Below are 57,671 nucleotides of genomic sequence, written 5' to 3'. Positions count from 1 at the left end.
AGCATCTGGCAGACGCAGAAGAGGCGCCCTTGGAAGCGCAGGATCATCGATTATACGGGGGCTTTCTTTCTGATGCCTGTTTTCATGATAGCATCGAGTGGTCTGACGTTGATGATGACCACCGTGCAGGGAACTTACTTCAGCGAATACATCTTCTTCGGTCCCATCCTGAGTCTGATCCTCAATCTGGTACCGTATGTCACGATCGTCTTGCTGTTTACGGGTATGTATATGGCGCTGCCGACCGTGCGGGTGCACTTCCTGCCGGCGTTCATAGCGGGCACGCTCTCGGGTATCGTCTTCCAGATTTTCCAAGCGCTCTATATGAGTGGAATCCTTTGGATATCCAAGTATAACGCCATCTATGGTAGTTTTGCTGTAGTGCCGTTGTTGTTGCTGTGGATCCAGCTCTCGTGGACGATCATTCTCTTCGGGGCGCAGCTGAGCTTCTCGATCCAGAACGTCCGCAAGTTTGCTTTCGAGAAAGACACCTCCAAAGTATCGCGCCGCTATATGGACTTTATTACCATAGTGGTGGCTTCCCTCATTGTCAAGCGGTTTGTGTCCGACGAACGTAAGCCGCGCACCATCGACTCTTTGGCGATGGAGAGCAAAGCCCCGATACGCCTCGTCGCCGATGCCGTCCACCGGCTTCAGAGCGTGGGCGTGGTGATGGAGGTAAATTATGCTCCGGATACAAAGATCGAGTACTTCAGTCCGGCGATGGATCCCGACAAATTGACCGTAGGCTTGGTATTGGACAAGATTGACCGGTGCGGCAGCGAGTCGTTCAAGGTCGATCGGGCAGCGCAATTCTTCTCCCAATGGAAACTGACGGAAGCAACGCGCAGCGGCCATTTCCTGCCACCGGCAGATACGTTGCTACGGGATTTGTAAACAGATTTCGGCTTGCAGAGATGGCAAATACAGTAGGGGCTATGGCAATAATGCCATAGCCCCTTTTTATGTGTCGTCGCTTCGGTAGATTAGTGCTTGAGATGCTTGGCGAAGAATCCGAGCATGGCACGATACAGCTCCATCGAGTTCTCCTCGCGATGGAAACCGTGACCTTCATTGTACTTCACCATATAAGGCACTTCAAATCCGCGAGTACGGAGAGCAGTCACGATCTGATCCGACTCGTTGATGTTTACGCGCGGGTCGTTGGCGCCCTGAACGACGAACAACGGTTTTTTGATCTTGTCGATCTGGAACACGGGAGAAACCTCCTTTGCAATGGCTGCTTCCTCGGGGTTGTCGAGATCGTACCAGATTTCTTTCACCAGTTCCTTATAGGGCTTCCAATACTCGGGGAACGAATCGAAGAACGTATAGATATTGGATACGCCCACGTAATCAACACCGCAAGCATAGAGATCGGGCGTTTTCACCAGCCCCATGAGCGTGGCATATCCGCCGTGGCTCGCTCCATAGATGGCGATGCGGTCAGAGTCCACCCATCCCTGACTGATGGCGTAGCGCACACCGTCTTCCACGTCGTCCATCGCCTTGCGACCGATCTGCTTGAATCCGGCGCGGAGGAATTCCTTCCCGTATCCGCCGGAGATGCGGAAGTTGACTTGCAGGGTAGCGTAACCTCTGCTGGCGAAGAGCTGTGTCTCAGGATTGAATCCCCATGAATCGCGAATACCTTGGGGACCTCCGTGCGGATTGACGATGAGTGGCACTTTCTCTCCGTTGAGTGCAGCCTTGGGGAGGGTAATGTATCCGTGGATGGTGAGGCCGTCGCGGCTGCGGAATGTAATCGGGCGCATTTCGGCCATGTCCTCTTCGTGCAACTGCGGCATGAGGTCATAGAGAAGGGAGAACTTCTTCGTGCCGGCATCATATTGATAGTAAGTACCTACGATACGGTCGCTGTGCACGATTATTAAGAAGGTCGTTTCGTTGTCGTCATAGTCCACCACGGCAACTTCTTTGCCCGGGAACTCCTTCTGCATCCGCTCGTGCAAATCCTTGAAGGTCGCACTCAGCGGCACGAGGACGGACTTATCACCTTCGTAGGCTACGTAGTCCAATTCGTAGTTGCGCTTGCGAGAAAGGTGCAGACTGCTCACGTCGTAATCGTCGTGGGCGAAAACTTCGCGCACGATTTGGTTCTTGGCAAAGTCGTAGAGGACAATGCGCGTCTTGTCACTGTCGATATTGGTGAGGACATAGGCTTCGTCCTTGTTGGCGGAAGCATAGTTGAATGAGAGGAGAGAGAATGTGTCGTCCCAGCGCATCTTGCGAACGAGGCTAAATAGCCCCGTTGAGCGGTCTTTATAATAGAGTTCTGACTCCACGCCGTTCACCAGGCGTGAATAGCCACGCAGCTCGCCATCCTTGTCGAACTCATATTCCTGTATCGGATTGGCTGCATCCTTATTCTCATAGAGGAGTGTCAGCTCGCCCGTCACCACGTTGAGGCGATACGGCTCGAAGATTTGCGGATTGTTCTTGTTCATCGAGATAATCATGATGTCCTTTTGGTCCTTCAGGATTCTGTCGATGGAGGCGCGCACGCCGTCGAAGGGTGTGAGGTCGCGGCTGTTACTTCCGTCGATATTGGCCACGTATATGTGGTAGTTCTCGTTGCCTCCGCGGTCCATGGAGTAGAAAAGACGCTCATCATTGATCCATCCATATCCCTTGATAAGCTCTTCTTTCTCCTCGATGGCGCGTCGCACGACGCCGGTGCTCAGTTCCTTCACATAGACATGCTGTTTGCCTGCTTCGTCCTTTTCTTTGTAGGAGAGATAGCGTCCGTTCGGGCTCAGTTGGAAGCTCGATGCCTTGGGCTTGGCAAAATAGTCTTCTACCTTGTACTTATACGTGCCTTTGTCCCATGCTTCCAGAGCGCGTAGCTCCTCTGGGGTGCTGGGCAGCGCAGTATTGCCCGGTAGTGAGGCGCTGAAGCGACGTAGCGTGAGCGGTAGCTTAAGTCCCATCTGCTCCACTTCGCCCACTATGCTATCGCCTGCAAGCGTACCGCTGTAGGAGAATTGGATAGCTGCAACGCTGAGCGAAAGTCGCCCGTCCTCGAACGTGGTCTTCTCCACGGGCACATCCGTTGCGCCCTGCATGGGCACGTCCATCGTAGTTTTGAGGTTGTTGTCTTCGCCTGTGATGTGGAAGATAAGCTCCAACTTCAGGTTGGCCTGGGGAATGTCGAGGGTACCTTTCCAGTCACCGACGGGTGTTTGTCCTTGTACTGTCATACCGACAAAGGTAAGGACGCTTGCCAAGAATAATTTCAGTTTCATTGTTCTTTTCTTACTTTTTGATTAGATACTGTGCTTGTTTCTTATTAATTCTTTTTAGGGTCAGATTGTTTGCTCTGTGCGCGTCAAGTTTCGGCACGCTGATGCGGCTCTTCCTATCTTTAGTGCTTACGTCCGTAGCGATGCGATGCCGAGCGGGTATTGCCGACGGCCTGTCGTGCTGTGTGGTGCAAGACTTCGTAGGGGCGATCTCATACTTTCTCTCGTCGTTGCTGCTGCTCGTCTTTCGTTCCCGATAGCGCTCTGCCATAGACTGCAATCCTATCGGCCATACCTGCACATTAGGCGTAAGGTATGGAGGGGGAGGGCGTTTTTATTGCATCCCCGATGAGGGATGCACATTTTTCATCCATCTTTTTATTGCATCCCCGATGAGGAATGCACATTTTTCGCCCGTTTTATTGCATCCCCGACGGGAAATGCACTTTTTTTGCCCGTTTTATTGCATCCCCGACCGGGAATGCGCTTTTTTCGCCCGTTTTGCTGCATCCCCGATGGGAAATGCGCATTTTTCGCCCATTTTATTGCATCCCCGACGGGAAATGCATGTTTTTCGTCCATTTCGATGCATCCCCGACGGGAGATGCACGTTTTCGGTCATTTTCGATACGCCGTACACGTATGGAGCAATGCATTCTCCATGAAATGATCTGCCGAACGCCACTCTGCCTAAGCTCCATAGGTGGCGACAAAACGCCCTTGCTGCAGATGGGAGAGAAGAAGGGGAGAAACTCCCCTTTGGGGTAGTAGGAAGGTGCGCCCGCGCCGGATGCGGGCGCACCTTCGGGCTATCGTGCTTTCCGATAGACGGATGCACCCGAAGTCGATACCGATTCGCGCGAGGCTGCACCATGATTGGTTACAGCTACTGCACCCGATACGCTACCCGTTACCGATACCGAGGCATTAATGTCCATGGACGCACTGCCACTCACCTCGATCTCGACATCTTTCACCTCGAATTGCTTGGCATCGCAGGCTACCGATCCACTGAGATTGATTGATGCTTTGTCTGCACTTCCTTTCAGATCGAGAGCCACTGCTCCCGAACAGTCCACTTCGATAGTGCGCAAGCGAGCATTGAGGGAGAGGGCTGCTGCACCGGAGGCATCCACATCGAGGTGGTCGCCTGTGAGCTCTCCCTCTGTGGCGAAGCTGCAAGCACCGCTGATGTCGAGATTGCGCAGCGTGGCAGAGCCTACCTTGACACGGAGGTTTCCGTTGGTCGTTTGGAAGCCCTCTTTCATGCGGATGAAGAGTTCTCCGTCCTTAACTTCTGTCTCGATATACTCCATGAGGTTAGGTGCAGCTTCGATGACGATCTCATCTGTGGGTGTTCCGGCCAGATAGGTGACCGCAAAGTTGTTACTAACATCCAGTGAGTGGAATGCCGTTATCTTCCGCGTTTCTTTAATGGGAGTTCCCGAGGGAACAATCTTCTTGATGTTCTTGCCCTCGATCTGTATGTTACAGGCGGTGAGGAGCGTTGCCGCACCGACGAGGAGTGCGAGCATGGAAATGAGTTTCTTTGTTTTCATATTAGTTTGTATTGTTTAGTATGTGTTGGTTTTTGCTGTACTGTCCGGCGCGTTAGCGTTGTCCGCCTTGGGTGCCTCCGCCCTGTCCCTGAGAAGAGGTTTGCTTGAGGTCGTTATTGACGATGCTTCTCTGTACCTTGCGCACTTGGGCATTCATCTTACCGAAGCGATAAGTCAGATTGAGCGACACGCTGCGGTTCTGACTACTGGTTTCGTTGCGGAAGATGAAGCCTTCACCCTCCGTTACACTGCTCCATTTAGTGCGTGCGGCGTGCAGATTGCGTCCCGTGAGAGAAATCAGGAGCCGTTTGTCAAATAGTTGCTTGGAGATACTCAAGCTATTGAAGTCATTGCCGCTGTAGCGTTGCTGGAAGGAACGACCGCCGTGAAAGTAGCCTCCAAAGACATTGACGGTCCAATCTTTTGGTAAAGTGAACATCAGACCCGAGTAGGCCATACCGGACCATGCGCTAATGCTCAGCCCCAGCTCTTGGCTTTTCTGGAACGTGCGTTCAATGTTTCCGTTGAACATGATGCGGAGCCATTTCGCCGGTGTGTACATGGCATAGGCATTGAGAATGAGTGAATGCTCGCGTCCAAGGTTGCCATAGGTCTGGTGGAAGATATTGGGATTGGTAGCGTCGCGGAATGTATAACTCTGGATGGAGTTGTTACAGAAGTCGTAGTCGAGCGATGCCGTGAGCATCAGCTTCTGCCCGTATTGGTTGTAGCCCAGGCTGACGTGATGCCGCTTCTCGGATTGTAGTTCGGGATTACCGTAATTCAATTGATAGTCCGTCGTTTGATTTATGTAGGGATTCAATTGATTGATAGACGGGCGTTGGATGCGGAAGTTATAGGCCAGTTTGATCTGCTGCATCGGCGTCGGGTTATAGCCCAGCGTCAGCTGAGGCACCCAGTCGAAAGCCGTATGTGAGAAGTCCGCAGCGGCATTGTCCGGGAAAATAGCCTTGAGGCGGCTGCTCTCGGCACGAACGCCTGTCTGCAGCGAATATTTGCTGGCACGGAAGTTGTAGCCCGCGTAGGCCGCTGCTACGTTCTGGTCGTGGCGGAAGCGTCCGGCTGCAAAGTTGAGAGGGTAGAGCGAGCCTGGTTGCCACGGGGCCTCTTCGCTCGGGCGCACTTCGTAGAGCGGATCGCTCGTGGAATGTCTGTAGATGTATTTGAGACCTGCCTCTACTGAGTGTGCCTTGCCTATCGGGCGGGTATAGTCCACCTGTGCCGTGTGCTCGTCCATACCGGCGTCGGAGCGCGTGTGCTGGCCTCCGTAGCCGAGGGTGAGACTGGTTTGTTGCGGATCGCGACGCCACTGGTCCAAGAACGTCTCGCTGTTATTGGGATTATGCGTGAAGCGGTACGATACGGTGAAGAGTTCTCCTTCCCTGCGGGTGCTCCTCTGGTAGTCGGCACTCAGCTCGTAGGAGCCACCATCGCCTGCCGTCCGGGTCTTCCTGTCGATATAGCCTTGCAGCACGTTGCCGGCGAAGCTCTTCTCGATATTGCTGCTGGTGGAGTTATGCTCCCGGAGTCGTACGTTGCCGCCGACAGTGAGGAGATTCAGTGAGTCCAATTCAAAGGAAAGCAAAGCGTTGCCGAAGTGTCCGCCGAAGCGAACATCACTCCGTCCTGCTTCCGTAATCACTTGTGTAGGCGTAATGCGCTCCGATAATGTTTGGTTATCCCTATTCTCCCCGTAGTAGTAGCTGTAGTTCGTCGTGAAGCCTACTTTGCCCGATTTGGCAGTCAAGAATATATTGCCGTCGGCTTCCGGATTGGTCCCGACTCCTGCCGAGATCGAGCCGGAATAGCCCTGAAGCTTGCCTCCCTCATCCGTTACGATATTCAGGATGGCACTAATGCCCTCGGCATCGTACTTGACCCCCGGGTCAGTAATCACCTCGACGCGGCGAATGGTATGCGCCGGAATAGAGCGGAAGACTTCCTTCGGATTGCTGCTCACCATCGTAGAAGGCTTGCCATTGAGGAAGATCTTGAAGTTAGACGAGCCTTTCACCTGGATGTTGCCTTCGCCATCTACCGTTACGAGGGGTACGCTGCGAAGCATTTCCAAGAGATTATTGGTGCGGGCTGCGGGGTCTTCCTTCATATTGTAGGAGAGACGGTCGATTTCCATTTTGACCAACGGACGAGCGGCAGATACTGTCACAGCGGCGAGCTGCTTCTCCTCGGGTTGCATGTCCAAGGTGGCGAGCTGTATCTCGTTATTACCATTCGTCAGCGGTACTTCCATCACGAGGGGCTGCATGCCCATGAAGGTAGCCGTGAGTTTATAGGATCGGGCAACGGGTAGTCCGATGCGAAAGTAGCCGTTGCCGTCGGTTATCTGATTGTACACCTTGGTGGTGTCGCCATCAGCGGGGCGGATGCTCACCGCTGCAAAGGGAACGGCCTCGTGCGAGGAGGCATCGGAAAGTGATCCGGAAATGTGCACCGGATAAGTGTCTTGCTGTGCTATCGCGCCGATGATGCAGGCACAGAATAAGAGGGTAGCGTATAATAATCGTCGCATGGTTGTTTTGTGCTATTGTGAGTGGTTCTTTTGTCGTTGTTAGTCAGCGGATCACATCTTTCCCACTCCGCCCGCGGCGACTCGCTTGCCGCAAGAGCGGAGCTGAGAGAAGATGTCACGCATTCAGTCTATGATGATTAGAGTGAGTGTCGTTCCCATTCGGAACGGACCGTTTCGATATCTATACCCAGTAGTTTCATTTCGCGAAAGAGAGCTGGGAGGACTTCCTTGACGAACTTGCTTCGCCGTGCTGCCAGTATCTCTTCGCGGGCGTCGGCGCTGACGAAGTAACCCAGGCCGCGCTTGTTGTAGATGGTGCCTTCCATCTGTAGTCGCTCGATGGCACGCATTGCGGTATTGGGATTGACTTCCATTTGCTCGGCCAGCTCACGAACGGAGGGAATGCGCTCATCGGCTTTGTATTCGCCGGAGAGGATCCTGTCTTTGATCGTCTCTGAGATCTGGAGGAAGATGGATTGGGATTGAAGTATTGCTGTCATTAGAGTTATCGGCATCGATGTTATCGTGGGCACAAGAGGGGAGATTGGGATTGAAGTATTGCTGTCATTAGAGTTGTCGTCGTTGCAGGGTGATAAATGAAAGGACAAAGAACACAAGTCCGACACAGCCGGTAATAACCTCGGTCAAAGGTAGATGGATAGCAAGAGGCGCGATGTTGACAATGGCTATTGTCTGCAGTCCGAAGGTCAATAGCACGCCCACCGTAGCAGAAATGAGCTTCTTCATCCGTACGGCAAAAAAGATGCCCATGGCGATGAAGCCCAAAAAGCCTATGGTCACGGCCCGATTGACAAAGAAAGGATCCAGTGCTAACCATTCATAGCCTGAAGCGGTGCGATGAACCACCAAAAACGAAGAACTCGTTTCGAGTATCCCGGGATAGAGTAGCACCTCTATCGTATAGGCCAACTGATTGACGACGATGGCTGCCATCAGCGCAAGCACTCCTTCGATAAGGATGACGATGAACTTCTCCGTGGCGGTGGCCGGGAGTATCGGGTAGGAAACGGTGTCGGAATTATTGACACGTGCCTGCACAATCCGAAAGACGTAGAACGCCATGCTTCCGAAGGTCAACATCCAGAGAAATACGTGGTTGGCAGACGTAGTCGACACTCCGAAACTATCTTGTAAGTGTATCAGGAGCGTAATGGCTACCAAAACTCCCAGCATGGCCAGAAGGAAGAGGAGCGTATTGCGTCCGTTGGTGCCCCATTCCATGCGCAGGAGCAGTGCTATGCGCTGCAAGGGCGTGGTGTGTGTTCTATTGTTTGAATGGTGATTCATCGTAGCTGTCTTCTTTTGAGTGAATAATAAGACCAGACAAAGAAGGCGATCGTTACCACGGCATAGAGGCCGATCTGTATGCCCCAAACGGTCGGGGAGAAGAGGAGCTCAAGCGCCTCGCGGTCGCTCATGTTGTCCAATGTCTGATAATCCCGAAGGGCTGAAAGCTGAAGGAAGAACGCGGGCAAGACGGCAATGGATACGATGAATGAGAGTGCGGCTCCTATCCCCATATATGCGAGGAGTGATTGCGTGGTGCCACGCACACTGATACTGCTCCAGAGGGCCAATGCCAGCGACCAGAGAGTGGAGATGATCATGTAGATCGTAATGTATTGCTTCACTCGTTCTATTATAATCTCACCCAGCTCAGGTTCTTCCATCGTGATGATATGCGGCTCGACAAATAGCTCTATCACCGTCTGTCGGAGTATCCCAAAAGTTTCAGGATTGAAAAGAGCGAGCAAGAGTATGGCTATTCCCATCAAGAGCAGCATCCAAACCAATGGAATGAGGAAAAGAATCGTCAGAGCGATGAATTTCTCCGTGGTGGATGCGGGTATGAGGGTATAGGCGATGGTGTTCGAGTGATTGACGCGTCGCTGCACTGTCAGGAAGGTGTAGAGTGACACGGTGATGCTGCTAATGGAGAAGAAAGCGAAGAGCGATCCATATACCTCCTCCTCGTCGATCGGATGCGTGGAATTGAAGGAGACAAGTAGCGAGATGGCGAGTGCGATGAGGGACAAAGTGCCCGTAATCGCCAGAATGCTGTTGCGCTGCGTGCTCCACTCCATGCGGAGGAGCAGCCCGATGCGCTGTAAGGCGGTGGTCGGTGCGCTGTTTACTAATGCTGTCATGTCAGATAGGCTTAGTTACGGTTCAATATTCGGTTGAATGCGTCGCGCTCCGCGATCATGCCGTTGAAGAACAGCTCCATTGAGAAGGGGGTATCTTCGCCGGTCGTGTTTTCATACACACCTACTTCGCCCATCGTCGATCCTTCCTTATATATAGGAGTATCGCCGGGCGCTACCTGACGGAAGGCGAAGCTGTTGCTCAGTTCGCCCACGGACTTGTTGCACACGATATCATTGCGGTCCATCATCACGATGCGGTCGATAATCTGTTCGAGGTCGCGCACCTGATGGGTGCTGATGATTACAGTCTGCTCTTCTGTGATATAACGAGCCATAAGGCGGCGGAATGCACTCTTGCTCGGGATGTCCAATCCGTTCGTAGGCTCATCCATCAATAGAAGCGGCGTGCGCAGCGAGAGAGCCAAGGCTATGACGGCTTTTTTCTTCTGTCCCTGTGACACCTTGCCCAACTTCATATCCCAGTTGAGGTCAAAAGCGATAATAATCTCCTGTGCCACCTCAGGGGAGTAAGTGGGGTAGAAGGGGGTGATCATCCGGAAGTAATCCCGTATCGTCACATTGGGGCAGGTTACCTCCTCTGGCAGGACGAAGACGCGAGAGAGAAATTTGACTGACCGATGTCGAGGGTCTTCAGTCAAGACGATGAGTTCTCCAGCTTTGCTGAGGAGTTGGCCTGAGAGAAGTTTCAGCAAAGTCGTTTTGCCCTCGCCGTTGCGACCGAGCAGTCCGGTGATGCTCCCTTCGGGGAGTTCGAGGTTAAGACTATCAAATAGCGAACTCTGTCGCGGATAGTTGAATCGGATGTTTTTTGCGTTGATCATTGTCTATTCTTTTTGTTTGTTATGTCTTTTTTCTTGCCATCACTCTCGTTAAGTGCTTATTTTCAGTTAGTTTCTACATTGTTAGCTGCTGTATTAGTTGCTTAGTACACCGCAAACATAGCTATCATATTTGAATTGACCAAATTTTCAACCAAATTTTTTTGATTTACCCCGTTTTTTTCTCTCTCCCGACCCAAAAGAAGAAGCCGTGCTGGAATGGAGATTCCTGACACGGCTTCGTCTCTGCCCTTACAAGCAGAGGAGATTCGGTGGGGGAGCGAGGACTAAGGAATTTGTCCCAGAGCCTTCAGCTCCTTCTCTACATCCTCGGATGAATTTTTGGCATTTCGTCCACGAATGGCAAACCCGTCCAACACCTTGGCTTTGGGAGCCAGTTTCTTGATGTCGTTTACGCTCTTGCCCATGCGGCTGCCCTCGTGCGTGATGAAGGGAATGATCGTCTTGCCAGCGAAGTTGTGTCCTTCGAGGAAAGTCATTACCACGGGAGCGATCGTGCCCCACCAGTTGGGCGACCCAATGTAGATGACATTGTAGTCGGCGATGTTCGGCACCGTTCGTTTGAGCTTGGGACGTACACCCTTCTCCAACTCTTCACTGGCTTGTTCGGTGAGGGCATTGTAGTCCTGCGGATAGGGATGATCCGTTTCGATGCGGAAGAGATCGCCTCCCGTCGCCTGTTGGATGTATTCGGCCACGGCCTTGGTATTGCCGCCACGATACGAGTAGTAAGCGATGAGTACTTTATCGGCTTTCTTCTGCTGGGCTTCTGCGACGAAAGTCGCTGCTAATGCTACCATAATGGCTAATACTAATGTTCTGATTTTCATTGGAACAATCTGTTAGAGGGTTACACAGACAAATATAAGTATCTCTATCGAGAATGCCTATTTGTCGATAGTAACTATCGTCATACTTGCTGTAAGATCTGCTGCAGCTCTGTAGTCGATTGCTTGCTGTAATATAGAATCAGTAATTAACCCGTCCAAAGACTTTAACCTCCTATTTCTTACGTAATCCCTACACAACAATATTTCATCTCACATTTGGTTTATATTATAAACTGATTTATATTTGCGTTGTGAACAGGGAGCAATGCGGCCGCAAACCTTCCACAGCAAGAAAAGAAACAAACTAAAAAGAACAGAACAATGGAAGAAAAACAACTTACACCCCAAGAGAGTGTGCTGATGATCGAGAAGATGATCGAACAAACGCGTAAACGTTTGATTCGTGGGGCGGGAGTCCCGTGCCTGATATGGGGATATGTCACCTTATTCACGAGCTTCCTGATATTTTTCTCGTATCCGTATCTCGGCTATAAAGTCAATAATCTATGGATGCTCATCCCGATACTTGGCGGAGCGATCTCCTTGATTAATAAGTGGAAGGCCAGAAACGAAGTCTATGCCCGCACGCAGATCGACCGTTTCATAGATACTACGTGGATCGTAGTCGGACTCAATGTGATGGCATTTAGTATCCTTGCCTATCGTGTTCCACTTGCCATTCTCTCCATCGTCCTCATATTGGTGGGCATAGCTACGGCCATTACGGGATTTTCATATAAGGTCACAGTGCTCAAGTACAGTTCCATATTTGGGATGATCGTAGGCTACTTGCTCCTTATCATACCCATGAGAGGCGGAATGATGGTGCTCATATTTGGTATCACCATCTTCATCATGCATTGTTTGCCCGGGCACTATCTTTGCTATCTCGAACGTAAAATGCTGCGCAATGCTTAGACCTCTCGATCCACTATTCATGTCCGAACTGAGGTTGGCTCTCATGTCCGTCCTCATGAACGTGGAGGAAGCCGACTTTCTCTATCTCAAGGAGGTGACGGGTGCTACCTCCGGCAACATCAGTGTGCAGTTGGACAAACTAAGCACTGCCGGCTACATCGAGATAGAAAAGGGCTTTAGCGGCAAGCGTACACGTACTATCTGTCGCGCTACAGAGGTCGGCCGTGAAGCCTTTGCCGCTCACTTCGAAGCGCTCAGGACCTATCTCCCGCCCGACCCGGTGCGTTGATCTTATAACGAAAGTAGAATCATACTCATGGGGATTCGGCTGAGAGGCTGTCCCCCTTAGAGTCAATCAATTACAGATATGAAAAGCTTGTTTTTGAGAAGCCTCACAAAGCTTCTCCTCACCCTCTGCATACCTACATCTCTCCATGCCCAGCGACAGATTGCGGGGACTGTCAGCGACACAAAAGGTCAGCCGATAGCCTTGGTCAATGTCTATCCGGCAGAGAGTTTCGACGGTGCAGCGACGGACAGCCTCGGACGGTTCCGCTTCATGACGAAGAGCAGTTTCCCGATTCGACTGGTGGCTTCGCACGTCAATTACAAGTCTGATACATTGCTGATTCGGAACGGAGATGCAACAGATGATATCCGCATCCGACTGCGAGAAACAGACGATTACAAACTCTCTGAGGTGGTCGTAAGCGTTTCTTCCTTCGGAGTGGGAGGCAAGCAGAGCAAGACTGTGCTCAATCCGATGGACGTTTACACCAATCCTGCCGGCAACGGGGATCTTTCCATGGCTTTGAGACAGACACCCGGACTGCAAGACGTGGGCGATCGTGAGGGCTTTTTCGTCCGTGGCGGAGCATCATGGGAGACGGCAGTGACGATAGAAGGCGTGAGAGTCAAACGGTTCTTTGGCAAGAACCGATTCGATTCGCCTGCTCGTTCGCGCTTCGAGACGGGAATGTTCAGCGGTCTCTCTCTTTCCACCGGTGGCTATGGAGCCACAGAGGGGGGAGCATTGAGCGGACTGCTGCAATTGCAATTGGCGGGACAGTCGCCATCCTCTGTCGGCATCGGCCTGTCTCCTCTGTTTCTGAGCGGTGGCGTTGGCTACCTTTCTCCTTCACGTCGATTCTATATCGAGCAAAATGCCTCCATTAGTGATGCCGCCTACGTCCGTCTGTTGCTCAAGCCCGAGTACAAATTACCCGGCACCAATCAGTCCTATGTCTATAATGCCCGGACGATATGGAACCTTACGCCACATGATGAGGTGAAAGGACTCTTCCTCTTTGTGCGGGATCTATCCTCTGCAGCCTTGAGAATGCCTGATCCGGCCAATACGTATTCGCTCTATGCAGGACAGAATACATACGGCTTTGGGATGGCTGTATGGCGTCATGACTTCTCCGAAGGTCGGACGACATCCACCCTTTCTGTCGGCTACAGCGAAGACCATAACAAGCTGCGACAGCGACCCGATGAAAGGCAAACTATCAAGACGATGGTCCGCACTGTAGAGCGCGATGCCAGTCTCCGCTTGCGGTTCGATTCGCGCATCAGGACTTGGCGGCTCAGCTACGGATCTGACTATGCCTATAGCGAAGCCGGCTCTCAGCTGATAGCCGACGAAAGCATAGCCCTTCCCTCGCTGAGGGAACATCTTGTCGCAGCCTATGCCGAAGCCCTCTTTCCCGTATCGAGTCGTATCTCGGCTACGGCCGGACTTCGAGCCGAGTATTCCGATCTCACCAAGTCAGCCGTTCTGCTGCCACGTCTGTCAGCCTCTTATAAAGTCTCTCCGACGAGCCGACTCACGCTTGATGCAGGAAAGTATGCAGCCCCGGGCGATTATTATCTGAGCCACGGTATTGTGCCCAAGAGGCGCGAACAGTCGCAACAGTACAATCTGACCTATGAATGGCGTCCCTCGCATTCGCACGTGCTTCGCTTCCAACTTTTCGACAAGGAGTATAGTCGCCTGACAACTTTGACTGCCGAAGGGGTGGCGGATAATGATGGCAAGGGATATGCCCGCGGGGCAGATTTCTTCTGGAAAGCAACAGGCTTGATCAAATCTTTCGAGCATTGGTTCTCCTATTCCTATACCGATGCTCGCCGACAGTACCTCCTTTCGCCCGCGGAGGAACGACCCGATTTCGTCGCCCGACACACGCTTTCTTCCGTGTTGAAATACTGGTGTGCACCGATTAGTTCGCTCTTCAATCTGTCCATGACATACCGAACCGGTATGACATATCACAACCCCAACGTGCAGTCTGCCTCGTATTTTAATGCGTCGATACCTGCCAACTTCAGCATGAGCGTATCCTATAATTATCCGTTCCGATACAAGAAAGTAAATGGCGTACTCGTCCTGAGCGCTCACAACCTTTTCAATTCGGATCCCACCTATGGGTATCGTTTCGGGGACAAGCCCGTCAATGGCGTGTATCCATCGGTCAGAATCTCGACTCCCTACAGACAGTTTTACATGGTAGGACTCTTCATTAACTTCGGAGTGGACCGAAGACAAGAAATCATGAATACTGATATAAAAATCAAATCAAGATGAAATCTCTCAAGCAAATCGTCCTCTTGGCCCTGATCGGTCTGACAGGACTCTGCGCTACGGCGCAAGAAACGGCTTATGCCGATGTGATGAACCGGAAAGTAGCTGCTTTGGACAGCCTGCCTCCAACGGAGTATGTCGCTCTGGCCACCGAATTTTCTCGGATAGCAGCCGTGAGTGGAGCCGATTGGCATGCTGCTTACTACGCTGCCTACTGCAGGATAATACCGGCTTTGGGCGATCCCTCAGAGGCCGATCGGCTCAGCAGCGAAGCAGAGACTATGCTGACCCTGGCAGAATCGCTCGGTGGCGACCGGTCCGAGATCGCCTGCCTGCGAAGCATGGTAGCAACAGCCCGCCTGTTGGTCAATCCGCAAGAACGGTGGCAAACCTACGGGATGGAAAGCAGCCGACAGTTGGCCATAGCCATGCAGGCCAATCCGGAGAATCCGCGAGCCTACTATCTACAGGCTCAGAGTCTGCTCTACACCCCTGCTCAGTTCGGTGGTGGCAAGGACAAAGCTCTGCCTCTGGCGCAGAAAGCTGTTGCGTGCTATGCTGCTGCCACAGTGTCTCCCGCCTATGCACCACACTGGGGAGAGCGCCAGGCTCGCAGACTACTCTCACAATGTCAAGCAGAATAAGGAGATGATCGTGTAACAACTCTTCTTGTTTATTCATGTTGTTGGCACACTTTTTTGCGAGCCAAAAAACTTATCAACACCGAAGAGCTGTTTAGATTTATTCCAAATAAGCGATCTTCCGAAGGTTCTGTGACAGCTTCCATGAGACGGAAAATGAGATTGGAAGCGTCCAAAATCAGTTTTTCCCTACTTGGAGGACGTTCTTTATAGATATCAGATGTGATCATTATAATTATCAAAATCCATGTTTTTATGTCCGCGTACGTGTACGTAAGGTCAAAAACAACATTTTTCGGGTCGTCGAGCGTGTGCAATAAGCGTAATAAGCCTTCGGCAAGGTATCAATCTTGTACGGAAGGTGCAATGAACGTTTTTGGACTCTTCGTAAATGCACGAAGCGTCCGATTTTGTTTCGGTAGGCTGTCAACGCTGTACAAAGACATCAATTACCGTTGTTTCGTTCTTCGTTTGTCAGCGAAGCGTTCAAAAACGATTTTTCTGGTCATTGTCAGCGTGCGACGCTGTTTTCATGTGTTGCTTAGAACTTCAGAGATTAGGTGATACATTTTTTCACAATGCTGACGGAAACTGATTCTTTGGACTCAGCAGACCGCCGATAAATTTCTTGTACGTAAATTAGAGTTGAATTGTTGGAATATCTACTATGACTCTTACTCGGCTGTAGTGAGGGAAACTTCTTGAAGCCTCTGTATTTTTCAATAGTAAGGTAAGTGCAACACTCGATAAACAACCCACTTCGGAGCAAAGGTACACAATTGCCTGTCTCCTCAAAAAGAAGACCTCTATCAGAAAAATCGTTGCACATTCCAGCAATAAGAGCCTTGAAGTGTTGATGTCTTAGAATATAATGCTTAAATTTGTTGCGATTAAAGTTGTAACGTTTAATTAAAATGGATTTTATTATGAGAAAATTTTTTTCTTCTAAATCTTGCTTTTGTGGCAATACTTACCGCTTGTACGAAAGAATCCTTTGCTCCTCAAGGGGATGGATTGCAGGGACAACAGTCTCAAGAGAGGGCATTTGAGGAGAAGGTTAGAGCTTTCGCTGCCTCTAATCTTGTTAGTCTACGACATGGAAGAGGGATGCCGTTGACCAATCTTCCTAATGTTGAGAGTCTTGAACCCATTGTATCTGAGTCTAATCTTCGCTCGGGATCGGGACGAGATACAGTTGCCTACATTGTTAATTTTGAATAAAATGGATCCATGGTTATCGCCGGTAGCCGTTTGTTGCCACTAACGACAGTTGCCATCTGCGACTCTCGAATGGCTTTAGTGATACTTTCAAGATAAGGGGTTAGCAACGTTTATGAAGCTCCTTGAGCTTTATTATTATCAAGAAGTGGGACAGAGAATTATTGATTTCGGTCTTGCTTCTGCTCAAGAGGTTGCAAACTTTACCCGAAATGACATGCAACAATTTCAGACAGAACTAAGTGTCTATGAAGATATGCCTTCTCCTCCCTCTCAAAATATCAACCTAAATGACTATGTCACATTTTTCATGAGATAAACCAAGCTGTGATATTGGAGAAGGAAGTACTCTTGAATGTAAAGTGGGGACAAAGGGCGCCTTTTAATTTGCATGCTGAGGTAATGAATAATGGAGAGCGGGCTCCTGCCGGATGCGTTGCTATAGCTGTGGGGCAAATAACTACATATCATAAATATCCTAAGGTGTTGGAAGGCAAGACCTTGAATTGGAATATACAAGATCTGGTCATGCATGGGTTATTGATGGCTACTTAAAGACGTCTTATGATGTACTTGTCTACAATAATGAAACGGGTGAACTCGTTTGGACATGGACAGTGCATCCATCATATTATCATTGTAATTGGGGTGCAAATGGCAGATACAATGGCTTTTATAAGAAAGACGTTTTTGACCTCCAGCATGGCATGATGTATCATGATGATGGTGGACAATACTATTATAATCCACAAAATCCTGAACATAACTTTTGTTTTGATATAAAAATAATAACTGATATTAAACCTAAATTGATGCAGATACATGAAGGATAAAGCTGTATTGACATTCGTTTTGTTTGCTGCCATGCTCAATATCTGCATGACAGCCTGTAGCCACGAGAACGAAGTGCAAATGTTGGATATTCCCGATTATCCAAATAGATGTCTGATTGGTACACTGATGCCGATTCGATAGAGATGAGTTTCCACGAAATGTGCGAAGGAATGGAAATAAAGCGTATAGAATTTTTTGGTAAACTCTATGGTAGTGGCTCTCAATACCATAAATTTCTAACGTGGTTAAATGCAGATACAGCCTATAATAAACAGGGGTGGACATTTACAGGTTATTCAGCTCTGATGCATACAATAAAATCAATAGATGTAATAGCTTTGGATGATTATAATGCTCAGCACCCCAAGGGTACTTCGTTGAATGATATTACTATCTATACATTATGAGACTTATGCCGAGTTCATAAGGAGTGACTATGATCCTATGTGTCCTAAACAAGGGAAGTGCTTGTTATCTAATTTTCCCGTTGATGGTATCCCTATGGTGTGGGATATATACTCTTTTTTTCAGTTTGTAAGTAAACCATCTGTTGCTGGCGAACACAAAATGCAGGTAATTGTTACATTGAAGAACGGGCCTAAGCTCACTACCAGTATGACAGCAAGTTTTGAATCTCGAATTATTCCTGATAGAGAGAAACCCTTTAATGCAACAACTTTTCCCCGCCACCTTCCCGGATTACAATAGGTCTTATATCTGAGCATTGGACTGCCCCCATTGAACGTAGAGCGATAGTGGGGGCAGTTTGGTTTCCGAATGTCTGTCGGAAGGTGTCAGCCTGCTAAAGAAAGTGCAAAGCAAAAACGAGCGACGAAGACAAGAAAAAGCGTTACTTTTGTGGATGGTAGCGTATGTGGGGGGCGTTTCAAGGCTCCGCATTAGGACTGGCTACCGTTATTACAACTATTGATTAAAAACATTGCATGAAAGTTCATAAAGAGAGTACCGGCCTGCTGGTTTCCATGGCCACCCTCTTCACGGGAATATGTTTGAGCCTATTCTATTTCCTTGGAGCTTCCATTATATCCTATGTGGTGACAGTCGTTGCCATCTTTCTCTATCTTCTCACGGTCAATTTCTTCCGTTGTCCCAAACGGCATAGCGCCTTTGTGGAGGACGCCCGAGCCGTTGTGGCTCCTGCTGACGGGACGGTGGTCGCTATCGAGGAAGTGACTGAGCATGAGATTCTGAAAGAGCGTTGCATTCAGGTATCGATTTTCATGTCGATCTTCAATGTCCATGCCAATTGGTTCCCTTGTCGTGGTCGTGTGGTCCATGTGTCGCATCGAGACGGACACTTTATGGCTGCTTATCTGCCTAAGAGTAGTACGGACAATGAACGATCGGCTGTGCTCATCAAGACGGAGAACGGTTTCTGTGTACTGGCTCGCCAGATTGCCGGAGCCTTGGCACGTCGCATCGTCACCTATGCCGAGGTGGGCGACGAATGTTCGGTAGATGCCCATATGGGATTTATCAAATTTGGTTCGCGCGTGGACCTGTATCTGCCTTTAGGTTCTCAGATAGAAGTGAAGTTGGATCAGAAGACCGTGGGCAATCAGACCCTCATCGCACGACTGCCGGAAGAAAAATAATATGCAGATCCGCAAGCATATCCCCAATATCGTGACCTGCCTCAACCTCCTCGCAGGTTGTGCCTCCATCATAGCCGCCATCGAATACGGCGATCTCCGTTGGGCAGCCGGCTTCATTGTCTTGGCAGCTGTCTTCGACTTTTTTGACGGGATGTTGGCTCGGTTGCTGAAGGTGCAGTCGCCCATTGGTGCCGATCTGGACTCGTTGGCGGATGTTGTCAGCTTCGGTGTAGCCCCTGCCATGAGCCTGTACGTTGCTTTGTCCGGATGGGTGGAGCCCTATGGCATTGCCACCTATGGCGTATTTGTATTGGCCGCTTTCGCTACGGTGCGTCTGGCCAAGTTCAATAACGATACACGACAGAGCACATCCTTCATCGGCCTGCCCGTGCCTGCCAATGCTTTGTTCTGGATCGCCTACATTTATCTATGCGGTCTGACCGAAGAGCCCGTCATAACAGGACTGCCCCTGCTCGCCCTGACCCTTGTGCTCGTATGCCTCTTCTCCTATCTGATGGTCTGCGAGCTGCCGATGCTGGCGCTGAAGATGAAGTCGATGGCGTGGCGTGGCAATGAATGGCGATATATATTGGTCATAGCTTCGGCGGTGTTCGTTGCCCTCTGGAACATAGGCGGATTTGCTCCGGCCATCATCCTCTATGTGCTGATGGCATTGGTGGCGCGCAAGAGGACGCAAGAACAAGGATGACCATCCACTGTTTTATATTTGTGGACTAACGCAAAACGCATTCATAACATCAATCATGGAATTATTACTCGTCATATTTTTCGGTTTTCTGATCTACTGGGTCATACGCTTTTTGATTCGGGTGGTAGCCATCCGTCGTATGTTCTTCAATCCGAGGGGAGAACGTCCGCGAGGAGAGCCACAGGAACCCAAAGTACCTGCCCCGGGCGAAAAAGTGGAGTTGGAAGAGCTGGAAAAGCGTCGATTCGACAAAGATCAGGGGGAATATGTCGATTTTGAAGACATAAAAGACCGCTAATGACGCTTGCTTAAATCAAAAGAAGTAGTATCTTTGCGTCCGTATTCGGAAGACCTCCTATACAACGGAAGTGTGGGTGAGTGGCTGAAACCAACAGTTTGCTAAACTGTCGTACGGGTAACCGTACCACGAGTTCGAATCTCGTCGCTTCCGCTTCAAGTAAAAAAGACCGGCTGTAGTCCGGTCTTTTTTTGTTTCCGGCGCCCTGCACAGGCCTGTGGTAAGCAAGAAACATTACCTTTGTAAGATACGCATAAGGACATAAGCGAGCCGATGCGTATATATGTGCCCGACAGAGGCGCATGAAACCCATTCATCCTAAACGAATCGTCAATTGCAAAAGATGGCCTATCGTTCTATCATCCTTCCGCTACTTGCCTTGATCTTAGCTTTCGGAGGCAAACAGTCCTATGCACAGCAAGCATCGGAAATCCGTCTTCTGATCGACAGTGGTCAATATGAAAAGGCCCTCCCGATGGCGAGACAATTGGTCGCCAAGAACTCCAAACAACCAGACAATAACTATCTCTTGGGCTCACTCCTATACAAGGTGCGTCACTACGACGAAGCAGTTGAGCCGCTGCGGGTAGCTACGAGCAAACGTGCCGATGCTTACGAGCTGCTGGCTGATGCTTATGCCAAGGGATATCATTTCTCCGAAGCTCTCACAACACTGGAGCGATACAGAGCTACTCTTGTGAAGAAGAAACAGGAGACGACTCGTGTGGATGTCGAGATGGAGCGGATGCGTCGTGGCAGTCGTCTGCTCGACCGGGCGGAATGGATAGAGGTATTCGATAGCGTGCGAATCCGCAAGCAGGATCTTCTCTCCGCCTACCATCTCACGGCCGACAATGGCAATATCTCTTGGTTGCAAGGGAGTCAGGCCGAGGCTACGACCTTTGTCAATGGCCGAGGCGATTTCTCTCTCGTGACGCGAAGGAATTCGGCCGGAAGATACGATCTGTATGAAGCCAATTTCATTCACAATAGATGGAGTGACGTTCAGCCACTCGACCGACTCAATACGGAGTACGACGACAACTATCCCTCGATGCGAGCGGACGGCATTACGGTTCTGTTTGCCAGTAACCGTCCCAACGGCTTAGGAGGCTACGACCTCTATATGGCGCGTCGCGATCTGGAGGAGGGCACTTTCTTGGAGCCTGTTCTCTTGGGTATGCCTTTCAATTCTCCCTTTGATGATTATCTCTTGGTCTATGATGAGGCACGCGGTATCGGCTTCTTCGCCAGTGACCGTTTCTGTCCGGCCGACACAGCTGTCGTCTATACCTTCGCCATTAACGATGCCGTAAGGCCGGTGGCTACGGACGATTTGGATGTGAAGAGGGGTTACGCTTCTCTTCGCAGCATTGCGGTGACGCTGGATGAGGATCGCGACTATAGCGAATTGATAGCGATGGCTCGTGATGTTCGCACCGATGCCGAAAAGAAGGCATCGGAATACCAAATTTACTTTCCCATGCAGGGCTTGCGCATCTATACCAAGTGGAATGACTTCCGAAGTCGTGAAGCCAGATCGCGCTATCAAGATGTGGTGGCGAAGGCAAAGAAACTGGACCAATCCACTGCCCGTTTGGAGCAACTGCGTCGTCAATATGGGGAAGCCCCGACTGCTGAGCGCAACCGATTACGACAAGAGATCCTGCAATTGGAGAATAGCATTCCCGCCATGCAGCGCGAAATAAACGCATTGGAGAAAGAGGTGAGAAACTTAGAGATGCAATCGCAATAAGATACTGCCGCCTCACGCAATATCTCATAACTGACAAACAACCCCTTCCCTTATGAATAACAAAAGAATAATCCCTCCTTCGGAGCTGATCATTAATGAGGATGGATCGGTCTTTCACCTGCATCTGCGTCCGGAGCAATTGGCTGACAAGGTTGTCTTGGTCGGCGATCCTGCTCGTGTGGACATGGTGGCTTCCCGATTCGATCGAGTGGAGTGCAGCGTGTCCAATCGGGAGTTTCATACAATAACGGGGTGGTACCAAGGCAAACGAATAACTGTCCAAAGTCACGGCATCGGTTCGGACAATATAGATATAGTCCTGAACGAACTGGATGCACTGGCCAATATAGATCTCAAGACCCGTCAGATCAAGGATATTTTTCGGCAACTCACCCTCGTGAGGGTGGGGACCTCGGGCGGTTTGCAAGAGAATACTCCCATCGGTGCCTATGTGGCAGCCGAGAGAAGCATCGGCTTCGACGGGGTCATGTATTTCTATGATGGTACGGAGAAGATACGGGATTTGTCCTTTGAGCAGGCTCTGTTGCAGCAGCTCGAATGGCAGATAATGGGCTTGAAGCCCTATGTCATCCTTTCGGATCGGACGCTTACAGAGCAGATATGTGGGAGTGATGTCCTGCGAGGCGTAACTATTGCTGCCAATGGCTTTTACGGTCCGCAAGGCCGATGCTTACGACTCCCGCTGAGAGATCCCCAGCTGAACCGGAAAATACAGACTTTCGACTACTATGGCAGCCGGATCACCAACTACGAAATGGAGAGTTCGTCCCTGGCCGGCCTGGCTGCTCTCATGGGGCACAGGGCTGTGACGGTGTGCTGTATCATCGCCGGACGGAAGTCGGAACAGATGAATACCGCCTATAAAGGCAGTATAGAGGGGCTTATTGATCTGGTTCTGGCCCGTATCTGACAGAAAAGACCTACTTTTGTGAATAAAGTTTTCTCGCGAAAAACTGCACTCCAAGAGCGATATTGGAAGCGGAGAAGCTATAGGATATAAAATAGAAGTTTTTGCATGAACATACTCGAACTTTCGGAACAAGAAGTCGTACGACGCAATAGTCTCGAACAACTGCGTAATCTGGGAATTAATCCTTATCCTGCTGCGGAATATCTAGTGGATGCATATTCTGCCGAAATCAAAAAGAATTTTAGTGACGATGAGGTAGAGAAACGCCAAGTGCGTATCGCTGGTCGCATCATGAGCCGACGCATCATGGGCAAGGCTACCTTCATGGAGCTGCAGGATGCCGAAGGACGTATCCAGATCTACATTACTCGTGACGATATATGCCCGGGTGAAGACAAGGAGTTCTACAACACGGTGGTCAAAAAGTGCACGGACATAGGCGACTTTATCGGTGTCAAGGGTTTTGTCTTCAGGACGCAGATGGGAGAGATCTCGGTGCATGTGGAAGAAATGACCTTCCTGTCGAAAGCAATTCGTCCCCTTCCTGTCGTGAAAGAGAAAGATGGCGAAGTCTTCGACGGCTTCACTGATCCGGAGCAACGCTACCGCCAACGCTATGTGGATCTCGTGGTGAATAACCATGTGAAAGATATCTTCCTCAAGCGGACGATGGTCTTCAATTCGATGCGTAACTTCTTCAACGAACGCGGATACATCGAAGTGGACACGCCGGTATTGCAATCGATCCCCGGCGGTGCTGCTGCACGTCCTTTCGTTACACATCATAATGCACTCGATATCCCCCTTTACTTGAGAATTGCCAACGAGCTGTATCTGAAACGTCTGATCGTAGGCGGCTTCGACGGGGTGTATGAGTTCAGCCGCAACTTCCGTAACGAAGGAATGGATCGTACGCACAATCCCGAGTTCACGGCTATGGAGATATACGTAGCCTACAAGGACTATAACTGGATGATGGCCTTCACCGAGCAGATGTTGGAACGCATCTGTATGGATGTGCTGGGAACTACCGAGGTGCAAGTCGGGGACAAGCAGATTAGCTTCAAGGCTCCCTTCAAGCGTGTGACTATGGTCGAAGCAATCCATGAGCATACGGGCATAGACATAAGCGGTATGAACGAGGAGGAACTGCGTCGTGCGTGCGACCAGATCGGTGTGGAGCATGACGAAACCATGGGCAAAGGAAAGCTTGTGGATGAGATCTTCGGCGAGAAATGCGAGAAGAACTACATCCAACCCACCTTCATCACAGACTACCCCAAAGAAATGTCTCCTCTGACCAAAGAGCATCGTACGAATCCGGAGCTTACTGAGCGCTTCGAGCTGATGGTCAACGGAAAGGAATTGGCCAACGCCTATTCTGAGTTGAATGACCCGATAGACCAGCGAGAGCGCTTCGAAGAACAGCTCAGATTGTCGGAAAAGGGCGATGATGAGGCCATGTACATCGATAATGACTTCATCCGCGCACTTGAATACGGTATGCCTCCGACGAGTGGTATGGGTATCGGTATGGACCGTCTCGTTATGCTGCTGACCGGACAGGAGAGTATCCAAGAGGTGCTGTTCTTCCCTCAGATGAAGCCGGAGAAGGTCGCTCTTCGTGACTCGAAGGAGAAGTTTGCCATCTGTGGCGTTCCCGAGGACTGGGTGCCCGTATTGCACAAAGCCGGCTATTTGACTGTCGCCGCCATGCGAGAAGACAAACCCGGCAAGGTGATGCAGCAACTCATGGACCTCAACAAGAAATATAAGCTCGGGCTTCCCAACCTCAACCTGGAAATTGTGTCAGCATGGCAGGAAGCTCCCTATGAATAGCAATTATGTAGCTGCACGAAGGGAGAATGCCTCTCTTTCGTGCAGCTATTTTTATCATTCAGATAACTAAAATATCATGGGCGGAATCGGGAGAATAGGGATATTAGGAAGTGGCAGTTGGGCGACTGCTTTGGCCAAAATCATTTTGACCTCTCAACCATCCATCAATTGGTTTATGCGTCGGGAAGAACAGGTGCGCGGTTTTCAACGCACCGGACACAATCCCAATTATTTACAAGATGCCGTATTCGATCCTAAGAAGATCACTTTCTTCACGGATTCGGACCTCAATAGCTTTTTCAGAGCCAGCGATACGGTCGTCCTCGTCACTCCTTCACCTTTTATCAAACAGTACCTCAAGCGCGTACGTTCTTCCAGTATACGCGGCAAGCAAATCATCAATGCCATCAAAGGAATCGTGCCGGACGAAAACGTTTTGATTTCTGAGTATTTGCATGATTTCTGCGATGTTCCCAATGAATATATCGGTGTCGTAGCCGGTCCGTGCCACGCCGAAGAGGTGGTCAAAGGACGCAGGTCTTATTTGACGGTCGGCTGCTTCGATCTCGGAAAAGCGAAAGCCATGGCTGAGGTGCTGCGTAATGATTATGTAAGCTGTACGACCAGCCAAGATGTCGTGGGAATAGAGTATGCATCCGTATTGAAGAATGTTTACGCCATCGCTGCCGGCATTTGCAACGGCCTGCAGTACGGCGACAACTTCCAATCCGTACTCATGTCCAATGCCATCGCTGAGATGAACAGCTTCGTCAATACTGTCCACTTGCTCAGTCGTGAGATAACAGACTCCGTTTACTTGGGCGACCTTCTGGTGACGGCCTATTCCAATTATAGTCGCAATAGGACTTTCGGCAATATGATCGGCAAGGGTTATAGTGTCAAGTCGGCCCAAATGGAAATGGAGATGATAGCCGAGGGGTATTACGGAGCGAAATGTGTCCGAGAGGTCAACAAACGCTATCAAGTCAATATGCCGATCATGAACACGGTTTATGAAATCTTGTATGAGAAGCGGAACGCGGCGGAGGCCATCACTGCGCTGACAGCTCATTTCAAATAATCCAAAGAACCAACTAAGACGCCAATCGCTATATGGAAAGGATTCAGTTAGATCTCTCCAAGGTGACTCTCTCCCTCTCTTCCTATCATGAAGAGGCTGAGAAGTGCAATGCCATGCTCGATAATGGTACCGGCAAGGGGAATGACTTCCTCGGATGGATCCACCTCCCGTCTTCGATCTCTGAAAAGGATCTGGCAGCAATCGAATCCGTTGCAGCCACACTCCGTGAGCAATGCGACTATGTCGTCAATGTGGGTATCGGAGGAAGTTACCTCGGTGCAAGAGCCGTGGTAGATGCTTTGCAAAATGGATTCGATGCATATCGTTCGGATAGGAAGAATCCCGTTCTTCTCTATGCCGGTAATCATATCGGAGAGGATTATTTGTACGAAATGCTGGACTTCTTGCGAGACAAGTCCTTTGGCATCATCAATATATCCAAGAGTGGCACGACGACGGAGCCGGCCATTGCTTTCCGCCTCTTGAAGGATCTGCTGGAGTCTCGGGTGGGACGAGAGGGAGCCAAAGAACGGATCGTAGCCATAACCGATGCTGCCAAAGGAGCTCTGCGACGATTGGCCGATGAGGAAGGGTATAAGACCTTTGTGATCCCCGACAATGTAGGTGGTCGTTTCTCGGTGCTGACGCCCGTTGGTTTGCTCCCTATCGCGGTTGCGGGCTTCAATATCCGTGAATTGGTGCGTGGTGCTGCCGATATGGAAGCGATGACGGCAGTTGGCGTTGCCTTTGCTGAGAATCTGGCTTTGCAGTATGCGGCTGTGCGCAATGCACTCTATCGTCAAGGAAAAAAGATCGAGATACTGGCCAATTTCCATCCCAAGATGCACAACATCGGGGAGTGGTGGAAGCAACTTTTCGGCGAGAGCGAAGGGAAGGAAGGCAAGGGTATCTTCACGGCTGCCATCGATCTGACGACTGACCTACATTCCATGGGACAGTGGATTCAGGAAGGGGAACGCACGATATTCGAGACGGTCATTTCAATAGCCCGGCCCGATCATTGTTTGACGATACCATCGGACGACAAAGACTTGGACGGTCTCAACTTCTTGGCAGGAAGGCGTGTAGATGAGGTCAATAAGATGGCGGAGTTGGGCACACAACTGGCACACGTAGATGGCAACGTCCCCAATATCCGTATCGTTTTGCCACAGCTGAATGCCTACTACATAGGGCAATTGTTCTACTTCTTTGAGAAGGCTGTCGGTGTGAGTGGTTATATGCTTGGGGTGAATCCCTTCGATCAACCCGGAGTCGAAGCTTATAAGAACAATATGTTCGCCCTGCTGAACAAACCCGGCTACGAAGCCCAATCGGCTGCGATGGCGCAGCGATTGCAACAGAATTAGTAATTACACAACATCAGAGGATGAATTATAATAGTAAAATGGAACCCTTGGCTATTCCGGAATATGGACGGAATATCCAAAACATGGTGAACTACTGCAAGACTATTGCCGATCGTGACGAACGCAATCGCTGTGCGCAGACCATCATCGCCATCATGGGCAATATGTTTCCCGAGCGCCGCGAGAATGGCGAGACCAAGCATATCCTGTGGGATCACTTGGCCATCATGGCGGGCTTCGATCTCGACATTGATTTCCCGATGGAGATTATCAGCAAGGAGCTTCTCGCGAAGAAACCTATGGCAGTGCAGTACTCCGATAACGATATTATCTATCGTCACTACGGCCATCTCATCCAGGAAGCGATCCAGAAGGCCTGTGCGATGGAGCCTGGCGAAGAGCGTCATGCTCTCGAACTCCTGATTGCCAACCAGATGAAACGTTCTTATCTGGCTTGGAACAAGGACACTGTTGATGATTACAAGATATTCAAGGACTTGTACGAGCTGTCCGAGGGACGCATCGAACTGACAGAAGAAAGCTGCCACTTGTCCATCCCCAACGCTTCCGAGAGAAAGGATAACAACAACGCCAAGAGGAACAAAGTCTTCCGGCGCAAATAAATAACCACTCTATCTCTAACACATTATCGCTATGGCATCTTATGTAATCGAGGGGAGCAACAGCCTCAAAGGTGAGATTCTGGTCCAAGGGGCCAAGAACGAAGCACTGCAGATTATCTCTGCTACGCTGCTGACAGACCAAGAAGTAACGGTACGGAATATACCGGACATATTGGATGTGAACAACCTGATCGACCTCCTTCGTAACATGGGAGTTCGGGTGAATAGACTATCAAGCGATGTCTGCACTTTCCAAGCCGATAATGTGAATCTCGAATATATCAAGAGCGAGCAGTTCTTGGAAAAGAGTCGTGCCCTCCGTGGTTCGGTCCTGCTTGTCGGTCCGCTGATCAGTCGTTTCGGATATGCCGTTTTCCCCAAGCCAGGAGGTGACAAGATCGGTCGCCGCCGATTGGATACCCATCTTGTCGGTATTCAGGCATTGGGCGCAAACTGTGAGTATCAGACAGATATTCAGGCTTATGAGCTGAAAGCAGAGAAGCTGTCCGGTACTTATATGCTATTGGACGAAGCTTCTGTGACGGGAACAGCCAATATCCTCATGGCTGCCGTTCTGGCCGAGGGTACTACTACTATTTATAATGCAGCCTGCGAACCTTATCTGCAGCAGCTCAGTAAGATGCTCCAACGCATGGGGGCACATATCGAAGGCATCGGCTCCAATCTCCTCCGTATCGAAGGGGTGAAGAGTCTGAACGGCTGCGAGCATACCATGCTGCCGGATATGATCGAAGTGGGTAGCTTTATCGGGATGGCTGCCATGACGGCCTCCGAATTGCTGATCAAGGACGTAAGCGTGCCCGACTTGGGGATTATCCCTGCATCGTTCCGCAGACTAGGAATCACCGTTGAGCAGCGGGGTGATGACCTCTTTATTCCGCGACAGGAGCATTACGAGATCGACACATTCATGGACGGTTCCATCATGACGATAGCCGACGCTCCATGGCCTGGACTCACGCCCGACTTGCTCAGCGTCTTTCTCGTTGTGGCCACGCAGGCCAAGGGCAGCGTGCTCATCCACCAGAAAATGTTTGAGAGCCGTCTCTTCTTCGTCGATAAACTCATCGACATGGGTGCGCAGATCATCCTTTGCGATCCTCACCGTGCTACCATCATCGGTCTGGACAAGCGTGTGCCTTTGCGTGCTGCTTCAATGGTTTCACCCGATATTCGTGCAGGTATCGCCCTGCTGATTGCTGCCATGAGTGCAGAAGGAACAAGTGTCATCCACAATGTCGAGCAGATCGACAGGGGATACCAAGCCATCGATACCCGTCTCAACGCACTGGGTGCGCGCATCTCTCGTCTTTGACAATCGGTTATGATCGATTCCCATTCATTAGAACCTATAGGCACGCTGGGCAAACCGCACGGCGTGCAGGGGGAGTGCAATGCACGCCTCACCGTCGATCTGGCTGCACTCTTCGAGGAAGAGGAACGCTTATTCCTCTTCTTCGAGTTGGATGCTTTGCTCGTACCGTTTCGTCTTATCGGCTATCGTGAGAAGAGCAGCGAAGTTTCCCTTTTGCGCTTTGTCGGCATAGACAGTAAGGAAGCCATGGAGCGATACAGTGGTGTCCCTTTGCTGATGGAGAAGCGATACCTCGAAGACGAATCCCTGGAGTTTACATGGGAGCACTTTATCGGCTTCACTGTGTTCGATCGTGACGGTTCTTCTGTGGGTACTATCAGCGACTTGGATGACAGCACCCTCAACACCCTTCTTTCCATTACCACGCCTGAGGGACAGGAGATTCTGCTTCCTGTGGCAGAGGATTTGGTCGTGGACATGGATGTAGCCCGACGCACACTCACCCTTATTATCCCTGACGGATTGCTTCAGCTATGAAGAAAAACATTGCCATCCTCGGCTCCACCGGTTCCATCGGGACACAGACGCTCGATATCATTCGGCATAATCCGGACTTCTTCAACGTTTATCTGCTGACGGCTAATAACAATGCCGATCTGCTCATCCGACAGGCTCGTGAGTTTGGTCCGGAGGTTGTCGTTCTGGCCAATGCTGATAAATACGAAGCAGTGCGCTCGGCACTTGCCGACCTACCCATCAAAGTGTGGTGCGGAGCCGATGCGATAGCCGATGCCGTCTCGGCACCGGACATCGACATGGTGGTGACGGCTATGGTGGGCTATTCCGGCCTTCTGCCCACGATCCGAGCCATTCAGGCCGGAAAGATGATTGCATTGGCCAATAAGGAAACCCTCGTAGTTGCCGGCGAACTCATTATGCAGTTGGCTCGCGAACACGAAGTGCCTATCCTGCCGGTCGATTCGGAGCATTCGGCCATTTTTCAGGCCCTGCTGGGCGAGCGACAACGTCCCGAGAAAATCCTGCTGACGGCTTCGGGCGGACCTTTCCGCCATCTGTCGGCAGAGGAGTTGCAGCATGTTACACGCGAACAAGCACTCTGTCATCCCAATTGGAATATGGGAGCCAAGGTGACCATCGACTCTGCTTCGCTCATGAACAAAGGTTTCGAGATGATCGAAGCCAAATGGCTATTCGAGATGCAGCCCGACGAGATCGAGATACTCGTGCATCCGCAGAGTATTGTGCACTCCATGGTGCAGTTTCGTGATGGTTCTGTCAAGGCTCAGCTCGGTATCCCCGATATGCGTCTCCCCATCAGCTACGCCCTCGGCATTACCCAGCGGATTCCGAATGAATACCCGCGGGTGGACTTTACTGCTGCTCCCCTCACGTTCGAGCGTCCCGATCTTGAGCGCTTCCCCAACCTCTTTTATGCTTTCGATGCCATCCGTTTGGGCGGCGATGCTCCTTGTGCGCTCAATGCAGCCAATGAAGTTGCCGTTGCAGCATTTCTGCGTGACGAAATATCCTTTACCGATATGAGTCGTTTGTTGTACGAAGTGATGAGTCGGCACGAATTGTCACATGAGGTTGCTCTCTCCACCTTTGTCGATACCGACAGCCGCACACGTCGTGTGGCCGAGTCTCTTCTGCCGGCTTTCCGCCGTTAGATTTTCCCTTCTTTCCCGAATAATAAAGGTCTCATCGTATGCCTACGCTGCTTCCCTGCACGTTGCAGGATGGCTTCGTAGGCGTACGATCATTCTATATAAGTCGTATGAACTATTAGTCGGCAAACGAGTGTTGTCGAATGGAATACATTAGGGATAGATAGGGTATCCCTTGAGGTCGAAAAGGAGAGAGGAGAAGGTCGGCTATCTGCGTATTTTGTCCGGATTTTGATTGACAAAGTCTTTCCAATTCTTCACAGCCGAACCGCTTGTTTGTGCCATCGGTCCCGACGTCTGGAAGAAGTGGCAAACGGCGGCGGCCAGACCGTCCGTGGCGTCCATCTCGGGCAACATCTGCTCTTCCGGTATTCGCAAATAACGCTGTAGCATGCCTGCCACCTGTTCCTTGCTTGCATTGCCGTTGCCTGTGATCGCTTGCTTGATACGCATGGGAACGTATTCGGTTATGGGTATGTCGCGTGCCAATGCTGCTGCCATTGCCACGCCTTGCGCACGGCCCAGCTTGAGCATACTCTGCACATTCTTGCCGAAGAAAGGAGCTTCGATGGCCAATTCGTCAGGCAGAAATTCATCGATCAATCCTGTTACGCGATCGAAAATTCGTTTGAGGCGGATGTAGTGGTTGTCGAACTTATCCAGCCGTATCACGCCCATGGCCATGAGTCGAGGTGTAGTGCCCGACACGTGGAGGAGTCCGTATCCCATCAGGATGGTCCCCGGGTCAATGCCCATGATAATGCGTTCTTGTGCAGCCATCTTGGGGTCAGAATGCTATTCTCGTCATCGTTGTGGCAAATCCCATCACTCGGTTGTTGCCAAACTTGGCAATCAACTTGGCGATGTGCTCCGAGCCGGTTCCGCTCCAATAGACAGCTGCACTTGTCGCCTCCTCGGCGAGGAAATGCAATGCCAGCGACACGCCTTCGCCTTCTGCTGCTTCACGCTCGATGCGGTGTAGGGCTGGGGAGTGCATGCAGCCGTCGGCGAGGACTGCGGGTACGAATGTAGCACCGAGGTAATCAATAAGTGCAGCCTCCAATGTCGGCTCCGTCACCCAGGTGATATTATATAGAATCATGCTGTTTGTCTCCTTTTCTCGCTCACAAAGTTATAAAAACCCTCCACGCCATAATCTCCATCCGATTCTCTTCGCATCTATAAAAAGCCTCACGCCCAATCCTCCATCGAAGGATTGGGCGTGAGGCTTTTTAGAAGGGCTAAAAAAGGAGGTGTGTCAAACCTTCGATTTTGCCTCGGCTTCAGGTTGTGTTAGAAAGAGTGAAAAGCAAGGCGCTGAGTGGAAGGGTGAGGGAGTATACTGTCGTATATGACCGAACTCGAATCTCGAAAGCAACACTGCATTCGCCCTTTATGATGCAGCCTTATTTTAGCCTTCGGCGTGGAGCATCCGGAGTCGCTTCTCTAATTCGGGGAACTGGCTTTCGGGCAGGAGCGAGGTGCAGATGCGGAGGGCTTCGTTGCGCTTGCTGCCTGTCGTCTTGAGCGTAATGGCACACATACCGTAGCGCACAAACTTGCGGATGAGTTCGCTACTATCCATGCCCTTATAGCCTACGGTGAAGTAGAATCCGTCAGCGAGCTGCTCGTCTCCGTCCTTGTCGTAAACGATGTTGAAGCCGTTGTCGAGGAACATCTTCTTCATGATCTTCGCCTTGCGACCGTATTCGATAACGGAGTCACGGAAGTTGTATTCGCCATCGTTACAAGCCTTGAGCATGGCGGCCATACCCCATTGTGCCGAGTGCGTGGCACCGGACGAGAGGGCATAGAGAGCCGAAGAGGATAGCGCTTCGCCGAAACGCAGACGGCCGAACGACTCTTCCAAGTCGGGATACTCACGCTCGAACAGCTTGCCGGAGATCATGAGCACACCGATGCGCTGACCGGCATAGCTGAACGCCTTGGAGCTGGAAAGGGCCAATATATAATTGTCCGTATAATGTGCCACAGATGGTTGATAGAGCGGTTCGCCCGGACGAGAATAGTCCTTGCGGAAGTCCATGCCGAAGTAGGCCAAGTCCTCGATGACGATAACATCGTGCTTGGTGGCCAGTTCGCCGATGATGCGCAGCTCCTCGTCCGTCATACACTGCCAAGTGGGGTTGTTCGGATTGGAGTAGATAATAGAGCAGAACTGACCCGTCTGCAGATAGCTCTCCAGCTTCTCCCGCAGCTTCTCCCCGCGATATTCGAAGAGGTCGAAAGTCTCGAACTTCTGTCCGAGGATGCGGCACTGCAGCTTGTTGAGGTTGAAGCCCGGGTCAATGAAGAGGGTGCCGTACTCGCGGGTCTTATACGTACGATTAGCCACGAGGAAAGAAACAAAGCATCCCTGCATGGAACCTACCGTAGGCACACAGGCACGTGCCGGTATGTCAATGTCCATAAAGAGCTTGGCGAAGCGTGATGCCTCTTGTTTGAGCTCGGGCAGTCCGTCGAGATTGGGGTAGATGGACGCCACACCCTCGCGCAGCTTCTGTATTTCCGTTTCTATCCCGATCTCAGGGGCAGGTAGTCCCGGTACGCCCATCTCCATGCGGCAGAATTGGGTGCCGGTGGCCTTTTCCAGATTGGTTACTAAGGCTACCAAGTCGCGGATGGAAGCCATGCCGAGATCTTTGATGTGCAGCTCGTCCTGCTTTTCACGAATGAGTTTTTCGTCGATTGGAAAATTCATTTCTGACTATGTTTTTATTGCTGTTTCCTATGTGTTACTTCTGTTCGTCGCTTAGGCGGATGACTACGTCCACGGCCGAGAGTCTGTCGCCTCGTCCCATGAGCGGATTGATGTCCATCTCTTCGATTTCGGGAGCGGCTGCCAGCAGGCCCGATACCTTGCAGAGCGTGTCCACGATGACCTCGTCATTGATGCCCTGCTTGCCGCGGATACCGCGGATGATGGGGTAGGACTTGAGCGAATGGATCATCTTCAGCGCTTCTTCGCGGCTGAGCGGAGCCAGTGTGCACTGTATGTCCTTCATCACTTCTACGAAGATACCACCGAGACCACAGGTAATGAGGTGGCCGAATTCGCCCTCTTTCTTCACACCGATCAGGACTTCCACGCCACTCTCCATCTGAGACACCTGTACACCTTCGGCACCCGGTATGCGCATGAGTTGGGCGAAGCTCTCTTGTACGGCGGCATCCGTCTGAACGTTGAGGATAACACCGCCGGCATCGGACTTATGTGCCAACCCTACCACCTTCATGGCTATGGGATAGCCGATGCTCTTGGCTGCTTCCAGTGCATCGGATTCTGTGGTCACCAGACGCTCTTGCGGACGAGTGATGCCCGTGAGGTCAAGGAGACGGAGCATATCGGCTGTGCCCAACATACCGCTTTTGCCGTTGATCAGGTTGCGGATCTCAGCTGCCTGAGGCAGAGCCATTTCTTCGATGGCCGCAGGCTCCGGAGTCTGATATACCTTGCAGATGGCTTGTGCTAGTGCCACTTCTTCCTCGAAGAGGATACCGCCTTGGGCGATGAAGCTCTCCATGCCTGCCTTGGCATTGATGACAGAAGGCAGGACGGCATAAATCGGTTTCTTGCACTTCTTCTGCTGCTCGCGAATCACGTCGTAGGCATCGCTTACGTCGAAGAGTCCCGGACTACCGAAGATCACGACCATACCGTCGATCATATCGAGGTCTTTCTCGCAGGTGTCGATCACCTTGGAGAGCTGCTCGGCTGTACCCGTGGCGAGGATGTCGATCGGATTGGCAACGGATGAGCCGTCGAACAGCTCGGACAAGAGCGTGCGAGTCTTGTCTTCGGGGATGGGCGGTACCGACATACCGCCATTGGAGAGGGCATCCGTGAGCATAACAGCAGGGCCGCCGGCGTGGGTGATCACAGCCATATTCTTGCCCGTGAGTACGGGATGCTGGAGCACGGCACCGACTGTGGCCAGCTCTTCGCGGCTGTAGCAGCGCACAACACCGGCTTTGCGGAAGAGGGCATCCACGGCTACGTTGCTATTGAGCATGGCTCCGGTGTGCGAAGCTGCTGCACGACCACCATCGGAAGAGGTGCCCGACTTGATCGCTGCGATGCGACAACCTTTCTGTACGAGTGAGCGGGCATGTTTGAGGAAGCGTGCCGGCTTGGAAATGCTCTCTATATAGAGAAGTAGCGTATGCGAAGACATGGCAGGGTCAAAGGTGACATCCAAGTGTTCCAGCACATCCTCCACACCGGTTTGTGCGGCATTACCTACAGAGTAAACAGAAGAGAATGACAATCCCTTGCTCAGGGCCGACTCCATGATGAAGACAGCTGTGGCTCCCGATCCGGAAATGAAGTCACAGCCCTTATGCGTCAGTACGGGTACGGGTGTGGTGAATACGGACTGGTGGTAGGGTGTCATTACCCCGATACAGTTGGGGCCGATGAGCGTGGCTCCTGCTTCATTGGCCAAGTCAGCCATTTGTTTTTCGAGCGCCTTGCCTTCAGCTCCCATCTCAGAGAAGCCGGCCGAGAATACGATGATACCTTTGGTGCCCTTTTCCTTGACCAAAACTTCTATTGTGGGCGGGCAGAAGCGTGCAGGGATAGCCAAAATGGCCAGATCCACTTGTGGTAGATCCTTCACATCGGGTACGCATTCTACGCCTTGTACGCTGGATACTTTGGGGTTAACGCCGACTACGCGGCCGCCGAATGAACCGGCAAGGATGTTGTGTAATACCTTACCGCCGGGTTTTGTCACGTCTTGGGACGCACCGATCACAGCGATGGTGCGTGGTTCGATTAGTTGAGGTGTAATCATTATGCTATATGCTTTGTGTTGTGAACAGGTCTATGCCCTGGTCGAGGCGCTGGCGGACCCTATGTAGTTGTCCGTTCGTCCCCATTCTGTTTGCGGGCTTACAATATTACACCCTTTTTCCCACACAACGAAATAAATAGTGCATAAAACTCACCTGTAATCAGCCCCTTGATGATAAGAGGAGGGTGTGTCAAAATGAAAATCTTGATGCTGTCTCAGAGGTTGTGTTAGAAAGGGTGAAATGCAAGGCGCTGAGAGTGAGGGTACGGGAGTTACTCGAGTATATGACTGAAGCCGAATCTCGAAAGCAACGCTGCAGTACGCTCTTTATGACACAACCTCCAATAAGAGGGCCGATTATGGACGACTCGTATCTGTACAAAAGCGCGGCACGCAACGTCTCTACACCTCTTGTCGTTGTAGAAACCCAGCGTGCTGCGCCGAATGTATTCGGGAAAAGAAGGGGAGAGCTAATCCTTGGTCAGGTTGAAAACGAGCTCTTTACCCTCGGATTTGATGCGGAGGGTCTCGGCAGCCCTGTTGATCGTGGCCTGCTCACGGTCTTCGCCACCTCCTTCACGTTTGGTGATGATGATGAGTTCGTTCTCGCTCTTGTGTTCGTAGCTGAAGCTTTCCTTGGATTCGGCGGGTTCGGAACCCATGCCTTCGATGCGAACGGTGAGGGTTCCTTTGTTGTCTTTCTCGAAGGTCAAATCCATATAAACCTTGAAGTCGGGGCCTACGTTGGCAGCCGTCAGATTCATCTCTGCGGGTGGGATATACCTTCTCCATCGGGAGCCTTCGAGGCCCTTCGTGGGGGTAGCTGCCGTACTCACGAGCAGGGTGAGGACGCTCAGGAAGAGTAGGGCGAGGGGTTTCATGCTTCTGTTCATCATGTTGCTGTTTTTGTTTCGGTATTCCTTATCCTAACGCGGACGGGAATACTTTTATTATCGACCGACTTTATCGGAGATCTACGACCTCCACGCCCGGATAGTCTGCCTTATTGAGGCGGAAGAGTGCGGGCGACGTCTTGGCAGCGCTGATGCCGGTGATGCGCGTGACGATGCGGGAGCCGTCTTGCAAGATGATGACAGCACCGATGGGGCGAGAGCCTTGGGCGCTCACCTGCAGCTCGATGCGCTTGATGCCGTTCGAGGTCTTGGGGGTGAGCCCTATGATGTTGCTGCCCTTGGCGGCAGGGAGCATTTCGGTGCGGTAGCCGCTCTCTGCCTGGGTGAGGATGATGAGCGGATTGATCATCGCCAGCTCTGCACTCGTGGGATGCGAGATGTTGAGCGTGTGCTCCGATGCGTCGTAGTATGAGAGGGTCTTCTTCCCGTCATAGACAGCTGTCATCTGTCCGAAGGAGAGTCTGAACTGATTCCCTTTGACGATGAGCGTGCCTGCAGAGAGCGGGGCAGAGCCGGAACGACCACTGCCGAAGGTCTCGGCATTGAAAGCGATCTGCGTCCCGTCGGCATGGGAGAGATGCTGCGCGGCAGCCTTCAATTCGGCCTGTGCCGAGCGTTGTGCCCAGGCTGTGGATGAGAGGAGGAGCAGGCATAAGAGACCCAAGCTCCGGATAAGTTGCGAAGTTGTCATCTGCGTAGTTGTAGGTGATTAGCGGAGGGTATTGAACAAATGCTCCAAGTTCATCTCGTCGTGGATGAGTACTTGGCGCGGCTTGCTGCCGTCCTGAGGCGATACGATGCCCGCAGCTTCGAGCTGGTCCATCAATCGTCCGGCACGGTTGTAGCCGATGTTGAACTTCCTCTGAATGTTAGAGGTGGAGCCTTGCTGAGAGTTTACTACCATGCGTGCCACTTCTTCAAATAGAGGGTCTTTCTCTTGCGGGTTGAAGGTCTTGGGGCCACCTTCGTCTCCTTCAGGTATGTACTCCGGCAGCTCATACGCAGAGGTGTAGCCCTCTTGCAGCGCGATGTGGTGTGTGATGGCTTCGCACTCCGGTGTGTCGAGGAAGGCACATTGCAGACGCACGATGTCCTTGCCCTGATAGAAGAGCATATCGCCACGGCCGACGAGCTGATTGGCTCCGGGCTGATCCAGAATGGTGCGGGAGTCGATCATGGAGAATACCTTGAAGGCGATACGGGCGGGGAAGTTGGCCTTGATGATACCGGTGATGATGTCCGTTGAGGGACGTTGCGTGGCGATGACCATGTGGATGCCGGCGGCACGAGCCTTCTGGGCGATGCGTGTGATGGGGCGTTCCACTTCTTTGCCGGAAGTCATGATCAGGTCGGCAAACTCATCGACTATCAGCACGATATAGGGCAGGAACTTATGTCCCTGCATAGGGCTGAGCTTGCCGCTGATGATCTGGTCGTTGTATTCCTTGATGTTGCGCACGCGGGCATCGGTGAGGAGGCGATAGCGATTGTCCATCTCGATGCAGAGCGAATTGAGCGTGGGCACCACCTTGGTCATGTCCGTGACGATGGCTCTGTCCTCGTCGGGCAGCTTGGCGAGATAGTGGCGCTCGATGGTCTCATACACTGCAAACTCCAGCATCTTGGGATCCACGAGCACAAACTTGAGTTCGGCCGGATGCTTCTTGTAGAGTAGGGAGGTGATCATGGCGTTGAGCCCTACCGACTTGCCCTGTCCCGTGGCTCCGGCGATAAGGAGGTGAGGCATCTTGCAGAGGTCGAATATGAAGACCTCGTTGGTGATGGTCTTGCCGAGCGCTACGGGCAGCTCCATATCCGACTCTTGGTACTTCTTGGATGTGAGCACCGAGTACATGCTCACGGTCTGCGGCTTACGATTGGGCACCTCGATGCCGATGGTGCCTTTCCCGGGCATGGGGGCGATGATACGGATGCCGCCCACGGCTTTGAGACTCATGGCTATGTCGTCTTCCAGATTGCGGATGCGACTGATCTTGATGCCCGAGTCGGGAGCCACCTCATAGAGCGTGACCGTGGGGCCTACGGTGGCCTTGATGGGCGTAACGTGTATCTTGAAGCTGTCCAGCGTGGCGATGATGCGCTTCTGGTTCTCGTCGATCTCGTTCATGTCGATGGGTGGCTGGCGCAGGTCGTACTGCGTGAGTAGATCCACGGGCGGAAATTTGAAGGATGCCAGATCCATTCTGGGGTCCGTCCTATTGCCTGCCAGGAGAGCATCGTCCGCCTTTTCTTCTTCCTTGGCAAGCTCCACGGTCATCGGACCCACTTGCAGTTCGGCGCCCTTGGCGGGGCTTTGCTCCGTCGGCTTCTCTGCCTCATAGGGCGGGAGGTAGTCGGCACTTTCGTTGGGGGTCTCCTCTGCGGGTTCGTCCTCGTATTCGGTATTGTTCAGATAGCCGGTGAATTGCTCTTCTGCCGGTTCCTTATCGTTCTCTGCTGCGGCTTCGGCATTTTCATTTCGCTCTTTCTTTTCCCGCTTGGGTAGCTTGGGCACCGATACCCAACTGAGACCGAGCAGGCGGCGGAAGAAGCCCATACATTCGGAGCGTACGATGACGGCAATAATCACGGCCATGACAAGAAGGACGATGATCAGACCTGCCATACCGATATTACGTTCCAGAAAAGCCGTCCACTCCTGTCCGTGCATACCTCCCCAGCGGAGGAAGCCTTCGAGTCCCGAGAGCTTATAGACGAATGCCGCAGCAAGACTGGTCCAAAACGTCATCACGCCACAGAAGATGAGTCGGCGCACGATCGACACGCGCTTCACTACGCCCATCAGCTTGAGCGCCAGGGAGAAGAGATAGAATAGGAGGAAGAGCGAGCCGAAGCCGAAGAGGCCGTTCATCAGCCACTCGGCCCATACGGCACCGCGTATGCCGCAGGCGTTGGCTACGATTGCCCGCCCGAGGAGGATGTCGCTCACAGGAGCATCGCGTACTACGCTTTGATCCACGCCTCCGTGTATGAAAAACGAACCGATGGCTATGCCCGTGTATAGTGCCAACGCCAAAAGAATGGCGCCGATGACGAAGCCGATCTTGTCGCGACTGAAAGTTTCTCGTATCGGGGTGATGAATATACGTTTGAAGATGTTGCCTTCTTTCTTGGTGCCGGTAGCGGATGTATTGCGTTTCGAGCCTTTGCGCGCTCTGGTTGGTTTCGTTGCCATCTGTCTGTGTCTATGAATCCTAATTGTCGGGAGGCTGTGTCATAAAGGGCGGATTGCTGCATTGCTTTTCGTCCCTTTCTAACACAATCTCTGAGGCTACGCCAAAATCTTCATTTTGACACACCCCGTCTTATTGGTTTTTGGATGAATACGGACAAAGGTAAGCATTACTATTGTTTTTTTGCAGAAGAGATCTGCGGTGAGAGGCATGTGCCCATTCCACCCATAAGAGCAACACTAACGCAAAAGGGTGTAAATCAGCAACCCATGCGATTTATACCCTTTTTTATATGCCTGAAACGAGAAAGAGGAAGATGTACAAAGCCTTTGTTTGAAGTTGATTGTATATACTTGGATCCTAACCAATTCAGATAATAAGATGACGTACGGTTACATCAGAGTGAGTAGTGATAAGCAAACGGTCGAGAATCAACGTTTTGAGATTGAGCAGTTCTGCCAACGTGAGCATTTGGTCATTGATGGCTGGATAGAAGAGACGATCAGCGGCACAAAGGCATATAATAAGCGAGCTCTTGGAAAGCTGTTGAGACGAGTAGAGAAGGGCGACCTTATCATCTGTTCCGAGCTTTCGCGCTTAGGACGCAACCTTTTCATGATTATGGAGATACTCAATCTCTGCATGACGAAGGAATGCCGAGTGTGGACTATCAAAGACAACTATCGCCTTGGGGATGATATTCAGAGCAAGGTATTAGCCTTTGCCTTCGGACTATCGGCTGAGATTGAGCGCAACCTTATCAGCCAACGCACAAAAGAGTCCCTCGCACGTAAAAAAGCAGAGGGTGTGCGCTTAGGGCGTCCAAAGGGGCGTAAGAGTTCCCCCAACAAGTATAAGCTATCAGGGAAGGAGATTCTTATTACCGAGTTGCTGAAGAATAAGACATCCCAGCGTAAAATTGCGAAAATATGTAAGGTGGATAGGAATACTCTTGCACGATTCATTGAACTTAAAGAATTGGCAGTAACCTAATGAGCGATTTTGTGCAGCAACAGAACTCTATCTGCGACTTCTCTCATTCGGATAGCTGGGTTATCCTGTCACCCATAGAACAGAGTATTAAACGTAAAATAGAAACAGTTGGCACACCGCTTAAAGATTGGGATATCCAAATAAACTATGGTATCAAGACTGGTTTTAACGAGGCGTTTATAATCTCTACCGAGAAACGAGAAGAAATCCTTGCTAACTGCCAGACGGAAGAAGAACGCAAGAAAACGGCTGAACTTATACGACCTTTGGCTTACCGCCACTCTATGATTTCTTTTATCCCTACTATGATTCCATCTCTGTCACAGCTTTTTCTGTGAGCTCGTGTGGCGTTGATGGGGGGGGCAAATCGGTTGTGGTGGGGTGTCGCTCGTGTAAATAAGCCCGATCAGTCGTTGGCAGGGTGTCAATCAGTGGCAAAGAATCCGATTAGGTTTCGGGAAGCTTTCGACGCTGTACAAAGTCTTCCTTTAGCTTTCGTTGGATCATCGTTTCTGAGCAAAGAGCTCAAAAACCGTTTTTTCGGTCGTCAAGCATCGACAAAGAGCTGAAAAATCATTTTTTTCCCAAAAAACTCTCGACAAGACTTCAAAAAATCATTTTTCAACCAAAAAACTCTCGACAAGACTCCAAAAAACCATTTTTCGACCAAAAAACTCTCGACAAAGCCCCGAAAAACCATTTTTTGACTCTTTGTCGATAAATAACGGGTATTTAATCAAGCAGACCCATTCTGCTCGTGTCGTTCCCGAGCAAGCATACAATCATCCTGTCGTTTGGCTTTTGTAGCCCGTGCATCTATCTTTGTGGTCCGGTGAAATTCTAAGCTCGCTATCAATATGTTTGATCCTACGCTCTTTCAGCAAGATACTATTTGTGCTACTGCCACTGCCCCCGGGGTGGGAGGTATAGCCGTTATCCGTGTATCTGGTAGCCAAGCCTTTGCGATTGTGGCTGCTTTGTTCGTGCCGTTCGGACAGCACACGCTCGGCGAATTGCCTGTACGTCAGGCAATATACGGACGTTTACAGTGCGACGGAGAGCTAATTGACGAGGTGGTCGTAGTGAAATACCGCGCTCCACATTCCTATACGGGCGAGGACACGGTGGAGATTTCATGTCACGGTTCGCTCTATATACAGCAACGAGTGCTGCAGGCCTGCCTATCAGCGGGTTGTCGCATGGCTACCCCCGGGGAGTTTACACGTAGGGCTTATCTCAATGGTAAGATGGACTTGAGTCAGGCCGAAGCCGTGGCCGATCTCATTGCGTCGGAAAGTGCTGCCCAACATCGCTTGGCACTGAGTCAGTTGCGTGGCGGCTATAGTGCGGAGTTTAATACGCTGCGCGATCGGTTGATACAGTTTGTTTCGCTGATTGAGCTCGAATTGGATTTTAGCGAGGAAGATGTTGAGTTTGCCGATAGGAGTAGTCTGTTACAGTTGGCTGATGATATTTCTGCCCGTCTGACGGTGCTGATGGATAGTTTCCGCCTCGGCAATGCGCTGAAGAAAGGTATCCCTGTGGCCATCGTGGGAGCAACGAATGTGGGTAAGAGTACCTTGCTCAATCGTCTGCTCGGCGAGGACAAAGCCATCGTCAGCTCGATCCACGGAACTACGCGCGACGTTATCGAAGATACGATCAATATAGATGGCGTCCTCTTCCGCTTCATTGATACGGCAGGCATCCGTATGACCGAGGACGAAATAGAGAATATGGGCATAGAGCGCAGCTACCGCAAGCTCGAAGAGGCGACCGTGGTGCTATGGCTTGCAGACCTGAGCGGCGAAGCATCGCCCGCGATCGATCCCGCTCTTGTGGAGAGAATGCGCACCCCTATACAGGACAAACGTGTGATCCTGATAGCCAATAAATCGGACGAAGTGTCGGAGAAACGAATTAAAGCCTTCCGCATATCTCTTCCGCCCGAACTCTCCGCTCTGCCTTTTCATGCCATCTCGGCACGTTTCGGGCACGGCATTGAGGAGCTGAAGCAAGCCGTTAGTATAGCGGCCCATCTATCGGACAGGCACGAAGGGGACATCGTCGTGAGCAATGCCCGCCATTATCAACTGATGCAGGATGCTGCCGAAGTATTAGACCGTGTACGCAGCGGATTGCGTGACGGACTCTCCGGCGACCTCCTAAGTTTAGATCTTCGACACGCGATCACCCTCATAGGCGAGATCACCGGCAGCGAAATCACCTCCGACATTATCCTCCACAATATCTTTGCCCACTTCTGCATCGGCAAGTGACCTAAAGAAAAGAAAAGCATAAAAAGAGAAAATATAAATCCGTAAGATGCGAAAAATCAATGATTTTATGATAATTTATATTTTCTCTTTTTCTCCATACGATAAGTTTTTTACCGATATGTTCCGCTTCTTGGCAGGAAACGGAACATATCGGTCTTGATTATTTATATAATGCTTTTGCCAGTTCTCCCAATCCATCCTCTCCAGACAGGTTCGGATAAGCCTTTTTCATCGCTTCGATGAATGCTTCCGGAGTTTTATTCTCTGCCAGCAGTTTTTTCATCGTCTTCAGATAGTCGATTTTGAATTGTACGGCATCCGCTTTCGTTGCACCGCCGTGGCCTCCGATGAAAAGTGTGGCTCCTGAATGCAAAGCCTTCTCACTCTCGGCAATCTCCGCATCGATGGCGGCTGGCGAGGACACTTGCAAGTGGCTGATGTGTGCTTTGGCAGGTGTCCAGTGGGTGTAATACACCTTCTTACCAATCAGGATGCTTGCACCAGGAAAGTCGGTCGTAGCTCCGTGGCGGAACTCGAATGGTACGCCTGCCCATGTCATAGTCTTGCCAAAGGCCACTTCCGAAACCTTGCCCGTAGGCATGGCGGTCAGGGCATCACCAAACGCTTGCGCGAATCCCTGCATCATGCCACTGTAGATTTCACCTTTAGTAAATGCTGGCATTCCTTCAGGCATGACAACATCATGGTGTGCCGTGCTGCCCACGTGATAGTTGGCTATGCGCTGCTCGACGGGCATGTTCAGTTTGGTGAGATAAGTATCGAACTCCGCCACATTGTCCTTGAATAGCGGTTGTTCCATCGTGACGATAGCATTCTTGCCCTCTACGATGTAGCTGGCATCACCCAGCGCATCGTTAGTGTAATATACGTGCAGTTTGAAGTTGTCAAACTCGTGCGTTTCAAAACGTCCTTTCTGTTGTGCCGAAGCACCGAGAGCCAAAAAGCTCAATGCGATAACTGATATTGTCTTTTTCATAATGTCTGCTCCTTTTATGATTTTATTAAAATACTGTTTACCACTTCACCGGTTCGTTTAGAATCACCCCGTCAGTCGTATCTTCTTCCGTAAAAGTGTTACCTCGATATTGCACGCAGAGCATCACGAGCGGTTCAGTTCCGTTGTTGCGCACGCTTCGTTTCCCATTGGGAGCCACACGCACCACGCTGCCTTCTTCTACGGGAAACACCTGGCCATCCACTTGAAACTCGCCTTTTCCGCCAAGGAAGAAGTAAAGTTCTTCATGCACCTTGTGCGTATGCAGGAAACCTGTCTCCGTACCAGGCTGGAACACCTGCCTGGAGAACTCGCCGCCGGTGGCGCCGAGAGCCGCTCCTCCAAAAACCTTTCCCGGAATTTTCACTTCGGGACCAAGTTCCAGTACATACTCGTTCAAATCACTCATTCTGCCCATGTTGATGGCCTTGAAATTCGTTGCTTCCGCAATCTGTTCAATCTGTTTCATATTGTTTCCTTTTAATTGTTGGTAAACTAAAGCGTCTTAGTATCTTTTATGCTGCAAATGTGCAACATTATTTTCCGACACACAAGTAGGCACTTAAAAGTCAATTAGTTACCTCAAAGTAACCTTTGCTGATATTGAGGTAGTTGTATTCGAAAATTTTTTGAATAATTTTTTCTTTTGGTGATTAAAGGATATTTGATTACCTTTGTAGAGCGAATTGACATACACTGTATTATGAATAGAACAACAATAGAGGATGCCGTGTTTCCCGATTGCCCCATACGGAATATCATGGCACGGATTAGTGACAAATGGTCATTATTAGTTATTTATACGCTCGACAAGTCTGAAAAAGAACCGGTCCGCTTCAAAGAATTGCAGCGCCAGATTCCGGATATATCGCAAAAAATGTTGACCGTGACGCTACGCACCCTCGAAGAAGACGGTTATGTAACACGCACCATCTACCCCGAAGTACCGCCACGCGTGGAATATTCGCTGACTGAGAGAGCGAAATCGCTGTTACCGCACATCAATTCCCTAATCGGCTGGGCACTGGAGAATGCTGGAGCAATTATAAAAGACAGAAAAGAAGCAAATAGAAGATAATAAATGTATAGAATTTCTTTCCATCAATCCTGAGATTTAATCAGGTGTTTATTTTTCGTATATGCTCCGAATACCGGATATCCGGATATCCGCATACGGCAAGTAATCGCTGATTATCAACGATAACGAAGCATCACCAAATATTACAAAGGCACTCATAATGAGTGCCTTTTCTTTTGCCCTTTCTGTTCGTTAGGCTTGTATGGGGGATAATGATCGCTGTCTTTGCCTGCGTCATCGGCTGGGCATCACACCTATACGGAGTCAATCAAAACTTAGAAAGCTATGCCCTACGCTACCGAGCTATCCGTATGGAACTAGGACAAAGCGAACCGAAGATTACCGAGCTTGACAGCCTCTTCTCTTCCGAAGACTCGAACGACAGCATCCGCAGGCTTCGCTCTCGCATCACAAACTACGAACTCGCCATCCAACGCCAAGCAGAACTACAGCTTCAGCAACAACGTATAAACGAAGAGCAAGAAGCCATCCTCCAAAACTTAATGATGAAGTAATGACGTGGGGTAAGTCTATGCAAAGACTTGCCCCACATCTCTTCTAAATCACAAGTTTCCGATAATTAATCATTTATCAGAAGAGATAATAGTTCGCCAGCTCTCTATTGAGCAATGCTCCAAACAGGAGAACTGCGACTCAACTACCCTAAAGCTTTACAATTTGCGTATGCTGAAGATGTGACTCAAAAGTTTCATCAGCATTGATGAGCTACTTCCAGCTACTCTCATGGGTGAGATAGTCCCATCTTCATAGTACAGTCAAACAAAAACGCTGTTCTTTTAGTCTTCCCAAACTTCTTTCGGTTCCCTCGTGATTATGAAGACAAAAAGCAAGGAGATTCCCATCATCTCGGAGTTCACAAACAAAGATGGCTCCGATAATCTCAGCGAGACTATCGAAGCCAACTATAAACGTGTCAAGCAAGAGGTACTCAGTCTTGTGGATACAGAGATTGAGCGGATTAAGGCAGACCCTGAGCTATGTCATCTTATTAAGGATTAGTTCTTTGCTCTTCAAATATTTTCTCCTCAATATCGTCATTAAGTTTTCTGATGTAAAAGAATACCCTTATCAGACTACTTAAGGAAATTACGATAGAACCTATAAAAAAGTGAATTGGCTTAATCCTATATAGCGATAGACTATCTAAACAACTTAATGTGTAAAATAATACTGGCAAGAAAAAGTCTACAGTTGTAAATCTTATCTTCTCTCTAATCAAGACTTTAATCTTCTTTCTATATTGAGTATTCTTGATATTAGTAGTAGAGAATGTAATAAGCAAACTCATAACAATAGAATATACTATTCCGAGTACAGTGAACAGTGTATCCGAAATACTCTCTCGTGGGGTATTAATAGCAAAAGCGATAAATACTCCAACAAGTAAAGATAGTATTATTCTATATGCTATGGTACGTATCATTCTCTCATTAATTCAGTGATGAAGAGCTCCATTTCTTGCATCAAGTTGACTTCATTAAATCGACCTGTTTCAGTTGTGTCCACTTCCACCCTCTTTTCTCGGCGAATTTCTGCACCTGAAATCTTTCTGTTTTGCTTAGTTACAATAGAAATTCCCCTATCATCTGATAAAGGGCGTGTCATCTGGCCAAGTAGTCGCTCATACTCTTCCTTGGTCATTTCTGAGGGTTTCTTTCGGAACTTCAGCACCAAGTCAGCTTGTATGATGTCATTTTCAGTCAACTCAGTAATATTGGGATTTTCACCTAATAGGTGAGCAATAGCCTCTCTAGATAATGTCTTTATAGTACTTCCAATGTTTTCTGTAGAGGCGTTTAATGAAATGTTCTCTCCGACTATAATTCTCTTGATTTGAGACAATGGAAACCCCTCAGGAACTGTCATAACTGGGACAAAGTTATAAATCCCTCTTCGTTGCTCTCGAACAAGGTAGTTAATATATGTTTCCACTCTGTTTACATTCAGATTTCTAGGGAGATTTGTAACAAGAAAACTCTCATTAAGAGCCATATAATAAAAGCTCTTACAAGTATCCATTCCCTCTGTCCCATCAATGTCTGAAATAGAAAAAGATTCTCTGTCGTATAAGTCACTTGGAATCCCTTGTGTTATGTCATTTTTAAGCACCCTCATAACCATCCCAAATACAAAGCTTTGTTCTGTGTTCCATCTAAAGAAAGGTAGAACATCTTCTTCGTCTTCAACCTCATTCAATCTCATCCTTCTGTCTTGAACAATCGAATCTGGAATGAAGACCTGCTGTAATAGAGATATCAGTGAGCTATCTTCTGTAGAGAGTTCACTTATCTGGTTTATTCTAAACGCTCTTAATGTGACTGGTTTTTTATTCATTTACTGGCTGTATTAATAACGTGATTTTACATTACTTATTGCTCTATTAGAATGTCAATTTAGGCAAGGTGGCTACGATACGCTGCGTCTCGAGGCTCACGCGGATGATGGAGAGCAGGAGGTCGAGGATATAGCGAGGCTTGCCCTGCTCACGAGACCAAAGATTGGGATCATTCTTGATACCACTCTTCTTATCTATAGTTACGGCATAGCGCTCCATAATCCACTCAATAGCACTCTTGCCGTTGACCACATAGTCATAGGCCTCAATAGGAATATTGAAGATTGTAATATAATTATTATAGATTATATTTTGCTTTGCATGCTCGTGTAGATTTTCTTGCATAAACCTCATCTTGTTAACCTCGTAATGCTCAGGGCTACCAATCACTGGTTCCCCCTGCACAGTGCATGAAGTTTCCATTATCTTTTTTTCATAGAGATAATATTGTATATCAACTCTATCCTCTTCATAGTTAAGATGCAAGTCTGCCAAGGCTCGCCCTGCTTTGCTGAATGCCATAAAATCTTCCACTCGCTCCACTATGGGAATGCGTGGCAATGCCTTTCGGAGGTCGTCGGCAAAGCGTGTGCGATAGTCGGGGCTGTGTAGTAGACCATAGACGTAATAGAAAATGTCTTCCTTCGTCAGGTTCTTTGCACCCAAAAAGCGGCTACGAACCTCGTTGAGCATCCAGTCCGTTACGCCATCTCGTTGTATCCATCGGTCTGTGTTCTCTTCCCCAAAGAGATTCTGCACTTGCATCGCTTTATTCTCTTCATACCAATAGAGTGGGAAATACTGACCTTTATCGACTACCTGTAAGTCTGATATTGTATCTGTTATTATGGCAGAAAAAGGTTTTTGCTGTCCTACACCACTAACACCAATTACAAGGTTCTTCACCTCTTTATTAGGGAACAGTGAGTTCCAAAGTCCCGGACTTTCGATGAAAGGACGATGATAGTAGAGTTGCTGTTTACAGAATGGACGATAAAGAGTTTCCACGAATGCTGCGGTATCAAACGTATGCTTCATTGCTTTACTCAAATCTTTTTTGAGTGCCCTTGTCCAGCTAATTCTTGTCTCATCTTCAGAGTAAGCATTTTTTCCTATCTGTTGATTATAGAACTCAATCATAGCCTGCATATTTTCAGATACTTGTTCTTTGGAATAGCCCGATACCCATGCATCTCTATTCGTTGCAACCCCTATTGCATAAGTAGAGAACACACTCTGAGCCTTAGCATCAAACTTCTTTTCAGGAGCAAGCGGTATGAGCGTATCAAACAAACCATCACGTTGGTTGATCCAATCATTCTTGTCGTTGGGTGTGAGGCGTTGCCACTCCAGAGCTTGATAAGACCTCGCCTGCTTGATGATACGGAGCTTATCTTCACGAGAGAGGTAGTCCCCAATGTCGTGATAATAGATTTCGCACTCGCTGAAGCGTTCCTCCTTAGGCTTGCGAATAAGTATGGTTATCGCAATAGGTGTACGGCTGCCACTACCAAAGATTTTCCCACCCTCTCTCTTTGAGAGTTCGCCACTTGTGCGTTGATTTCCTCGCAGATTATAGACATAAATCTTATCAAACTCCTTTTGTAGTGAGGCACGAAAACCATCGTGACTGTTACCATCAATCCATGCCCCATTAGAGATAAAGGCTATCACGCTGCCTTCCTTTTCCGAGAGGCGGTCTGTTGCCCATCGAAAAGCCTTGATATAGCTGTCATAGATGCCTTTAGAGAGTCCAGCTGTAGACCCAGCTACATAAGTTTCTGCAATACGAGCATCAAGAATAGGATAGCTCTGATTTTGAGCGTTGTCATTGGCGGACTTCTGACCTATTGAATAAGGCGGGTTGCCAATAATCACACGGATAGGCATCTTACGTTGTGCTTCGACCGCCTCAGAGTTCTCTTTGAAGAAGTTCTCAAAGAGTTCTCCGTCTTGGTTCTCTCCAATCTGGAAGGTATCTGTGAGGCATAGCCCATTGAAAGGGAGATAATTCTCTTGTGGGCACTGCTCTTGGAAAACGCTCTCGATATTGACATCGGCAATATAGTATGCCAAAAGCACAATCTCATTAGTGTGTATCTCCTGCGTGTATTTGCGTACCATATCCTCGGGACGGATAAGTCCCGATTGCAAAAGGCGTGTGATAAAGGTACCCGTTCCTGTGAAGGGGTCGAGGATATGCACATGCTCATTCGTCAGAGCCGAGCCAAACTCTTTTTTGAGGACATCGTCTACCGAGTGCAGAATGAAGTCTACACACTCCAGAGGTGTATAAACCGTACCGAGCTTCTCTACAGTGAGGGGGAAGGCTCGTTTGAAGAACTTCTCATAGAGGTTCTTGATGACAGTTTGCTTACCCTCAAGATTATCAATCTTGCCCACATTAGCTCGCACCGATTCATAGAATGCTTCCAAAGCCGTGAGGTCTTTGTCCACAGCTTCGCTCTCAAGTAGTTCTATCATCATCTGCATAGAAGCAGAAATAGAGTTGTTGCTGACAAACTGATAATCTGAGAAGAGAGCCTCAAATACAGGACGAGTAATAAGGTGCTGAGCAAGCATTTCAATACATTGCTCTGCATGGATACCTGGATTTAGATTGTGCTGTAGCGTTTTGACAAACTCTTCAAACTCCTTTCTATATTTACCCCCTTCGCTTTCCACAAGGCGAGAGATGCGGGCAATGTATTTCTTGGTAATCTCGCCCACCTCGGCAGCCCAGTTTTCCCAATAGAGGCGGTCTCCACACTTTTCTACGAGCTTGGCATAAATACCCGATTGTGTAGAGCCAAATTGTAGTTCAAGTTGCTTGGCAATCTCCTGATGAGATAGTTGCTGTGCGTCTTGAGTGTCGTTGCTGTCGCCAGCGAGCGAGCTTTGCCCAAGACCTGTTTGGCCCAAACCAGGCAAGCCAACCGTTACCTTGCTTCCTTTATCTTTATTGAGGGCAATCGTATTGACGTGGGCATTGAAATGGTCATCGTGCGAACGCAGAGCATTCAATATATCCCATACGACAGAGAACGAAGTGTTGTCATTGAGAGCATCTTCAGGACTTGTCCCCTCAGGAACGATAACGGGGATAATGATATAACCATATTTCTTCTCATCGACCTGACCACGACGGAAAGAACGCATCACACGCCCTACGCTCTGCACCACATCGACCTGCGAGTTACGAGCCGAGAGGAAGAGTACAGCATCGAGAGCTGGCACATCGACCCCCTCGGAGAGACAGCGCACATTCGTTACGACACGGCACTCTTGAGGGTCGGTAGCCTCCTCTGCGAGCCACGCCAAGGCTGCATTACGCTCTGTAGCTCCCATGCCGCCGTCAACGTGGCGAGCGGTGATGTGGACTACGTCTGTACGCTCGTCTTCAGGCAAGCTTTCGTTATAAATTTCGGAGATGCGAGGTAAGACATGCTCAATGTTGCGAGATGTACCTGGCTCATCTGCGTGTCCAATCTTATGCGTAAAGGCAAGGGCTCGACGCATGAGGCGTGGGTCAGATTCCCAAGTAACACCCTTGTCGCCAAGTATCTTCTTTGAGAGCCCATTGATGACACCAATCAGGCGACCTGTATCATCATAGTTTAGCTCTTTAGCATCGGTATCCTTCACCTGCTCCATCAGCTCGGCAGGTATCATATCCTCCGATACGGTTAAGACCAGCACCTTGTAATCCGTCAAAATACCGTTCTGTACTGCATAGGAGAAGTTCACACGATAGAATTCTTTACCGTAGATGTCTTCATTGTCCATCGAGCAGAGAATGCAATCGTTCTTGCTCGCTTTAATCTTGGCACTCTCTCCATAGAGGCGAGGTGTAGCTGTCATATATAGACGCTTGTGCCCTTGAATGAAGTCGTTGTTGTGGACTTTGGTGAAGTTGCTTTCGTCCTTAGAAGAGAGTTTCACGCCTGTGGTGCGGTGAGCTTCGTCACAAACAATGAAGTCGAATACACCAAACGCCCCCTTCGTCTCCTTCAGAATAGCCTCTTGAGCCTCGGCAATGACATCGATACTCTGATAAGTGGAGAATACGACCGTCAGCCCCTCATGCTTCTGGCATGCTTGGAGCTGCCGCACAATATACTTGGTATTTGTCGAAGCAGGCAAAGCCAAGTCCACGACAGAATTCTCCAGATCGTCGTTATTATTACCTCGTTTGATTTTACGTGAGGCACGACCATCGGAACAGATACATACAGCCTTAATAGGATGCTCAGCATCGCCCATCCAATCATTTAGCGATTGACCGAGCAGAGCAATGCTAGGCACAAGGAAAAGCACAAGCCCCTTACCCGAGAGTTCCTGTTCAATGAGTTTAAGCGAAGTAAAGGTCTTACCCGTACCGCAAGCCATCACGAGCTTGCCTCGGTCGTTGCTCGCAAAATGTTCGTGTGCCGTTCTCAGGGCTTCACGCTGATGCTCTCGCAGCTGTTTCTTCTCTGACAGAGCTTCTTTCCCCTCCAATCCTTGGAAGAGCTTGCTCCAATCTACCGAAGAGTGGTCAAGGTCGTAGAGATTGACACGAGAGACGGGTGGGTTCTGATTTTGGATTGCCTCTTCGGCATTTGCACCCCAATGGTTAGTCGTAGCAATCCATAGACGGTGTGCAAACGAAGTTTGAGCAAATGTTACCTCATTGGCAAATGTTCTACTTGAGGTTGCCAAAAAAGAGTCCACCGAAGGCTTATCGATGACAGCATCCTCAGCATAGCACTTGCACTGGATAGCCCAGTAATCGCCTACGTGCGTTTTAGCGACGAGGTCAATACCTGTGTCCTTGCCGCCAAAGTCGGAACGAGAGGGAAATTCCTCCCACAGCCAGACTGTTTCAAAAAGGTTAGCGTAACGAGCATCGGTACGTAGCCAAGCACGCATCAAACGCTCAAATTGTGTCCCCTTATTCTTTTCAGTAAAGGACTTGTCTCTGAAGTGAGAGAGAATATCTTTTATCGTATTCATCGATTGTCTTATTGGAAGTTTCATAATTCATCTCCTTCTCGTTTCATCGGCACAGGACCACACTCCGAACCAAAGAGTTCGAAGACTTTATTGACCTTATCAAGGCGAAGTGTAGTCTTGCCCTGCTCCAACTCTCTCACGAAGCGTAGCCCTACGCCTGCTTTCTCAGAGAGGTCTACTTGCGTCAGTTTATTCTTCTTACGCATCTCTTTGACATATTTCGCTATGATTGTCCTTGCTTCCATTTCAAAACCAACTTATACCTTATCAGTAGCAAATATAGTGATTCTCGAGCTGTAATATCCCTTTTCGGGGCTATTATTGGGGATTAAGGCGTGCCGAAAGTTGCCAACGATCTGCGAAGATGGCTATTTCTCGCTTGGTTATTCCTAGTCGAGTAGCCAAGGATGACCAATCTTTCAGGGCTGCACACACTCCCCCAATAATAGTATCGGCAGTTTCTCTGCTCAGCATATATTCCTCTGAGGCATCTCTAAGGAGTGATAGGTCTGCCTCGTTAGAAGTAGCACTAACCAATAGGCTCTGATGCTTATTTAGTGTTGGATTTATATCGTAAGCAGGGGATAGTGTCCAGCCTTTGGGCGTAAGTAAGAAGCCGTGATTTCTGAAATGATCATCACTATTGCCTATACAGATATTGAACGCAACACGACGATATAATTCTCTGAGATTACCCTCTACATCTGTACAGTGACGAATGATAAAATCTACAATATCCAAGTAGCCGTAACCATTCATGGCATTATCTCCATCGTGCAATCCAAGGAGCGTCATAGCCGAGGCGAAGTGGATGCGTTTCCCTTGTTCTGTTCTATCAAAGCGTTTGGAGATTAGGGTGTGATAAGCCTCTGAGGTTTGCAGTACTCTTGTATCAGCCACAGTAATCCCAGCCTTTTTGGCCAGCAAGTGGCAGAGATGTTCCCACAACTCGGCATCATAATCATCCTTACGAGAGGGGAACTTTGCAATGCACAAAGAGTCATCGGTATCCCTCACACTAGCCTTGGGGCGTGCTCCTCCCAGTGAAGTTCCCGGTTGAATCAGCTGTGCAATCCATCTCTTATCGGGAAGTTCGTTTCGCTCCTCACTGAGCTCTAACTCTTTGCTTGCTGCTTCCAATACACGAATATCAGCCAAGGGTGGAATCCTCAATGTCGGAGAACTATTTATGAAGTCAGCATCTACACTTTCTTTGAAACGGAAACCTCCCATTCGGGAATAATCATCAATACCCAAGAGGTAATCAAAGGAAGTAAGACGACGAAGCGGACGCTTCTCCTCTTGTGCTAAAATCTGCTCTCTGCGATTAAGTAATGTGCGCCCCCATCTATCGGGTAAAGCGTCCGAAAAGCATCCGAAAATATCATTATCTCCTCTCGTGTATTGCACGCCCGAATAGTTATTCAGGTCTGCACTCAAAAATAATCCTCCCTGCGTACGTAGCCATTCATCGTCGAAGCGAAAGCCGTAACTGTCTGCGCCACGTAGAGACTCATAGCTCAACTCCCCTACAAGCGTTGGCTCTTTCAGCCAATCAAAGTCAGCATATACCAGTAATTTCTGCATAGTTTACTCCTTCTTAGAGGCACGACGGCGATTGATGAGCGAGAGGTCCTGCAGGCGACGTCCCAGTTCATCGTCTTTGGCGATGAGAAGGATATCATCTTCGAGTTGCAAGGCATAGAGTACCCGCAGGTAGATCCCAATAGATACAGTAGGAGACCCCTTCTCAATACGAGAGACGGTCAAAGGGGAGCAAGTGGCACGCTCGGCAATCTGTGCCACGCTAAGATTACGACGCAGGCGGGCTAACTTGATTTGTTCTCCCACAATCTGCATCTTCTGCTCAAGCTTTCGAGGCAACTTAGTCCCCATTGTATTCTTTGCCATATCTTCAATACATCATATAATATGCAAATATACACCTTTAATCTCACTATTACGATTGTTGCAATAAAAATAAGGATACAGAGTGTTTTTCTTACACAGCATTGCTGCTGTATGCTCCGAAATGGGTACTTTTGTAGTGAGCAAGCGTGCTACAAACAAATGGGAGGTATTGTAATCAGTTGATTTATAGACAATACCATCAGAAATAAGATTGACAGACTGAGAGCTAAGCTTTGCGGTACAAGCTCATAAACCTCTAAGGAAGAGCAAGATAAAACTGTATTTTCATTTGTCTAGAGGCTCCTTGTACCAATTAAATGCTTAATTGCCTTAGCGATAGAGAGGTAAAGATGCTGCATCGATTATATTGTTTCTCTGCCGCCGACTTCATTCTGAGACAACAAATGCAGCCGAATGAACAAAAGCATGCATACCTTGTTTTTGGTATAAGAGAAAGCAACCATCGGGATTGAAAGCCCGACTTAATAAACGATAAACAATGAAACTGAAAGAAACTGTAGTAAAAGCGATCAACGAGCAAATCAATGCCGAAATGTGGTCTTCCAATCTCTATCTGTCTATGTCTGTGCACTTTGCACATGCAGGGTATAATGGTTTTGCCAACTGGCTCAAGAAGCAAAGTATGGAAGAGATGGAGCATGCCTATGATATGATGGATTACCTTCTCAAGCGTGGCGGTGAAGTAAAGATCGGTGCTATCGATGCTGTCCCTCAGAAATTTGCTTCGGCTCTGGAAGTATTCCAGCAGGTATATGACCATGAATGTAAGGTCTCTGAAATGATTGAAAACGTAGTGAAAGTCGCTGCCACAGCAAAGGACATGGCTTCGCAGGATTTCTTCTGGAAGTATATCCGTGAGCAGGTAGAAGAAGAAGCTACTGCTTCTGAGATTGTGGAGATGATCCGCATGTCCGGAGAGCAGAACCTGATCTTCATCGATCATCAGCTCGCCAAGCGATAAGCATTCCGGCAAAGGAATTGCCGTAAAATAAGAGCGGCTGTGTCAAAACTTTGACACAGCCGCTTTTGGTTTTTGGGGAAAGGGATGGATGCTATGTAACGGTTCGCCCTTTCTGACACCCCCTGTCGTTATTCGCTGATGGGCTTGTACTGTACGAATGCCTCAATAGCCTCGTAGGATGCCAATCCCAGTTTCTCATAGAGCGAGGCCGTCTGCCTATTGCGGTCTTCGGCTCGCTGCCAGAAGAGTCGTTCGTCGTCGCCGAGGAAGGGGGCAGACTCCATCTGAGATTGGTGCTTGAGGATGCTGTTGCGCTTGAAGCGGAGTTCGTCCGGACTCATCGGCACAGCCATCTCTATATAGTCCATCTCCCATTCCGCCCATGCACCACGATACATCCATACGCGACAATCATCTCGGAACCACGGCTCTTCCTTGATCTCGTCTATGGCTGCGAGGATGGCATTGAGGCAAACGCGGTGTGTGCCGTGTGGATCGGCCAAATCGCCGGCAACGAATACCTGATGCGGGCGGATCTCTCTGAGGAGTGCGAGGACGATCTCTGCATCCGCCTCGGATAGGGGATTCTTCTTGATCAATCCGGTTTCGTAGAAAGGAAGATCGAGGAAGTGGATGTGGTCCTCGGCCAAACCAATGTGGCGGCATGCCGTGCGTGCTTCTTCCCGTCTGATCGTTCCCTTCATGAAGCGTACATCTTCCTGCTCAGGCTCCCCCTCTACTTTCTTGTGCATGAGAAAGTCGCGCACCTCCTCGGCTTTCTGTAGGATGGGGCTGTCCTCCATGCCGTATTGGCGGCATACGTTGCGCAAATAGGATACGTAGCGGATGACTTCTTCGTCTCCCACGGCAATGTTGCCCGAAGTCTGATAGGCCACATGGACATCGTGTCCCTGTCTGACCAATTTGCTGAAGGTACCTCCCATGGAAATCACATCGTCGTCGGGGTGGGGGCTGAAGATAACGACACGCTTGGGATAGGGGAGTGCGCGTTCGGGACGGCTGCTGTCATCGGCATTGGGCTTGCCACCGGGCCAGCCCGTAATGGTGTGTTGTATGTCGTTGAAGAGCTTGATATTCACTTCATAGGCTGAACCGTAACGGGCGAGCAGTTCGCCCAAGCCATTCTCCGTATAGTCCTTATTGGTCAGCTTGAGGATGGGTTTGCCGGTTATTTGGCATAGATTGACCACGGCACGGCGGATCAGTTGCTTGTTCCAGATACAATTGGTCACCAACCACGGGTGGTGGATGCGGGTCAGGAGGGACGAAGCCGAGAGATCCAACAGAATGGTGGCATTGCGGTGGAGCTGTAAGTACGAAGCCGGAGAAGCGTCGCTTATCTTTCCTTCGATGGCTTTGGCTATGGCATCGGCTTTGCTCTCGCCCCATGCGAGGAGCGTCACTTTATGCGCCTTCTGTATCGTAGCTATCCCCATGCTGATGGCTGAGGGAGGGATGGTGTCATGCGAACTGAAAATCGTCAGTGCATCGTTATGCTCCGTGTGGCCCAGAACGACAAGGCGGGTGTATGTATTGGGGTGGGTACCCGGGCTGTTGAAGGCTATACTGCCGCCCGAACCTATGCCGAGCAGCATGTGCCGGATGCCGCCGAGGTTGTCTATCTTGGCCTCGTAGTCGTGGCAGGCTTGCACCAGATCTTCTTGTGAGGCATAGACATCGGGAGCGATGATGTTCTCGGGGAGGATGTCGATGTGGTCAAGAAAGTCCTGACGCAATTTGGCCATACATCCGAGGTTCTCACTTACGGGAGGATAGTACTCGAATACGGCGAATACAATGACATTGCGGAAGCTGAGTCCCTCTTCGCGATGTTTGCGGATCAGCATCTCATAGACGATGACGGGAGAGACCCCACCTGAGAGAGCCAGCGTATAATATTTACGCTTCTCTTGGAAGTCGCGGATCTCCTTGGCTATTTCATCAGCGAGTACTTCGGCCGCTTCTTCGTTGGTGCGGTAGATATTGGTCGGGATGTTCTCGAACCGACGGAGCAGGGTCTCCTCGTATGTATTTTGGGGACGGTAATACTGTTTGGGGATTTCCGAAAGAGAAATCGACGAACTCAAATCCAATCTCATATTTGTAGTCGTTATTACAGATGCATACTTCTACAAAGGTAAACAAAGGAATAACGAAATGGTAGGAACTACAAAAAGAAAGACCGCAGGAACACCAAAAAATAATTAGTGTGTGCCTGCAGCCTTTGTCCTAAACCAGTTGTTGAGATCTTCTTTCGGGGAGATTTGTCTTGTTAGCGAGGATGATTGTTCCCCATGAGACAGTGGGGGAGACTAATTAGTCGTCCCTTAAAATTCGTTTTAATTTCTGATATTCAGCAAATTAGTTTGCGAATATCTTTGCTAAATCTGCAAGTTTTCTTATCTTCATAGCAGAAAACTTGCAGATTTTATGATTAAAA

51 protein-coding genes, 1 tRNA gene and 1 pseudogene (1 of these 53 running past the window's edge) are annotated in these 57,671 nt (G+C 49.8%); 29 read left to right on the top strand and 24 right to left on the bottom strand.

What is annotated here, in order from left to right; translation table 11 throughout:
• On the top strand, nt 1–897 hold the 3' portion of the coding sequence (locus C7382_RS06470; protein WP_116679478.1) for a YihY/virulence factor BrkB family protein. It extends 492 nt beyond the left edge of the window; the window shows 897 of its 1,389 coding nt (coding positions 493–1,389); its start codon lies beyond the left edge, outside the window; it ends in the stop codon at nt 895–897.
• An 89-nt stretch (nt 898–986) separates the two neighbouring features.
• On the opposite strand, the gene C7382_RS06465 is transcribed toward C7382_RS06470, so the two are convergent.
• The 9 genes from C7382_RS06465 to C7382_RS06425 all read right to left on the bottom strand — a co-directional run bounded on the left by C7382_RS06465 (nt 987) and on the right by C7382_RS06425 (nt 11,231).
• A complete protein-coding gene (locus C7382_RS06465) occupies nt 987–3,266 on the bottom strand; it encodes a S9 family peptidase (protein ID WP_116679477.1) in 2,280 nt (759 codons plus the stop codon).
• A gap of 375 nt (nt 3,267–3,641) precedes the next feature.
• The gene (locus C7382_RS09995) at nt 3,642–3,845 is read right to left on the bottom strand and encodes a hypothetical protein (RefSeq protein WP_133241539.1); all 204 of its coding nucleotides are present in this window, start codon (nt 3,843–3,845) and stop codon (nt 3,642–3,644) included.
• Nucleotides 3,846–4,072: 227 nt separating this feature from the next.
• A complete protein-coding gene (locus C7382_RS06455; protein ID WP_116679475.1) occupies nt 4,073–4,822 on the bottom strand; it encodes a head GIN domain-containing protein in 750 nt (249 codons plus the stop codon).
• 52 nt (nt 4,823–4,874) lie between these two features.
• On the bottom strand, nt 4,875–7,373 hold the full coding sequence (locus tag C7382_RS06450) for an outer membrane beta-barrel family protein (RefSeq protein ID WP_207772718.1): 2,499 nt from the start codon (nt 7,371–7,373) through the stop codon (nt 4,875–4,877).
• Between the two features lie 137 nt (nt 7,374–7,510).
• Nucleotides 7,511–7,873 carry a GntR family transcriptional regulator gene (locus C7382_RS06445; protein WP_116679474.1) on the bottom strand — a complete coding sequence of 121 codons (363 nt, stop codon included), beginning with the start codon at nt 7,871–7,873 and terminating at the stop codon, nt 7,511–7,513.
• Between the two features lie 67 nt (nt 7,874–7,940).
• Complete coding sequence (locus C7382_RS06440; RefSeq protein WP_116679473.1) at nt 7,941–8,681, bottom strand: hypothetical protein; 741 nt, start codon at nt 8,679–8,681, stop codon at nt 7,941–7,943.
• A complete protein-coding gene (locus C7382_RS06435; protein ID WP_116679472.1) occupies nt 8,678–9,541 on the bottom strand; it encodes a hypothetical protein in 864 nt (287 codons plus the stop codon). The genes C7382_RS06440 and C7382_RS06435 overlap by 4 nt, the downstream gene beginning before the upstream one ends.
• An 11-nt stretch (nt 9,542–9,552) precedes the next feature.
• Nucleotides 9,553–10,383 (bottom strand): ATP-binding cassette domain-containing protein, encoded by an 831-nt coding sequence (locus C7382_RS06430; RefSeq protein ID WP_116679471.1) that lies wholly within the window; start codon nt 10,381–10,383, stop codon nt 9,553–9,555.
• A 284-nt stretch (nt 10,384–10,667) separates the two neighbouring features.
• Nucleotides 10,668–11,231 (bottom strand): flavodoxin, encoded by a 564-nt coding sequence (locus C7382_RS06425; RefSeq protein WP_116679470.1) that lies wholly within the window; start codon nt 11,229–11,231, stop codon nt 10,668–10,670.
• A gap of 321 nt (nt 11,232–11,552) precedes the next feature.
• Here C7382_RS06425 and C7382_RS06420 point away from each other — a divergent pair, with 321 nt between their 5' ends.
• From C7382_RS06420 to C7382_RS06315, 21 genes are all read left to right on the top strand, one after another.
• On the top strand, nt 11,553–12,149 hold the full coding sequence (locus C7382_RS06420; RefSeq protein ID WP_116679469.1) for a hypothetical protein: 597 nt from the start codon (nt 11,553–11,555) through the stop codon (nt 12,147–12,149).
• Nucleotides 12,142–12,438, top strand: coding sequence for a winged helix-turn-helix domain-containing protein (locus tag C7382_RS06415; protein ID WP_116679468.1), 297 nt, complete (start codon nt 12,142–12,144; stop codon nt 12,436–12,438). The genes C7382_RS06420 and C7382_RS06415 overlap by 8 nt, the downstream gene beginning before the upstream one ends.
• A 78-nt stretch (nt 12,439–12,516) precedes the next feature.
• The gene (locus C7382_RS06410; protein ID WP_116679467.1) at nt 12,517–14,739 is read left to right on the top strand and encodes a TonB-dependent receptor; all 2,223 of its coding nucleotides are present in this window, start codon (nt 12,517–12,519) and stop codon (nt 14,737–14,739) included.
• The gene (gene husA, locus C7382_RS06405; protein ID WP_116679466.1) at nt 14,736–15,380 is read left to right on the top strand and encodes a hemophore-like protein HusA; all 645 of its coding nucleotides are present in this window, start codon (nt 14,736–14,738) and stop codon (nt 15,378–15,380) included. Before C7382_RS06410 ends, husA begins: the two co-directional genes overlap by 4 nt.
• Before the next feature lie 1,330 nt (nt 15,381–16,710).
• A complete protein-coding gene (locus tag C7382_RS06395) occupies nt 16,711–16,914 on the top strand; it encodes a hypothetical protein (protein ID WP_116679464.1) in 204 nt (67 codons plus the stop codon).
• 83 nt (nt 16,915–16,997) lie between these two features.
• The gene (locus tag C7382_RS10300) at nt 16,998–17,150 is read left to right on the top strand and encodes a C10 family peptidase (RefSeq protein WP_373704765.1); all 153 of its coding nucleotides are present in this window, start codon (nt 16,998–17,000) and stop codon (nt 17,148–17,150) included.
• Complete coding sequence (locus C7382_RS06385) at nt 17,102–17,428, top strand: C10 family peptidase (protein ID WP_116679462.1); 327 nt, start codon at nt 17,102–17,104, stop codon at nt 17,426–17,428. The genes C7382_RS10300 and C7382_RS06385 overlap by 49 nt, the downstream gene beginning before the upstream one ends.
• 108 nt (nt 17,429–17,536) lie before the next feature.
• Nucleotides 17,537–17,836 carry a hypothetical protein gene (locus C7382_RS06380; RefSeq protein ID WP_116679461.1) on the top strand — a complete coding sequence of 100 codons (300 nt, stop codon included), beginning with the start codon at nt 17,537–17,539 and terminating at the stop codon, nt 17,834–17,836.
• Nucleotides 17,837–18,373: 537 nt separating this feature from the next.
• A complete protein-coding gene (locus C7382_RS06375) occupies nt 18,374–19,045 on the top strand; it encodes a phosphatidylserine decarboxylase family protein (RefSeq protein ID WP_116679460.1) in 672 nt (223 codons plus the stop codon).
• A gap of 1 nt (nt 19,046) precedes the next feature.
• Complete coding sequence (gene pssA / locus C7382_RS06370) at nt 19,047–19,754, top strand: CDP-diacylglycerol--serine O-phosphatidyltransferase (protein WP_116679459.1); 708 nt, start codon at nt 19,047–19,049, stop codon at nt 19,752–19,754.
• 55 nt (nt 19,755–19,809) lie between these two features.
• Nucleotides 19,810–20,052, top strand: coding sequence for a hypothetical protein (locus C7382_RS06365; protein ID WP_116679458.1), 243 nt, complete (start codon nt 19,810–19,812; stop codon nt 20,050–20,052).
• 66 nt (nt 20,053–20,118) lie between these two features.
• Nucleotides 20,119–20,205 (top strand) — tRNA-Ser (locus C7382_RS06360).
• 190 nt (nt 20,206–20,395) lie between these two features.
• On the top strand, nt 20,396–21,808 hold the full coding sequence (locus C7382_RS06355; protein ID WP_116679457.1) for a CDC27 family protein: 1,413 nt from the start codon (nt 20,396–20,398) through the stop codon (nt 21,806–21,808).
• A gap of 52 nt (nt 21,809–21,860) precedes the next feature.
• The gene (locus tag C7382_RS06350; protein WP_116679456.1) at nt 21,861–22,739 is read left to right on the top strand and encodes a nucleoside phosphorylase; all 879 of its coding nucleotides are present in this window, start codon (nt 21,861–21,863) and stop codon (nt 22,737–22,739) included.
• A 105-nt stretch (nt 22,740–22,844) separates the two neighbouring features.
• Nucleotides 22,845–24,578, top strand: a complete 1,734-nt coding sequence (gene lysS / locus C7382_RS06345) for a lysine--tRNA ligase (RefSeq protein ID WP_116679455.1) — start codon at nt 22,845–22,847, stop codon at nt 24,576–24,578.
• Between the two features lie 76 nt (nt 24,579–24,654).
• A complete protein-coding gene (locus tag C7382_RS06340; RefSeq protein WP_116679454.1) occupies nt 24,655–25,659 on the top strand; it encodes an NAD(P)H-dependent glycerol-3-phosphate dehydrogenase in 1,005 nt (334 codons plus the stop codon).
• 32 nt (nt 25,660–25,691) lie between these two features.
• Nucleotides 25,692–27,029: a glucose-6-phosphate isomerase gene (locus C7382_RS06335; protein ID WP_116679453.1), complete on the top strand. Its 1,338-nt coding sequence runs from the start codon at nt 25,692–25,694 to the stop codon at nt 27,027–27,029.
• Between the two features lie 20 nt (nt 27,030–27,049).
• Nucleotides 27,050–27,652, top strand: a complete 603-nt coding sequence (locus tag C7382_RS06330) for a DUF4290 domain-containing protein (RefSeq protein WP_116679452.1) — start codon at nt 27,050–27,052, stop codon at nt 27,650–27,652.
• A gap of 31 nt (nt 27,653–27,683) precedes the next feature.
• The gene (gene murA / locus C7382_RS06325; protein WP_116679451.1) at nt 27,684–28,988 is read left to right on the top strand and encodes a UDP-N-acetylglucosamine 1-carboxyvinyltransferase; all 1,305 of its coding nucleotides are present in this window, start codon (nt 27,684–27,686) and stop codon (nt 28,986–28,988) included.
• A 9-nt stretch (nt 28,989–28,997) separates the two neighbouring features.
• A complete protein-coding gene (rimM, locus tag C7382_RS06320; RefSeq protein WP_116679450.1) occupies nt 28,998–29,525 on the top strand; it encodes a ribosome maturation factor RimM in 528 nt (175 codons plus the stop codon).
• The gene (locus C7382_RS06315) at nt 29,522–30,679 is read left to right on the top strand and encodes a 1-deoxy-D-xylulose-5-phosphate reductoisomerase (protein ID WP_116679449.1); all 1,158 of its coding nucleotides are present in this window, start codon (nt 29,522–29,524) and stop codon (nt 30,677–30,679) included. Before rimM ends, C7382_RS06315 begins: the two co-directional genes overlap by 4 nt.
• Before the next feature lie 204 nt (nt 30,680–30,883).
• On the opposite strand, the gene ruvC is transcribed toward C7382_RS06315, so the two are convergent.
• From ruvC to C7382_RS06280, 7 genes are all read right to left on the bottom strand, one after another.
• Complete coding sequence (ruvC, locus tag C7382_RS06310) at nt 30,884–31,456, bottom strand: crossover junction endodeoxyribonuclease RuvC (RefSeq protein ID WP_116679448.1); 573 nt, start codon at nt 31,454–31,456, stop codon at nt 30,884–30,886.
• Nucleotides 31,457–31,463: 7 nt separating this feature from the next.
• Nucleotides 31,464–31,778: a DUF4286 family protein gene (locus tag C7382_RS06305; protein WP_116679447.1), complete on the bottom strand. Its 315-nt coding sequence runs from the start codon at nt 31,776–31,778 to the stop codon at nt 31,464–31,466.
• Nucleotides 31,779–32,087: 309 nt separating this feature from the next.
• The gene (locus tag C7382_RS06300) at nt 32,088–33,398 is read right to left on the bottom strand and encodes a pyridoxal phosphate-dependent aminotransferase (RefSeq protein WP_116679446.1); all 1,311 of its coding nucleotides are present in this window, start codon (nt 33,396–33,398) and stop codon (nt 32,088–32,090) included.
• A 34-nt stretch (nt 33,399–33,432) separates the two neighbouring features.
• Nucleotides 33,433–35,493 carry an acetate--CoA ligase family protein gene (locus C7382_RS06295; protein ID WP_116679445.1) on the bottom strand — a complete coding sequence of 687 codons (2,061 nt, stop codon included), beginning with the start codon at nt 35,491–35,493 and terminating at the stop codon, nt 33,433–33,435.
• Nucleotides 35,494–35,963: 470 nt separating this feature from the next.
• On the bottom strand, nt 35,964–36,389 hold the full coding sequence (locus tag C7382_RS06290) for a hypothetical protein (protein WP_243405669.1): 426 nt from the start codon (nt 36,387–36,389) through the stop codon (nt 35,964–35,966).
• Between the two features lie 67 nt (nt 36,390–36,456).
• Nucleotides 36,457–37,098: a LolA-like putative outer membrane lipoprotein chaperone gene (locus C7382_RS06285; protein ID WP_116679444.1), complete on the bottom strand. Its 642-nt coding sequence runs from the start codon at nt 37,096–37,098 to the stop codon at nt 36,457–36,459.
• A gap of 18 nt (nt 37,099–37,116) precedes the next feature.
• Nucleotides 37,117–39,603 carry a DNA translocase FtsK gene (locus C7382_RS06280; protein ID WP_116679443.1) on the bottom strand — a complete coding sequence of 829 codons (2,487 nt, stop codon included), beginning with the start codon at nt 39,601–39,603 and terminating at the stop codon, nt 37,117–37,119.
• Nucleotides 39,604–39,982: 379 nt separating this feature from the next.
• On the opposite strand from C7382_RS06280, the gene C7382_RS06275 reads away from it, so the two are divergent.
• The 3 genes and pseudogenes from C7382_RS06275 to mnmE all read left to right on the top strand — a co-directional run bounded on the left by C7382_RS06275 (nt 39,983) and on the right by mnmE (nt 42,873).
• On the top strand, nt 39,983–40,594 hold the full coding sequence (locus C7382_RS06275) for a master DNA invertase Mpi family serine-type recombinase (RefSeq protein ID WP_116679508.1): 612 nt from the start codon (nt 39,983–39,985) through the stop codon (nt 40,592–40,594).
• A pseudogene (locus C7382_RS06270) lies at nt 40,594–40,863 on the top strand (TaqI-like C-terminal specificity domain-containing protein); the annotation flags it as partial. The gene C7382_RS06275 and the pseudogene C7382_RS06270, both read left to right, overlap by 1 nt.
• A gap of 588 nt (nt 40,864–41,451) precedes the next feature.
• On the top strand, nt 41,452–42,873 hold the full coding sequence (mnmE, locus tag C7382_RS06265; RefSeq protein WP_116679442.1) for a tRNA uridine-5-carboxymethylaminomethyl(34) synthesis GTPase MnmE: 1,422 nt from the start codon (nt 41,452–41,454) through the stop codon (nt 42,871–42,873).
• Nucleotides 42,874–43,033: 160 nt separating this feature from the next.
• Here the strand turns inward: mnmE and C7382_RS06260 are convergent, their stop codons facing one another.
• Both C7382_RS06260 and C7382_RS06255 read right to left on the bottom strand, forming a co-directional pair.
• Nucleotides 43,034–43,870 carry a hypothetical protein gene (locus C7382_RS06260; protein ID WP_116679441.1) on the bottom strand — a complete coding sequence of 279 codons (837 nt, stop codon included), beginning with the start codon at nt 43,868–43,870 and terminating at the stop codon, nt 43,034–43,036.
• Between the two features lie 37 nt (nt 43,871–43,907).
• Nucleotides 43,908–44,357 carry a cupin domain-containing protein gene (locus C7382_RS06255; RefSeq protein WP_116679440.1) on the bottom strand — a complete coding sequence of 150 codons (450 nt, stop codon included), beginning with the start codon at nt 44,355–44,357 and terminating at the stop codon, nt 43,908–43,910.
• Between the two features lie 234 nt (nt 44,358–44,591).
• On the opposite strand from C7382_RS06255, the gene C7382_RS06250 reads away from it, so the two are divergent.
• From C7382_RS06250 to C7382_RS06240, 3 genes are all read left to right on the top strand, one after another.
• On the top strand, nt 44,592–44,966 hold the full coding sequence (locus C7382_RS06250) for a winged helix-turn-helix transcriptional regulator (RefSeq protein ID WP_116679507.1): 375 nt from the start codon (nt 44,592–44,594) through the stop codon (nt 44,964–44,966).
• A 212-nt stretch (nt 44,967–45,178) separates the two neighbouring features.
• Nucleotides 45,179–45,481 carry a hypothetical protein gene (locus C7382_RS06245; RefSeq protein WP_243405668.1) on the top strand — a complete coding sequence of 101 codons (303 nt, stop codon included), beginning with the start codon at nt 45,179–45,181 and terminating at the stop codon, nt 45,479–45,481.
• 319 nt (nt 45,482–45,800) lie between these two features.
• Nucleotides 45,801–45,986, top strand: a complete 186-nt coding sequence (locus C7382_RS06240; RefSeq protein WP_116679439.1) for a hypothetical protein — start codon at nt 45,801–45,803, stop codon at nt 45,984–45,986.
• Between the two features lie 420 nt (nt 45,987–46,406).
• Here C7382_RS06240 and C7382_RS06230 read toward each other — a convergent pair whose 3' ends face one another.
• The 5 genes from C7382_RS06230 to C7382_RS06210 all read right to left on the bottom strand — a co-directional run bounded on the left by C7382_RS06230 (nt 46,407) and on the right by C7382_RS06210 (nt 54,228).
• The gene (locus C7382_RS06230; RefSeq protein ID WP_116679437.1) at nt 46,407–47,321 is read right to left on the bottom strand and encodes a hypothetical protein; all 915 of its coding nucleotides are present in this window, start codon (nt 47,319–47,321) and stop codon (nt 46,407–46,409) included.
• Nucleotides 47,322–47,367: 46 nt separating this feature from the next.
• On the bottom strand, nt 47,368–52,317 hold the full coding sequence (locus tag C7382_RS06225) for a DEAD/DEAH box helicase (protein ID WP_116679436.1): 4,950 nt from the start codon (nt 52,315–52,317) through the stop codon (nt 47,368–47,370).
• Between the two features lie 20 nt (nt 52,318–52,337).
• Nucleotides 52,338–52,562 carry a helix-turn-helix transcriptional regulator gene (locus C7382_RS06220; protein WP_116679435.1) on the bottom strand — a complete coding sequence of 75 codons (225 nt, stop codon included), beginning with the start codon at nt 52,560–52,562 and terminating at the stop codon, nt 52,338–52,340.
• Between the two features lie 73 nt (nt 52,563–52,635).
• Complete coding sequence (locus C7382_RS06215; RefSeq protein ID WP_116679434.1) at nt 52,636–53,904, bottom strand: type II toxin-antitoxin system HipA family toxin; 1,269 nt, start codon at nt 53,902–53,904, stop codon at nt 52,636–52,638.
• A 3-nt stretch (nt 53,905–53,907) separates the two neighbouring features.
• Complete coding sequence (locus C7382_RS06210) at nt 53,908–54,228, bottom strand: helix-turn-helix domain-containing protein (RefSeq protein ID WP_041590594.1); 321 nt, start codon at nt 54,226–54,228, stop codon at nt 53,908–53,910.
• A 499-nt stretch (nt 54,229–54,727) separates the two neighbouring features.
• Between C7382_RS06210 and C7382_RS06205 the strand changes: the two genes are divergently transcribed.
• Nucleotides 54,728–55,210 (top strand): ferritin, encoded by a 483-nt coding sequence (locus C7382_RS06205; RefSeq protein ID WP_116679433.1) that lies wholly within the window; start codon nt 54,728–54,730, stop codon nt 55,208–55,210.
• A 128-nt stretch (nt 55,211–55,338) separates the two neighbouring features.
• Here the strand turns inward: C7382_RS06205 and C7382_RS06200 are convergent, their stop codons facing one another.
• Nucleotides 55,339–57,330, bottom strand: coding sequence for a glucosamine-6-phosphate deaminase (locus tag C7382_RS06200; RefSeq protein ID WP_116679432.1), 1,992 nt, complete (start codon nt 57,328–57,330; stop codon nt 55,339–55,341).
• Nucleotides 57,331–57,671 lie beyond the last annotated feature (341 nt).

Origin of the sequence: Porphyromonas loveana (assembly GCF_003096695.1) — a bacterium.
Lineage (GTDB): Bacteria > Bacteroidota > Bacteroidia > Bacteroidales > Porphyromonadaceae > Porphyromonas > Porphyromonas loveana.
Note: the sequence above shows the minus strand (reverse complement) of the source record. Positions and strands in the feature narration are given on the sequence as shown.

Bases quoted from the DNA above. Each gene is read 5' to 3' on its own strand.
- C7382_RS06465 (WP_116679477.1), bottom strand. From the start codon at position 3,266: ATGAAACTGAAATTATTCTTGGCAAGCGTCCTTACCTTTGTCGGTATG.
- C7382_RS09995 (WP_133241539.1), bottom strand. From the start codon at position 3,845: ATGGACGAAAAACATGCATTTCCCGTCGGGGATGCAATAAAATGGGCG.
- C7382_RS06455 (WP_116679475.1), bottom strand. From the start codon at position 4,822: ATGAAAACAAAGAAACTCATTTCCATGCTCGCACTCCTCGTCGGTGCG.
- C7382_RS06450 (WP_207772718.1), bottom strand. From the start codon at position 7,373: ATGCGACGATTATTATACGCTACCCTCTTATTCTGTGCCTGCATCATC.
- C7382_RS06445 (WP_116679474.1), bottom strand. From the start codon at position 7,873: ATGACAGCAATACTTCAATCCCAATCCATCTTCCTCCAGATCTCAGAG.
- C7382_RS06440 (WP_116679473.1), bottom strand. From the start codon at position 8,681: ATGAATCACCATTCAAACAATAGAACACACACCACGCCCTTGCAGCGC.
- C7382_RS06435 (WP_116679472.1), bottom strand. From the start codon at position 9,541: ATGACAGCATTAGTAAACAGCGCACCGACCACCGCCTTACAGCGCATC.
- C7382_RS06430 (WP_116679471.1), bottom strand. From the start codon at position 10,383: ATGATCAACGCAAAAAACATCCGATTCAACTATCCGCGACAGAGTTCG.
- C7382_RS06425 (WP_116679470.1), bottom strand. From the start codon at position 11,231: ATGAAAATCAGAACATTAGTATTAGCCATTATGGTAGCATTAGCAGCG.
- C7382_RS06420 (WP_116679469.1), top strand. From the start codon at position 11,553: ATGGAAGAAAAACAACTTACACCCCAAGAGAGTGTGCTGATGATCGAG.
- C7382_RS06415 (WP_116679468.1), top strand. From the start codon at position 12,142: ATGCTTAGACCTCTCGATCCACTATTCATGTCCGAACTGAGGTTGGCT.
- C7382_RS06410 (WP_116679467.1), top strand. From the start codon at position 12,517: ATGAAAAGCTTGTTTTTGAGAAGCCTCACAAAGCTTCTCCTCACCCTC.
- husA (WP_116679466.1), top strand. From the start codon at position 14,736: ATGAAATCTCTCAAGCAAATCGTCCTCTTGGCCCTGATCGGTCTGACA.
- C7382_RS06395 (WP_116679464.1), top strand. From the start codon at position 16,711: ATGAAGCTCCTTGAGCTTTATTATTATCAAGAAGTGGGACAGAGAATT.
- C7382_RS10300 (WP_373704765.1), top strand. From the start codon at position 16,998: ATGAATAATGGAGAGCGGGCTCCTGCCGGATGCGTTGCTATAGCTGTG.
- C7382_RS06380 (WP_116679461.1), top strand. From the start codon at position 17,537: ATGTCTGATTGGTACACTGATGCCGATTCGATAGAGATGAGTTTCCAC.
- C7382_RS06375 (WP_116679460.1), top strand. From the start codon at position 18,374: ATGAAAGTTCATAAAGAGAGTACCGGCCTGCTGGTTTCCATGGCCACC.
- pssA (WP_116679459.1), top strand. From the start codon at position 19,047: ATGCAGATCCGCAAGCATATCCCCAATATCGTGACCTGCCTCAACCTC.
- C7382_RS06365 (WP_116679458.1), top strand. From the start codon at position 19,810: ATGGAATTATTACTCGTCATATTTTTCGGTTTTCTGATCTACTGGGTC.
- C7382_RS06355 (WP_116679457.1), top strand. From the start codon at position 20,396: ATGGCCTATCGTTCTATCATCCTTCCGCTACTTGCCTTGATCTTAGCT.
- C7382_RS06350 (WP_116679456.1), top strand. From the start codon at position 21,861: ATGAATAACAAAAGAATAATCCCTCCTTCGGAGCTGATCATTAATGAG.
- lysS (WP_116679455.1), top strand. From the start codon at position 22,845: ATGAACATACTCGAACTTTCGGAACAAGAAGTCGTACGACGCAATAGT.
- C7382_RS06340 (WP_116679454.1), top strand. From the start codon at position 24,655: ATGGGCGGAATCGGGAGAATAGGGATATTAGGAAGTGGCAGTTGGGCG.
- C7382_RS06335 (WP_116679453.1), top strand. From the start codon at position 25,692: ATGGAAAGGATTCAGTTAGATCTCTCCAAGGTGACTCTCTCCCTCTCT.
- C7382_RS06330 (WP_116679452.1), top strand. From the start codon at position 27,050: ATGAATTATAATAGTAAAATGGAACCCTTGGCTATTCCGGAATATGGA.
- murA (WP_116679451.1), top strand. From the start codon at position 27,684: ATGGCATCTTATGTAATCGAGGGGAGCAACAGCCTCAAAGGTGAGATT.
- rimM (WP_116679450.1), top strand. From the start codon at position 28,998: ATGATCGATTCCCATTCATTAGAACCTATAGGCACGCTGGGCAAACCG.
- C7382_RS06315 (WP_116679449.1), top strand. From the start codon at position 29,522: ATGAAGAAAAACATTGCCATCCTCGGCTCCACCGGTTCCATCGGGACA.
- ruvC (WP_116679448.1), bottom strand. From the start codon at position 31,456: ATGGCTGCACAAGAACGCATTATCATGGGCATTGACCCGGGGACCATC.
- C7382_RS06305 (WP_116679447.1), bottom strand. From the start codon at position 31,778: ATGATTCTATATAATATCACCTGGGTGACGGAGCCGACATTGGAGGCT.
- C7382_RS06300 (WP_116679446.1), bottom strand. From the start codon at position 33,398: ATGAATTTTCCAATCGACGAAAAACTCATTCGTGAAAAGCAGGACGAG.
- C7382_RS06295 (WP_116679445.1), bottom strand. From the start codon at position 35,493: ATGATTACACCTCAACTAATCGAACCACGCACCATCGCTGTGATCGGT.
- C7382_RS06290 (WP_243405669.1), bottom strand. From the start codon at position 36,389: ATGATGAACAGAAGCATGAAACCCCTCGCCCTACTCTTCCTGAGCGTC.
- C7382_RS06285 (WP_116679444.1), bottom strand. From the start codon at position 37,098: ATGACAACTTCGCAACTTATCCGGAGCTTGGGTCTCTTATGCCTGCTC.
- C7382_RS06280 (WP_116679443.1), bottom strand. From the start codon at position 39,603: ATGGCAACGAAACCAACCAGAGCGCGCAAAGGCTCGAAACGCAATACA.
- C7382_RS06275 (WP_116679508.1), top strand. From the start codon at position 39,983: ATGACGTACGGTTACATCAGAGTGAGTAGTGATAAGCAAACGGTCGAG.
- mnmE (WP_116679442.1), top strand. From the start codon at position 41,452: ATGTTTGATCCTACGCTCTTTCAGCAAGATACTATTTGTGCTACTGCC.
- C7382_RS06260 (WP_116679441.1), bottom strand. From the start codon at position 43,870: ATGAAAAAGACAATATCAGTTATCGCATTGAGCTTTTTGGCTCTCGGT.
- C7382_RS06255 (WP_116679440.1), bottom strand. From the start codon at position 44,357: ATGAAACAGATTGAACAGATTGCGGAAGCAACGAATTTCAAGGCCATC.
- C7382_RS06250 (WP_116679507.1), top strand. From the start codon at position 44,592: ATGAATAGAACAACAATAGAGGATGCCGTGTTTCCCGATTGCCCCATA.
- C7382_RS06245 (WP_243405668.1), top strand. From the start codon at position 45,179: ATGATCGCTGTCTTTGCCTGCGTCATCGGCTGGGCATCACACCTATAC.
- C7382_RS06240 (WP_116679439.1), top strand. From the start codon at position 45,801: ATGAAGACAAAAAGCAAGGAGATTCCCATCATCTCGGAGTTCACAAAC.
- C7382_RS06230 (WP_116679437.1), bottom strand. From the start codon at position 47,321: ATGAATAAAAAACCAGTCACATTAAGAGCGTTTAGAATAAACCAGATA.
- C7382_RS06225 (WP_116679436.1), bottom strand. From the start codon at position 52,317: ATGAATACGATAAAAGATATTCTCTCTCACTTCAGAGACAAGTCCTTT.
- C7382_RS06220 (WP_116679435.1), bottom strand. From the start codon at position 52,562: ATGGAAGCAAGGACAATCATAGCGAAATATGTCAAAGAGATGCGTAAG.
- C7382_RS06215 (WP_116679434.1), bottom strand. From the start codon at position 53,904: ATGCAGAAATTACTGGTATATGCTGACTTTGATTGGCTGAAAGAGCCA.
- C7382_RS06210 (WP_041590594.1), bottom strand. From the start codon at position 54,228: ATGGCAAAGAATACAATGGGGACTAAGTTGCCTCGAAAGCTTGAGCAG.
- C7382_RS06205 (WP_116679433.1), top strand. From the start codon at position 54,728: ATGAAACTGAAAGAAACTGTAGTAAAAGCGATCAACGAGCAAATCAAT.
- C7382_RS06200 (WP_116679432.1), bottom strand. From the start codon at position 57,330: ATGAGATTGGATTTGAGTTCGTCGATTTCTCTTTCGGAAATCCCCAAA.